This is a genomic window from Desulfomonilia bacterium (genome assembly GCA_036567785.1).
Lineage (GTDB): Bacteria > Desulfobacterota > Desulfomonilia > UBA1062 > UBA1062 > DATCTV01.
Genome location: DATCTV010000011.1, coordinates 1 through 40774, shown reverse-complemented (window position 1 = coordinate 40774; position 40774 = coordinate 1). Strand labels below are relative to the sequence as shown.

The following is a 40774-nucleotide window of genomic DNA, read 5'->3' as shown; positions in this document are numbered from 1 at the left end:
AGTTCCCTAGGGAACTGTGCCCCGTATGAGTATTTCATGAACCAGAAAAATATGCTAAATAACCAGACACTCGCTTTAAAGGTGGCTTAATAATTGGGGGAAGGTCAATGCCTATAACGCTCATTTTGACTATAATGCCTTCTGGGCCGAGGTTACTTCAAACAGAAAAGTCGTCAAGGCCATTGCCTATGCCATAGCCAGGGGTGATGAGAAACACAAACAGTTTCACAACATATTGAGGGGAATCGGATTTGAAGTAAAGCTGAAACCTTTCATACAGCGAAGCGACGGTTCGGCCAAAGGCGACTGGGATGTGGGCATTACGCTTGACGTGGTTGAATATGCAAAAGAGGCGGACGTAACTGTCCTGGCATCAGGCGACGGAGATTTCGACCTGCTCGTCGGGAAGATAAGGCAGGACTACAATTCTGCTGTTGAGGTGTATGGGGTGCCAAAGCTCACAGCGGTTTCACTTATAAACTCTGCATCAAGGTTTGTACCCATTGATGAAAGATTGCTTTTAATTTGATTTTTCAGGTATTTGGAAGTCTGATATAAGTATCTACCTGATTGTTCAATATTTCCGGGCTTCATATTTTAAAATAAAAAAAGACTTGATCAGAAAGGAGAGGTTCCAATGACATATGTTTATAAAACTTTCGGAATAATTATCTTGACAGTCCTTGCCGTGGGTTTCTCATCTGTACTGCCGGTTCCGGCCAATGCTACCCCGCCCAGTGACATTCAGCTTTCATATGATATTTCGACCCAGACATTGACAGCAACAATTACACATGCTTCATTTGTGCCTGGCATACATTACATCAAGACAGTAGAGATAAAAAAGAACGGTCAGATGATAAGTGCAAATACCTATAAAAATCAGCCCGATAAAAAAACTTTTACATATACTTATAAAATCCCTGCCGGAATTGGTGATGAGTTTGAAGTAACGGCGACCTGCAATATGTATGGAAGCAAAACAGTCAAGATGGTTGTAAAATGAAGCCGATCGGACCATTAATGTGGGAACACAGGCTGATTGAGCGTATGCTTCGTTCCGTTGAGAAAATGACTGCACGAATCGATTCAGGTTTTGATCCGGTTCTGGTTGATACGATCGTTGATTTCATACGGATTTATGCAGACCGTACGCATCACGGAAAAGAAGAGGACATCCTTTTCAGGGACATGAAAAAGAAGCCCCTGTCGGCCGAACATGAACGCATCATGAATGAATTAATAGAAGAGCATGTCTTTGCAAGAAAAACAGTCGGCAGGCTGGTCAAGGCCAAAGAAGACTTTTTAAATGGCAATGCAGGGTCGCTTACTGAAATGACTGATTGTCTCAAAACGCTTACGGAATTTTATCCCGGACATATAGAAAAAGAGGACAAGCACTTTTTCTTTCCGGTAATGGAATATTTTTCAAAAGATGAACAGGATGCCATGCTTTCCGGGTTTTATGAGTTCGACAGGAACATGATACATGAGAAATATAATAAGGTAGCCGATGCTGTTGAAAAATCAGTTGTAAATCCATAATGACTGCGGCATACGGTAAATCTGAGTGAAGGGTATAGACTTCATTCCAAAACCGGGTTTTTTTTATTCAGGAATAATTATGGAACGCACTTTGTTGAGATGCAGGGCCTGCGGATATATCATTGGTGGGGACAAGCTGAAAGATGTCTGCCCTGCCTGCGGATTACCGAAAACGGTTTTTGAACCCTACAAGGAGAATATCTCCCCGAAAAGGGCCTTTATTCTTAATCTTCACATGCATCCCATCGCTGTTCATTTTCCCCAGGCTTTTGTTGTCGTTCTGATACCATTTATCATTTTGGGCATTATTCTAGGGCAAATCTTTGGCAGAAACTTCCTTATTAGTGCCAGAGTGCTGTCTCTTCTTCTGCCTGTATTTTCTTTGCCTGCTATCCTGACAGGTCTGATTGACGCGAAAGTACGATTTAAAAAATTGACTACGCCGGCTCTGAAAACAAAGATGATTTTCGCAGGCCTTTTCTTCGTGATAACCTGCGCTATTGCAGTGATCGTATTCCTCTTCGGTTTTCAGGCAAATGCCGCTGCCGCAGTTATAATACTGCTTATCCTTTGCCTTGGATGCCAGATCGTGCTGGGGCATATCGGGTCTAAATTGTTTTCAGCCAGACTCGGCGGGTAGTTCTTCTCAAATTTTATTCTGACAGTAATTACTGTTTGATAAGTTCAGCGTCGTTTGTAATTTCCGCTCTTGCCGCCGGATTTTTCCATCAGCCGGATATCGCTGATTGTCATGGATTTATCGACTGCCTTGGCCATGTCATATATTGTAATGAGCGCTATGCTGACTGAGTGTATCGCTTCCATTTCTACGCCTGTCTTTCCTGAAACACTTACTATGGCCTCGGCTTCGAAAGAGCAGGTTTTCTCGTCAGGGTAAAAATCTATTGATACCTTTTCAATCTGCAGGGGGTGGCACAGCGGTATTGTCGATGATGTATTTTTCGCCGCCATAATGCCTGCGATTTTTGCAGTTGCCAGTACATTTCCCTTGGAGACCGTACCTGATGTTATGGCCTCAAAGGCTTCTCTGCTCATTGAGATTTTGCCGCGGGCTGCTGCAATACGTTTTGTCGGGACTTTATTCCCGACATCCACCATATTGATGTCGCCTTCTTTGTTTATGTGAGAAAGCGGCAAATTTGATTACCTATTCCGTACCGGTGGATGTTGAAGATTTCACATCGTCTGAAGCAGTGGCCGGTGTGCTGTCCTTCGTATCGCTTGTTTCGGTTGAAGGGCTTCTTGTGCCTTTTTTTGCATAATCTGTCATGTACCAGCCTGAACCCTTGAGCTGAAACGAAGTGTTTGACATCTTTTTTTTCACTCTGCCTCCGCAGCTGGGGCATTTTGAAATCGGGGCATCAGAGAACTTCTGCATTGCCTCGAAATCATTGCTGCACTTCAAGCATTTGTACTCATAGATAGGCATTGAAACGACCTCCTGTTTCAAATATTGTGCGATGATTATATAGTGGCGGTGGTGTAAGTTTGTCAAGTAGCCTGAAAACCCTTTCCCTGCCGGCAGGCGGATATTTTGCCAGAAACAGACGCGTCAGGTTATCCACGATGATCTCCTCATCCTGATCAACTTTGTCAAAATCGGCTTCGCCCATAGAAAACCTGTGAATATGAACAAGTTCATGAGTCATGACAAATACGATGAAAGTGAGCATATCAATTTCGGAATTGTGCCGGAGAAATTCCATGATGTCTTCATCATTGAGGCATATCCTGTAGTGTATGATCCTGCCGTTCACCTCACATGACATAAGTCTTGCGAATGAATCATACAGGCCTTTATTGTCTGAACCGTCGGCCAGTGTGGATACATCATACCTGTTCTTGAAGTCAGTTCTGGTATTACGCATGAGGATACTATCGGCTATGTCGGAGCCTGCCCTCAGCACACTTTTATGGAATGGATTGAAGTGAGCCATGTACCTAATATTAAAGCCTCACGGCTGTGAAATCAAGATGCATAATTCATCCTTCAGATACCCCTGCCCATGACCTTTGCCATTTGCCTGATCCCTTTCATCAGTGTCTCGAACTCAGCGGGACGAAGGGATTGCGGGCCGTCCGAAAGCGCCTTGTCAGGGTCGGGATGTATCTCAATCATAAGACCATCTGCGCCTGCAGCAATTGCAGCATATGCCATCGGCCCGACATATCTTGCATGTCCGGTTGCATGCGAGGGATCGACAATTACCGGCAGATGAGTCCTTTCCTTGAGCACTGGTATGGCGCTAAGGTCAAGAGTGTTACGGGTTGCTGTTTCGAATGTCCGAATTCCGCGCTCGCAGAGGATCACCTGATCATTCCCGCCTGCGAGCACATACTCGGCTGACATAAGAAGCTCTTCGATGGTCGTTGCAAGGCCGCGCTTTATAAGAACCGGCTTTTTTGCCTTGCCCACTTCTTTCAGGAGCGCAAAATTCTGGATGTTTCTTGCCCCTATCTGCAGGCAGTCGGCATATTCCGAAACCATGCCTATATGCTCGATATCCATCACTTCGGTCACGACTGGGGTCATATATCTGTTTCTCGCGGATGAGAGAAGCTTGAGACCTTCCTCTTCGAGTCCCTGGAACGCATAAGGTGAGGTCCTGGGTTTGAATGCTCCTCCTCTCAGGACATGAGCGCCGCTTGTTTTAATCGATTTGCAGACTTCATCGATCTGGTCAGGCGACTCAACGGCGCAGGGCCCGGCCATTATCACGATTTTTTTGCTTCCTACAGTTACTCCGAAACCGAGCTCCACCTGCGTTGTTTTGCTCCTGCTCTCTATCGCGGCGAGTTTGTAGGGACGTCTCTGAACAGTCTGAGGTGGCAGATTGTTTCCTGGTGGTTCCTTCCTCAAGGGTAGAATCATACGGCCTCCATTTTTTTGCCGCCTGACCCATTCCCCCCTGTTGATGGCCTGAAATAGAAAAGGCCGCGGGGGTTTGAGCCTCCCGCGGCCTTTGTGTTCTTGTTTGAGGAACACCTCAGCGCACAGGCGGCTCCTGGATAAAATACCAGAAATAAAAGCTAAAGAACCTGTTTGCTGTAATGTTCATCATGTAATCATTATATCTTATATTCGGTTTATGGGCAATAGGGATGTTTTTTTAATCGGTGAATTATTAGCACCGTCATTGGTATTCGCAAATTGCGAACCTGCTCAGTCGAGAAAAATAAAAAGTTCAGCTTTAGGTGAATACTGCAATTGACATTGGCAAAGTGATCTATCATTATGAAAATAATTGAAATGGGATAATTTTTTAAAAAAGGAGGTCTATTGTTTTATATTTTAATGTCATGCCGTTCAGCCTGCAAATAGCAGGTTTAAAGGCCTGATGATCTGAGATACCGGCCCGGAACAGTCTGATTGAGGCCGCCAGAAATATGAGAGGAGGCATATGAAAAATACAAAAGTGAAGATCCAGGAGATTCTTTTGACAACTATGTTTCTTGGATTTTCCGGGTAATAAAGTCTTTACGATAACGGGGATTCGAAATAGAAAACATGATTGCCAGATGAATTCCACCGGTCCTGTTTGAAAGCATAAAAATAGAAAGTTGAGTGAGGTTGTTATGAAAAGGAGCCTGACAGTATTATTGTTTATCTGTGTAGGTCTGGCAGGCTGCGGGCGGCAGTCCGGCATAGGCCAGAATTCCGACAACGGCAGCATAAACGAAAATCATCAGGTCCTGCAGTCTCAATTAAACATTCCGGAAATGCTGACAGCGCAGGGTCTGACGCTGCTCGATAGTGTTAAATGCACCGACCGTGTCAGTGGAAACACCTATACAGGCTACCTGGCTGCCTTCGACGGGGCTTACTCGGAGGGGACCAACGCCTCGGGCCAGCATGTTGGACTGCTGCCAAAATACTGCCTGGTCCTCAGAGGCAGCTCATACTGCATGGGTTATCAGATGGGCTATCTCTTGCCGGCTGGGACCCAGCAGATGACCGGGGCCTTCATAGATAAGGCCGCTGAGGCACTGACCGGAATCAAAAGCGAGGATTTCCCTGAACTATATAACTTTTTGAAAGGCCAGGTCCGTATACTCTGTGAAGAAGCCAGGCCTGTTATCCTCGATTATCTTGAGGATGAGATGGCCGGCATGGAAGACGGCGCAACCGCACATGGTTACAAGGTGGACGCCCGCGATGTAATGCTTATGAACGAGGGCTTTGACGCTATGTATGCAATACTCTCCACAGGTGTAATGCCAATGACACAGAAATTTGCTGATATTCTAAATGGACTCAGGGCAAAGCTCACCTCTCAGAAACAGACGGTGGCACTCAAGCGCCTCGATGAGAGTGTCAGCATCTCCGGCGGCCGCATCATATTCCCGAATGCCGATCCTTACATAATGGGCTGCAATGAATTTGTAGTGTCAGGAAACTCAACTGTTGGCGGCGAGGTTTATCACGGCAGGGATTTCATGTTCGTCACCGGCGACATATACCAGGATGTAGCCTGCATGGCGGTCTATCTTCCCGAAGAGGGGCACCCTTTCATTGCCGTGAGCACACCAGGGTACGTCGGCCATCCTACCGCTGTCAACGACGATGGTCTTTCGATGGGGGTGGACGTAGTGCGGGGTGCATGCACGCGTTCGACTCCAGGCATGGGCTCGCTTTTCGTATTCCGCGACATAATGCAAAATAGCGCCAGTCTGGACGAGGCTGTAGCGCGAATGAAGGCAATGGATCGCGGAGTATCCTGGCTGTATGTTATAGCCGACGATGACCGAAGCGTTACATATATGAATGGCCTGGTGGTTGAAGAGGGCCGCAGTGATCCTCCCTATACCGGACCGTACGTTATGCCTGTCTGGAACCAGGTGCTTCTCTGGCCACTAATAAACAAGCTCAAAGATGAGCCTCTTCCTGACAGGGGCATGCTCATCAGGGATCAATCATGGATATATCCGGATGAATTTAAGAATATCAGTATCGGCTACATGAACGGCGATGAAATGAATTACCTGCTCTACTTTCCGGACCAGATGGAATCCTGGCCGGATGTCGTGGTTACGGCCAACAACTATGTCATCCCGCGCATGGTCTTCACCACCTACAACCCTGGCATGATCCTCATCAAGGGCAAGATAAAGACGACCGTGTTCCGCTACAACAAGATGGTAGAAATGATCGGCAATGACTATGGGAATATCGATTATGAAAAAGCCCGCGAGATAATCGATTTCATGAACCCAAACCGGAATATCGACAACCTCAAGCGCTACAAGATTGGCGGCCCTGTAGAGGGGCACCATGCGATCATAGACAACAGGGCCCGAACCGTAAAGGCGCTCTTCGGCTATTACGGCGACTGGGCAAAAGGCGTTGATGACAGCTGGGTCAGGCTTGACCTCAAGCCATTCGCTGAATGGCTGCACTCTACGGAGCACGGCGAATGAGAGACGGCATTGCTGAGTAAATTTAGAGGAGGAAAAAATGAAAAGAGGCGGATTGATTGTCATCGGATTGGTCTGGTTGGTTTTGGCGTTTGGATTGTCAGGGTGCAAGATCATTTCAGCCTCGCCGAACCCGAATCAAGTTATCGAAATGAAGCCGGGAGATAAGGTTCTCTTTAAGGTTGATGGGCCGGTGAATACACCAACCAGTAAATGTGTCTGGTCCATCAGTAATCATTCAACACTGAATGAAGAAGTCAGCAGAGGGAAGAATGAGTATGAATTAAGTTTTGATACCGATACCTGGATGTCCAATAAGAGCAATACTGTTACCTGCGAGTATCAAACCTATCAACCGGAATTTTATTGCGATGATGTCACTTGTTTCAACATCATATGGACATGGAAGACAGTCGACTCCAGAACATGGGAGGTGAAGACAAACCCGAACAGCTCTACAGTGATATCAGGTGATTATTATATTTATTATATCTCTGATCTTAAGTCTCTGAGGGGATACACCACTGTGACAGGATCTTTAATAATCGCTGCATATATCGAAAACCTTCAAGATCTTGACAAACTGACCACGATAGGCGGTGATCTGAAGATAGTGAACAATGAATTGCTGAAGAGCCTGGCAGGGCTCGAAAATGTCTCTTCGATTGGTAGAGATTTGAAGATTGTTGGTAATACCGCATTAACGAGCCTGTCTGCACTTGAGAACATGACATCGATTGGAGGAAGCATAAGTATTTCTGGTAATGATGCCTTAATAAACCTGTCCGGGCTTGAGAACCTCACTTCGGTAAATAGAAACCTTATAATCGGTGAATTGTATTATGGTGGCAATCCCGTCCTGACAAGCCTTGACGGCCTTGAGAACATCACATCGGTTGGTGGATACCTGTCTATTTGGTGTAATGAATCCTTGACCAGTCTTGACGGTCTTGAAAACATCACATCCATTGTAGGAACCCTGGATATTAGACACAATGATGCTTTGACCAGCCTTTACGGACTCGATAACCTGATATCGGTTGGCGGAAGACTGATTATTTGGGTTAATGACGCCTTAACGAACCTGTCCGCTCTTGATAACCTGAAATCGGTCGGTGATGACTTGTCGATAAGTGGAAATGACTCCTTGACGGTTTTGGGGATTGCAGGCCTGGAGAGAGTTGGCGGAGATTATGAAATAACTGACAACCCCATGCTATGCACATTGCTTGCCGAGGAGCTTATGAACCAGGTACTTGCAGGAGGCGGAATAGGCGGGGTCATAACAATCAGCGGCAACAAGATCTGCACCACGCCTTGAGTCTATATAACCTTAGCACCGGCTCCGGGGCCAAGCCCCCAGAGCCGGATTTGAAGATGGATTTATAAAAGGAGGAATGAATGAAGATAAGCAGATTTATCGTACTGGGGTTGTCTGAAGTGGCGCTGATTGTGGGGCTTGCCGGGTGCATCGTCTCCGCTTCGCCTGACACGAATCAGGAAATCGTTATGAGACCAGGAGAGACAAAGGTCTTCAAGGTCTATGGCCTGTCGCCTATATCGCTGTGTGAATGGTATATTGACAGGGGTGATGACGACCCTTCTTGGGAGTATGGGACAAACAGCTTTGTTTTCACTGTCAATCCGGGAGGAGAAAAGTCAAACAGGGTAAGAATAGTTGCTACTTATTCCATACTGCTTTATACGGACCAGGGATATTACTGGGCCTGGACATGGGTACCCGTTGACTATAGAGAATGGAGCATCCGCATTCCCAGGGACACCGCGCCTGTATGGGATGGTGACTACTATATAGAAACCAGCGCTGACATAGAGAATTTGAATGGATATACTGACATTACCGGTAATCTTAGAATAATAGGAAGTGATCTAAAATACATGTCCGGCCTCGAAAACCTTTCATCGATCGGCGGAGACCTGTCCTTTTCAGGTAATGAGTCCCTGACAACCCTTGCCGGGCTTGAGAATATCACATCGGTCGGGGGAAGCATGTGGTTTTATGATAATCCCGCCCTGACAAGTCTTGCAGCACTTGGAAACATAACGTCGCTCGGGGGAGACATCAGTTTTTATTATAACTCTGCTTTGACAAACCTGACAGGCCTTGAAAATATCACATCAGTCGGCGGTGAATTGTATATTAGGGATAATCGAGCGTTGACAAGCCTGACAGGCCTTGAAAACATCACATCAATCGGCGGAGACTTGACTATTTATTATAACCCTGCCTTGGCAAGCCTTGCCGCACTTGGAAACGTCACATCGGTAGGCGGAGACCTGATTATTAGAGATTTTCATCAAAACCTGACAAGCCTGAGGGGTCTCGAAAACATCACATCGGTAGGTGGAGATCTGATGATTTCGTACAATGATGTCCTGACTACTCTTGGGATGGCTGCCCTGCAAAATGTTGGTTCGGATTTTTCAATATCTTACAATCCCAAGCTTTGCGCATCATTGGCAAAGGAACTCCGGGACCAGGTACTTTCAAGAGGAGGCATCGGCGGAACGGTATCTATAAAAAACAATAAGGAATGCACCGCTCCTTTGTAGCTGACACCCAGCAGATATATGATTTGCATAATTATATGAGAGAGAAATGCCTGCTTAGACAATGGAGGTTTCAATCTGTACATTGCAGGGGGTGTGCCCTGGAGATTATTGGATGATATTCCATGATAATGCTGGATATGTCCTTAATGTGAGAATGTTCGCAATGTGCGAACCGCGGCAGAAAGAAAAAATGCCGATCATCGGTTTTTATGGGCTGTACGGATTGACACCGGCTGACCTGGCATCCATTATGGTCTCAATGGGAAGAGATTGAGCCCGATTGCTTTTGCAGTTTTGAGATGTCGGCTTTTCCGGTGATCGGGAAACAGATGAAATGGGATAGAAAAGGAGGCATTCATGAGGAATGTAAGACTCAAGGTAGGCCCTGACGGGAAGATGAACTGAGGTCGGTATGCGGCATGATGCGGCCATGGATGTGAAGATGCACAGCTTCAGGGCGCGGTGTGGTGAGTGCAAAGCCCTGGCCCTGATGAAAATGTTTTTCCTGTGCATCGCATTCTTTGCCGCGAGCATCCCAGTGCATGCGGGCTCTGGGGAAAGGCCCAGCCCGATATACATGAAAGGCGAGCATGTCCTGCTGAAAGGTGGAGTGCCAGCCAATATGAAGGATCTCGGTGACAGGCTCGAGGTGGGCCTCGATACGCTACGCGCCAGATACAGGGTGGCAGGTGTTGCGGTCGCAATGGTCGAGGGCGTTCATGCAGGGGACGCCTCGGCCCCTGCGCCGCGGCTGATTCAGAGCGGCACGGCCGGGTGCGACCCTGACGGGAACTGGCATGCAGTCGATGCCAGGACCACGCTTTTTGGCGTGGCATCGCTGACGAAGCTGATCGTTGCATGGGCGCTTATCCACAATCAGGCCGAACTGGGCATCGATATATCCCGAAGCCCTTTTGAGTCGCCGAATAGTCTCGACCTTGACGGATGTGAGTGGAACCCGTGGAAAGGCTCTGCCTATCCGACCAGAGGACAGGGCTTCACACTTAATGCGGTCATACAGCACAAGGCTGGCCTCATTATGAGCGGCTGGAATAGCCTTTATCCTTCCGGCTGGCCGGCCTGGCTCTACGGCCCGGAAAATGCCTGTGGGAAAAGGCTCCCCAGCCTCTGCCGGGAACTCGACGGACATAACAACACTGCCTTTGCCGGCAGGATGGTTTTCAGGAAAGACCTCGTCGGAAAATTTACATATTCCAGCGGCAATTACGGGCTGCTGCAGATGCTGATCGAGCAGAAGGCCAGTCCCAAGGACTTTGACGCATACATGCAGGATGTCATGGAGAAAGAACTGAACATGCACCGCAGCACGTTCGACTATGACCCCGCCGGATACCTGGAAAAAAGGCATGGCAGGGAAGAGGGCCTTTGGCTTTCCCGGAATTACAAATCCTACACCGACCGTGAACTGAACAGAGAAGCAGGGCTGAGGCTATTCGTAAACAAGGCCAGCGGCGGGCTTTTCAGCACGGTCGAAGATTACGCGGCCTTCGCTATGCGCATGATGCAAGACGGCATAAGGCCGGGAACGCCAGAGGGCCGGTACATCTTCTGCGACAACAACAGGCTATCCTATTACGACCCCGAGAGATTCCCGACAAGTGAAGGCTTTGATGTCTACATCTTCCGCGGGGTGCACATGGGGTGGGCAAGCCGCATCATTCTCGACCCGGCGCACGGCAACGCAATAGTCATATTCGCGAACACGGCCGACCCGGTGGCGGACAGGCTGGGATGCGGCACAGGGGAGAACCTCATCCGCGAGGTGTTCGACGCATTCATGCTGACATCAGGCTACGGCCAAACGCTCAGGCGCTATCATGCGGCTTACTGGGGCGGAAAGACCGTGAAGGCCTGCGAGCCTTACTATGGAGAATAAGGAAAGGAAAATGCAACTAGGCAGGGAAAGCAAGTTGGAGAAAAGATGAAACAGGGGGATGCGATGCAAAAGGAGAGACTGATTTTCAATGATGGATTCGGGGTAGTGAGGACGGACGGCCTTGAAGGCCGACTTGTCTCGGCATTTCCGAGCACAAAGAAGATCATGGAGGTATGTCACGGAAGGCAGGTGCTCTTCAAGGTCGACGGCATGAGGATCAACACTGTCAACTCGAAATGCGTATGGTCGATCAACTGAATGGGCGGATGCAATGAAATGGTCTCGGAAGGCAAGGACCAGTTCGTCTTCAAACTCAGTCCTGAGAGCGAGCAGAGCAACAGGCTGGTCATCACGTGCGGCCTTTACGAATACCGCTTCAACAGCTCCGATGTCCCATACCACTGGGAATGGGTCCTGATAGATGTTCGCTCCTGGAAGATAAGGGTACTCCACGAATCTGCCCCAGTATGGCGGGGAAACTGCTATCTGGATGACTCCATCGACGTCCAGCTCATGAACGGATACACCGAGGTAACGGGCTCGCTTAAGATAGGCGTCAACATTGAAAGCCTGAAGGGGCTGGAAAATCTAGTCTCGGTCGGCGGCGACCTCGGAGTCCTTTACAACAAGAACCTCAAGGAATTCGAAGGCCTTGAAGGCCTGACCTCGCTGGGAGGGAACCTCGATGTCTGGCAGAACCCGGCCCTCTCAAGCATGGCCGGCCTGAGCGGATTGACGTCTATTGGCGGGAGCGCTTACATAAGCGGCAACAGCGCCCTTGAGAGCCTGAGAGGGATAGGGAACATTACCTCAATTGATGGCGACCTGAATGTGTACGACAACGTATCACTGGCCGGGCTGGGAATGACAAAGCTGAAGAGGGTCGGCGGGAGCCTTTGGATAAACTACAATCCTCGGCTCGATGTCTCTCTGGCCAAAGGTCTGAGGGAACAGGTGGCTGCAAGAGATGGCATCGGCTACAGCGTAGCGATTAATGACAACAAAGACTGCACGGCGCCGTGAGGCGGAAGCGCGCTAGAAAAGACCTGAAACTGAAAAAATAGAAATCTGATGAAAGAGGAGGAGATAATGAAAAGCCGGATGTTTCTAATCTACCTGCTGGCTGGAATGGTCATTGCTGCCAGCTTGTCGGGGTGCATAATTTCTTCATCGCCGAATCCGCTTGCGATCATTGAGATGAGGCCTGGCGAGACAAAGCTGTTCGAGGTGAAAGGGCCCGTAAATTCTTCCATGACCAAATGCGTGTGGTCGGTCGGGAGAATGGACAGTGAATCCTACAGCGAGCTTGAATATGTCAATGAAGTAAGCGTGCTTTCCGGCGAGAACATATTTGAGTTCACAGCCGATCCGGAAGGCGAGAAGACGAACAGGATCAGGATAACCTGTGATTACTGGTCGTACAAGTATATCGTTCCTGTTTTTTGTCCCCAGGGAAACTGCGAACCATATTGGAGTTGGGTATTGATAAATTCAACATCCTGGGACATCAGGGTGCTGCAGAACACGGCACCCGTCTGGCAGGGCAACTATTACATCGAGGAAAGTCGGGATGTCGAGTTGCTGAAAGATTATACAGCCATTGCCGGCTCGCTGGTTGTTCGCGGCAAAGTCAAAAGCCTCGAAGGCCTTGACAGTCTGACATCGATAGGCAGGTCCCTTTGTATTAACGGAGGCTATAAAAAAACCCTCATGACCAGCCTGTCCGGTCTGCGTAATATCACATCGATCGGCGGAGACCTTTATATCGAGAATAATGAAGCCTTAAAAAGCCTTTCCGGCCTTCAGAACATCAAGTCGATCGGCAGGGACCTGGAAATCCTGGGTGATAACTCATTGACGGATCTTTCCGGCCTTGATGGTTTAACATCGGTCGGCAGGGATCTGAATATTCAAGACAATGCCGCCTTATCAAGTCTGTCCGGCCTGCAGGGCATAGCCTCAGTCAGCGGGAACTTGAGAATTTGGAGCAATGCAGCCTTGACAGCCTTGGGAATGACAGACCTGCAGAAAGTTGATGGAGATTTTGAAATAACCGACAACCCGTTGCTTTGCACCTCCCTGGCGGTACAGCTCCAGGACCAGGTACTTTCAAGGGGAGGCATCGGGGGGACCGTATACATCAAAAACAACAAGGACTACACCGGTCCTTGACGCTGATGGGAAAGGGCGGCGACAGTACCCGCCCTTTTTACTTCACGATCGTTTTTATGATGTTCCTGATCGACTCAAAGGCTATCAGGTCCAGATCGATCTTGTCCGGCTCGAAGAAGATCGCGTCCTCTACGTCGTCGGCAGACTTTATCTTCGTGATGTCGTCGATACTGCAGATGAACGCCAGGTCAATGGTGAAATACGTGAGACCTGAATAGACGTAGCGGTTGGGGAAGGAGCAGAGGTATCTCATGCCAGTCACATCGACGCCCAGCTCTTCCCTTATCTCTCGCCTCACCGCGTCCTCTATGCTCTCCAGCGGGTCAACGAATCCGCCGGGCAGGTCGAGCATGCCTTTCTTCGGCTCCTTCGCTCTCCTGGTGAGCAGCAGCCTGCCGCTGTCATCGAATATAAGTGCGCAGACCGCTGCGCAGGCGTTGCTGAAAAAGTGAAGGCCGCAGTCACTGCAAATAAAAGAAAAGTCATTCTGAGGTACGAAAGGCCCCGAGCACCTGGGACAGAACTTCAATATCCTCTCCGGATAAGTATCTCTTTCCGGCATCAGAGTTTCCTGTAGAATTCCTGGAGTGGGTTCACATCCCATTTGCCAGACTTGAGGGCCATGATGGCCTCTGCTATAGCCCGGGATGCCTCGAGTGTCGTCGTATAGGGAATGTTATATCTGATGGCGCTCTGGCGTATGTTTATGGCGTCTGCCGAAGGCCTTCTGCCTATGCTTGTATTGATTATCAGCTGGACCCAGCCGTTCTTTATGTGATCCACAATATTCGGCCTGCCTTCGCTGACCTTGTTTACCATGGATGCGGGGATGCCGTTCAGGATGAGCTGAGACGCGGTTCCGCGTGTGGCAAGAATAGTGAACCCAAGTTCCGAGAAGCGCTTTGCAATATCGATAACACGTCCCTTGTGGGCGTCGTGCACACTGATAAAAACGCTTCCTGAAACCGGAAGCTTGAAGCCTGTAGCCATCTGCGCCTTGGCAAAGGCAAGGCCGAACGAGGAATCTATGCCCATTACCTCGCCGGTTGAGCGCATCTCGGGACCGAGGACTACGTTTGCATTAGGAAAGCGGGAAAACGGGAAAACCGATTCCTTGACCGATATGTGCCCGGGCCAGACCTGCTCGGTGAACCCCAGTTCGGGAAGAGTTTTACCCAGCATGACCTTTGTCGCCAGTTGTGCGAGCGGCCTGCCGATAGCCTTGCTAACGAACGGCGCTGTTCTTGAAGCACGGGGGTTTACCTCAAGTACATAAAGGACGTCGTCTTTTATCGCAAACTGGATATTCATGAGCCCAACGACATTAAGTTCTGCTGCTATCATTTTTGTCTGGTTTCTGATCCTTTCTATAAGCGAGGGAGATATTGTAACGGGGGGCAGCACGCATGCGCTGTCGCCGGAATGAATCCCCGCCTCCTCGATGTGTTCCATTATTCCGCCTATGACTGTCATTTTACCGTCGCTGATAGCATCGACATCAACCTCGACGGCGTCTTCAAGGAATTTATCGATGAGGATCGCATTATCGGGGAATGCCTCGAAAACCCTTGTCATGAAGTCCTCAAGCGTTTTTGTGTCATAGATGATTTCCATCAGGCGCCCGCCAAGGACATATGACGGCCTGACCAGCACAGGGTAGCCGATGCGTTCGGCTGCTTCGACCGCCTTTTCAGTGTTGAACGCGATGTCGCTGTCCGGCTGAGTGAGCCCAAGCTTTTTAACGATTTCATTAAAGAGTTCCCTGTCCTCGGCCCTGTCGATTGATTCGGGCGAAGTGCCCAGGATTTTAACGCCAGCAGCGGCAAGACCTTTTGCAAGATTTAAAGGCGTCTGCCCGCCAAACTGCACGATTATGCCGAGAGGATTTTCCTTTCTTATTATATGCAGGACATCTTCATGCGTGAGCGGCTCGAAAAAGAGCTTGTCCGATATGTCGTAGTCGGTGCTCACGGTTTCAGGGTTAGAATTCACCATGATGCTCTCGTATCCCATCTCTCTGAGGGCAAAAGAGGCATGCGTGCAGCAATAATCGAATTCTATGCCCTGTCCGATACGGTTGGGGCCTCCACCCAGGATAACTATCTTCTTATTTTCGCTTGGTTTTGCTTCACATTCCGTTTCATAGGAAGAATAGTAATACGGGGTGTACGCCTCGAATTCCGCGGCGCACGTATCGACAAGCTTGTAGACAGGTTCGATTCCGTTGTCATATCTAAGCTGCCTGATTTCCAGCTCTTTCATCCCCCATATTTCTGCCAGTCTCCTGTCTGAAAATCCCATGCGCTTCGCGGCCTTGAGAACGGCCATATCAGGTTTTTGATTCTTCAATTCCTCTTCCGCATCGACAATGTTCCTCATCTGCGTAAGGAACCACGGGTCTATGCCTGTCAAACGGTTTATGGATTCGTCGTCCATACCGAACCGCATGGCCTCGGCAATTGCAAAAAGCCTCTTGGAATTAGGAGTCGAAAGAAGGCCCATAAGGGCTTTCTTGTTTGCAGGGGTCTTCTCGACAGTAAGCGAACCGAGTCCGAACCTTCCTGTTTCAAGCGAGCGGACAGCCTTCTGGAGCGCTTCCTTATAAGTTCGTCCTATGGCCATCGTCTCGCCCACTGACTTCATGGATGTTGTCAGAAGGTCGTCGGTTTCAGGGAATTTTTCAAATGTCCATCGCGGGAATTTGACAACACAGTAATCTATTGTTGGTTCAAATGACGCGTATGTTTCTTTTGTGATGTCATTCGGGATCTCATCTAGAGTGTACCCACATGCCAGTTTCGCCGCTATCCTGGCAATAGGAAACCCCGTCGCTTTCGATGCGAGCGCGGAAGAGCGGGAGACCCTGGGGTTCATTTCGATGACGACGAGTTCGCCGTCCTTCGGGTTTACCGCAAACTGGACATTCGAACCGCCGGTCTCGACGCCGATTTCGCGCATGATCTTAATGGCTGCATCCCTCATGCGCTGATATTCTATGTCGGTAAGCGTCTGAGCGGGTGCAACGGTTATTGAATCGCCCGTATGAACACCCATGGGATCAAGATTTTCAATCGAGCAGATGATGACAACGTTATCCGCCTTGTCACGCATGACCTCGAGTTCGAATTCCTTCCATCCTATGACTGATTCCTCGAGCATGATTTCGCTTATCATGCTTGCATCGAGACCCATTTTTGCCTGAACTGCAAGATCTTCGGTATTGTATGCCACACCGCCGCCGATGCCCCCCAGTGTAAACGACGGTCTGATGATTATCGGAAATCCGATTCCGGCGGCGACGCTGAATACCTCATCCATATTCCTTGCAAAGCCGCTCCTGGGAACCCTGAGGCCTATGTTCCTCATGGCGTCCCGGAATTTTTCCCTGTCCTCGGCCTTGTGAATTACATCGAGCGATGCCCCGATCATCTCTACGCCGAATTTTTCAAGCACACCCATTTCAGCCACTTCAACGGCGGTGTTGAGGCCTGTCTGGCCGCCTAAAGTCGGGAGCAGGGCATCGGGCCTTTCCTTTTCGATTATCTTTGCAACGGCTTCAGCCGTTACGGGTTCGATGTATGTCCTGTCCGACATGTCGGGGTCTGTCATGATTGTCGCGGGATTGGAGTTTATGAGGATTACCTCGTATCCTTCCTCCCTGAGTGCCTTGCATGCCTGCGAGCCTGAATAGTCGAATTCACAGGCCTGGCTTATTACTATCGGCCCGGCGCCTATAATGAGGATCTTCTTTATATCAGTGCGTCTTGGCATCTATTTATCCTCCATGAGCGCCATGAAATCCCTGAAAAGATAGTCTGCGTCAAAGGGCCCGGGTGCGGCCTCGGGGTGGTACTGCACGCTGAAGGCCTTCTTTTTCGGGTATGCCAGACCTTCGAGAGAATTGTCGTTGAGGTTTATGTGCGTGACAACTGCATCATCGGGCAGGGTTTCGGCAACAACGACAAAGCCGTGGTTCTGTGAGGTGATTTCAACGCGGCCGGTTCGAAGATTTTTGACAGGCTGGTTTACGCCGTGATGGCCGAACTTGAGTTTTGATGTCTTGCCGCCCGCTGCAATACCCATGAGCTGGTGTCCCAGACATATCCCGAAAACAGGTAATTTTCCGAGAAGATTCCTGACCGTGTCGATTATATATTCCAGAGGTTCCGGGTCTCCGGGGCCGTTTGAAAGCATGACGCCGTCAGGCTCCCAATTCAGGATGTCAGAAGAGGAGGTTGTGGATGGAACCACGATAACCTGGCAGTCATGCCTTTCAAGATGCCTGAGTATGTTGTATTTTACCCCGCAGTCCAGAACTACAACACGCTTTTTACTGCCTCTGGGCCCTGCCTCCGATATGGTTTTTTTTGCGCCGTTGTTCCACAGGTATGCCTCCCTGCCTGTTACATGCCTGACCATGTCCTGACCGACAAGGCCAGGATAGGAACTGAGCCTTTCGAAAAGCTTGTCCGTATCATGGATATCAGTTGAGATGACACCCTTCATGGCGCCGGCCGTGCGGAGCTTTTTGGTTATAGCCCTTATATCGACATCATCCAGCCCGGGCTTGCCGTATTCTTCGAGGAATTTTTTAAGGGTCTTTTCCGAACGGAAATTGCTCGGGAGATTTTCATATTCCCGGACTGCGAAACCTTCCATGTGGATTGCATCGGATTCCATATCATCGCGGTTTATTCCATAGTTGCCGATCAGAGGATAGGTCATCACAAGTATCTGCCCTTTATATGAGGGGTCGGTGAGAACCTCCTGATATCCTGTCATTCCGGTGTTGAAGACGACTTCGCCGAATACCTCACCGCTGCCTGCAAAGGCATATCCATTGTATACGCTGCCATCCTCGAGCATGAGCAGGGCCGGCGGGTCAGTCCTGAAGAGAGGCAATTTTTCCTCCTCAATAAAATCCGCGGAAGGGATTTTTGAGATTTCTGTTTAATCGGGCGGTGTACCTTTTGTCAACAATATTAAGCTGTTTTTTGATACTAATTTTGAATCTGTATCATTGTGATTTGTTTATGACCGTTTCGCCCGCAGGGCCCTGACAAATTTTGGAAAATCTTTAAGGCCGTCTGAAAACCTTCGAAGGTAAAGAAAAGGAAGACTTACCCGTTTTTTGTTTATATAGCGTTTTTTCATATATTCAGGGGGCGGGAATACTGCTTCAAGGACAAACTTGAGTTTTTCTCTGAAGGGAAGCTCCTTGATTATGTAAAGGGTTTTTGCGGCTGATGTCTTCATGGGCTGAGACCTGAGTTTCAGTATGAATGTGTTCGAATCTGAACCGGCCGGAACTCTTAATGGCAGGGCAGCGCCGAAAAGTTCTTCGGACATGTCTGATGCAAGAAGGAGGATTTCTCCAAGACCCAGTTTATCAAAGATATACGACAACTCATCCCAGTCGATAAGGTCCCTCCATTTCTGAGCCATGAAATATGTTTCATAAAAGTGGAACAGGCTTGAAGCGGCAATATTGTGGCAGAAGTATATATGAAGCACCTGGTGAGCAAGAGCGGCTGTATGTGAAAGCATATAAAGTCCAGAGACGTTTTTGAATGTCCCGTCATCCTCTATCGGCATAATATGTTCAAAGAACCAGCTGTCGAGGTCGAAATCTTTCTTGTGATACAGGTTGACGAGTCTCCAGTGAAGCTCTATGAGCTGGCCTTTTGCCCCCTGTTTTTTCAGGCTCAGGTGCTTGTCTTCGATAAGAGTTGAGGAAACAGGTCTCAGATGGGTTATGGATTCAATGAAAATGCGGTATCCGGCTTCTTTCAGCATATCAGAGGCCTGATCCAGGAACTCTTGTCTGACAAGCAGATCGGTATCGCACATGTCCCTGAGAGAGATGTCTTCATAGAGCGCAAGTGCAAGTGCGCTTCCCTTGAGCATTATTACAGGCTGGAATTGAGGCAGTACAGCGGGGAACACGTTCCCGGAAAGCTCTTTGTAGCGCATCTCATTTGTATATCTGATGCGGACTCTCATGGTGCTGAATTTTAGCCATGACTCAAGTGGTATCCGGTCAATCAACGGCTTCAGATCTGATTTTTTGCTGTTTATCAGTGCTGCGACACCTTCTTCCAGTACGAGCCTTTCAAACAACTGCCAATCCGCATCTGAATATTCTTTCCAGTCCGCTTCTTCACATCTGCCCGAAAGGCATCTGCAGATATCAAGATAAATCTTCAGCAGATTGCCGTCATTGCCATAACGCTCTTTCAGCGCGTCAGATGGTATGGTCGTATTCTTTTGTCTGCTCATTCCATGACCTGGCATACATGCCGCCTTTTCTGATCAGTTCCTCATGAGTTCCGGATTCAATGATGACGCCCTTATCCATCACATGAATTATATCCGCCTGCATGGCCGTGGTGAATCTGTGCGTTATTATGAGTGAGGTCTTGCCAATGGCAAGACCTTTGAATTTTCTGATCCAGTCATTCTCGGCCCATGAATCCATCGAGCTTGTAGGCTCGTCGAGCAACAGTATGGTCGACTTTCTCAAAAATGCCCTTGCCAGGGCAACCCTCTGCCATTCGCCCATACTCAGGTCAGAACCCCCGAACCACTTGCCAAGGACGGTTTCATAGCCTTTGGGAAGTCTGGAAATGGGTGCATCAGCACCGGACGAAGCGGCCGCCTTCTTCACATCGTCGATGCCCGGTGATGACTCGATGCTTCCATATGCTATGTTGTCGAAAGCGCTTGCATTGAAATGGACCGGCTCCTGAAAGAGCATGCTTATCCTGCCCCGGTGCCTTTTCAGGTCGATGTCCCTCACATCGACGCCGTCCAGGAGTATCCTGCCTCTTTCAGGGTCATAGAACCTGCATATGAGCCTGGTGAGTGTGCTCTTGCCCGCACCATTCGGTCCCACGATGGCGGTTGTCAGGCCTGCGGGTATTTTCAGGCTGAAATCCTTTATTACATCATCGGCGCCGCAGGGATATCTGAAGGTTACCTTATCGAATATGATGCCGTCTCCCAGTGATGGCGGGGCATCCACTGGATTATCAGGGTTCTTAACCTTGGGTTCAATACTGAAGAACAGGAAGAGGTCATCAACGAACATGCTGTTCCTGTATATGGTACCTACATTGCCCAGGACGTTGCGCATAAGATTCTGTCCCTGGTTGAAAGCCTGATAGAGCATTGCGACTTCTCCCAGGTTTGCTTTACCGTGTGCGGCCCTTAAAAGTATCCATACAACAGCAACCCCGATCACTGCCATACCGAAGATCTGCGCAGCGAATTCGGCTATGGCCTGTTCTTTCGTAAGGGAGATTTTTTCGTTCCTCAATACGGCCCTCAAGTCCTGATAGCTTTTCCGGAAACTGTTACCCAGGCCGTAAAGCCTTATTTCCTGTGCGGAGTTCCTATGGGTGATCATATGATCATAGTAACTGGCCATCCTGGATTCGGGTGTTCTCTTTATTCTCCAGTTGTTCATCTTTCTGGAGTAGTATCCCATTATGAACAGTGCCGGAATTGTGCCCAGAAACAGAAGGACTGGCAGCAGGACTCCGAAGGAAAAAAGAATACCCGCCATTGCAAAAAGGGTAATGCAGCTTTGAGCCAGCATGCCCAGATTGTCCAGCAGTGTCTGCGGCATGTTCTTGGCATCGATCTGCGCCCTGTAGAGCTTGTCGAAAGATTCAGGGGATTCGAAAAAGGCCATGTCCATTTCGAGGGCCTTTTCATGGATCCTGTTTGTCATGGAGTCCTGTATGATTTCAGACTGCTTTATCTTTACCAGCTTCTGGGCAAATCCGGCTATACTGTTTGCAAGATAAATAATAATAAACATAAGGGCCAGGGATATTGTTTTCGAGACGCCTGTTCCTCCCCCTGAAACGGTTATGGTCAGGCTGTTTATGAATGCCTTTGTAAGATACACGGTTGCAACCGGAAGAATGCCCTGAACGACAAGAAGGCATGCCCACAATATTGTCCATTTCCGGGCAATGTCCCAGACAAGGCCGATTGCCTTTAAAAGATTCCTTGTCAGTAAACTTATATTGTCCCAGATCTCTTTCGGATTTTTAAATATATTTTCATCCACAAAGAAAACTATCTCATTACAATCAATTTGATACAACCTGTTTTTATGACCATGATTGTTTCGCTGTATTGCCATCCTTGTATAAATTCTGTAAGCCTGAGTTTATAAGGACGTGTCTCTTAATATGCGAGGATTGTTATGAAGAAAGCGCAATGGAAAAAACCTGAGCTGATTGTCCTGGTTAGACATCAGGTTGAAGAGGCTGTTTTGAACGGGTGCAAAGGCGGAGGATCGATAACGAGCTTTTTGTCGCACAAGGACGGCTGCCATTCAGATGCACCCGGATGCACTACTCTGTGCAGTGATCCTGTTCAAAGCTGAAAAGATAAATATTATCCGGAGGTAATGGAAAATGGGTGAAAAAGAAGGAAATAAAAAGGCTTGGATAAGGCCGGATTTGGTCGTACTTGTACGGAACATGCCTGAGGAGGCGGTTTTGACCGGATGTAAAAACGGACCGATTTATACCGTGTCGGCCAATGACTATTGGGGAGGATGTTACGCCTTTGGAGGATACAATCCCTGTCCGAATATATGCAATGCCCTCCAGTTATCTTGAGTGCATTAATCAGGATGTCAAGAGATTATAAAAGACTGTGTTTTATTTAAATAAATGAAGACTCATACGCTTCAGTCCAGCCAGCAAAGCCTATCTTCGGATTATGTATCTACAGGCGAAGAACTTCATTTATCCAATACGGGCCAGCTCGAACTGCTTACAGGAATGATGGAACGAGGGGTTTCTTTGCGTACGATGGTGCGCGGGTTCAGCATGTACCCGTTTATAAGGGACGGAGATGTGCTTACAATTTCTCCTGTAAACGGCAGGAAACTTTCACCCGGGGATGTGGTCGCTTTTGTGAAGCCTGAAACGGGAAGACTTGCAGTCCATCGAGTTATTTCCAGAGCCCGTTCCGGTTTTCTGATCCGCGGAGACAACTGTTCTCAGACGGACGGGACAATCATGCCGGAAAATATACTCGGATATGTGACGAAAATAGAACGTTATGGCCGGAATGTTCGTCTCGGCCTTGGTTTCTCCGGTATCCTGATATCCATATTGAACAGAGACGATTTTCTCTTACGGCTTAAGCGTCTCTATTTTCTGCCGCGACGCGCCGCAGGTCGTGTTCTGATTTTTCTGCAGGGTTTTCCGTTCTATCGAAGATTTGGAAGGAGGCTGTCGCATCAAATCGTCATCGAAGAGGCCAGTGAAAGCGATATGGAAGCCGTACACAACCGCCTGAATCCATATGATCTATATCGCAGGCAGCCTTATAATCCTGATGTAACAAACTGGATAGCCAGGCGATCAGGTAAAGTGATTGGATTCATACAGTTTGTGTATCATCCCGAAGAGCATTTTCCATGGGTGGGGTTCTGGCTTTTTTCTCTTAACGTATGGAGTTTATACCGTGGAACAGGTATTGGCGAAAAGCTGGTTAAGCGAGGTATTGAAAAGGCTGTCGAGATGGGTGCAAAAGAGCTCTACCTTGTTGTCTATGAGGATAACAGACGTGCCATAAATCTTTACGGCAAGCTTGGTTTTGTGCGTACCGAGGTCAAAGCTCTTGAACCTTTGTTTTCTTCTGAACAGCGGCATACCGGGCTCAGAAGGATAGTCATGAAAAAAGATTTGATATGACTTCTTAGATATATCAGTTCCAGATCTTTGTCTGGTCATTTGAGACAGTACGACATGAGCAGCAATGAATACACAGCTGTCATCAGCGGGATCGTTTCTTTATCCCGAGCTTTTCAATCTTATAGCGAAGCACCCGCTCGCTGATGCCCAGAGCTTCTGCCGCGCGAGTCTGCACCCAGTCATGGCGTTCGAGGGCCTGCAGGATCAGGTCGCTCTCTACTGAGGACAAACGGCTGTTCAGGAAACCGGAACCCTGTGCTTTAGGAATGCGCACCTCTTCGGGCAGGTCGGATGTTCGTATGACAGAGGAACGGCTCAGTACAGCCAGGCGCTTGATGATATGCTCAAGCTCCCGGACATTGCCCGGGAAGTCATATTTCATGAGCATATTCATGGCATCGTTATCGAATTCGAGAGGCTGCGGGCTGTAGAGTTCGATAAAAAGTTTTGCCAGGGCTGGGATATCCTGTTTGCGTTCCCTCAAGGGGGGCAGGGGTATGGTCAGCACATTGATTCTGTAAAAGAGGTCATCACGGAAAGTCCCTTCTGCTATCATTGCCGTGAGGTCCCTGTTGGTCGCAGCAAGGACGCGCACATCGACCGGTATGGTGCGCGATCCGCCGACGCGGTTAATCTTGTTCTCCTGGAGTACACGCAGGAGTTTGGCCTGCAGGTTGAGCGAAAGTTCACTTATTTCATCAAGAAAGAGCGTACCGCCGTGGGCCTGTTCAAAACGCCCCTGCCTGCTGGCTGTAGCGCCGGTAAAGGCCCCCTTTTCATGGCCGAAAAGTTCTGATTCGAAGAGATTTTCTGGTACAGCCGCACAGTTGACTTCCACCAGAGGCGCGTCACGTCGCGGGCTCATCATGTGAATCAGACGGGTGATGACTTCCTTGCCGGTTCCTGTCTCGCCATAGATGAGTATCGGCCATGGTGTTGCTGCAACGCGTTGTGCCAGAGACAACACCTCCTGCATGGCGGGAGCTCCGGCCACGACAGGGAAAGGCAGATCGGATTGCTTAATCGTGCTGTTCACGTATTCGGCGTCTGCCATGATGTTCATCTGATTTTCCGTCAGCCGGACTTTTTCCAGCAGCGCCTTGAGGTCGACCGGTTTCTCCAGAAAATCAACGGCCCCGAGCTTCATAACCTCCACGGCTGTCTGTACCGTTCCGAAAGCAGTGATCATGATGCATGCAAAGATCGGGTTGATGGCTTTCATCCGCCTTAAAACCTCGTCGCCGTTAATGTCCGGCATGCGGTGATCGAGCAGCACAAGCTGAATGGGCAGCTCCTGAAATCGCGCAAGTGCTTCATGCCCGTTGGCGGCCGTTATAACATCATATCCCTGCCTGGAGAGAAAACCCTCCAGAAGTCCGCGCTGCATTTCTTCATCATCGACTATCAGTATGCGCATACCGTTCCTGTTCTTTATATTTTTATCTATTTTACCGTGGACCAAAGACATTGTCATTCATCATGGATACCTGTGCTTCCTGCATCATGTCCTTCACGAACATGGCTCAAAGGCAGCAAGATTTGAAGATGCAACTCACCTTTGTGAGGACTGTGGCCGTCAATGCTCCCGCCATGGGCTTCTATAATCCGCTTGGCAATAGCAAGCCCCAGTCCGGAACCGGTTGCCTTGGTGGTAAAGTAGGCTTCAAAAATCCGGTCGATATTTTCATTGACTGCTTCAAGGCCCTGATTCTTCAACTCGATGGCCAGCATTTCACCGCGGCGGGTCACATCAATATTGATGTACCCGCCATGCTGCTGTGCCTCGATGGCATTTTTAATCAGGTTCTCAAGCATCTCCTCCAGAAGGTGCTGATCGCCGGGTATAGTGGCATCGGTGCAGGAATTGAACGTTACCTCGATGCCCTGGGAGCTTATCATACCATCGTAGAGTGTGAGGAGCCTGCTGATGGCTGACTTTATATCGACCTGCTGAAACTGTAGTTTGAAGGAACTGGTGTAGCGGCTCAGGTTGCTGATGATCCCGTTGGTCCGCTGCAGGGCCCTGAGCATGGTATTGACAAGGTCCTTGTGTTCACTTGTCAATTCTCCGGCCTCGATATCCAAACGCTGCAGTCCCATGCTGATGGCGCTCAGTGGGTTGCGCAATTCATGTGTTATTGTTGCCGAAGCCTGTCCCAGTGCGGCATCCTCCTGCTGCCGGGCCAGTCTGCGTTCGAAACTCAGCGCCTGATTGAGAGTGGCGGTCTGATAATAATATAGAAGCCATGAGACCAGCGCGCCGATGCAGCCTGCAAGGATGGCGAAGAAAAAGAACTGTGTCCACAGACGATCGCGTTCATTGTAATAAGGGGCTGCAGAAATACCGACCACAAGAGTTTTGTCGCGGTTAAAGCTCAGGCGTGTTTCAGCGATTCGATTATTATCATGGAGAATGACGCCGGACTTGTGACCGGAGTCTTGAAACGGGGTGTTTTCAATCCGGATATATGCGATGCCTGGCAGTTTCTGGAGCCGTTCAAGGGTCTGCTGAAGGTCCACCTGGCGCTTCAGGGTATCGATGTGAGGGGAAGAGAATCCGACGGTAATTGTTCCGGGAAGCCTCTGACGTTTGAATGTGTATGTTTTTGACTGAATCTTCGGCTGATTATTGCCGTCTGTTACATCCTGGCCCTGGCCCCTTGTCATAAATCCGTTCGGGCGATAAATGACGGCCCATTCAAGGTTGGACTGGCGGCAGAATGCCGATAGTTCGGAGACTGAAAAAGGTTCAATGGAATCGAGGAAATCTATGAAGCGGGCCGAATTGTCAAGGAATGACTGCACAACCTCGTCGATGACGGTCTCTGATATGATCGCGTTGTTTGCATTGAGCTTGATGGCTTCAATGATGATCTGGGCGTCGATTTTTACCTGTGAGATGAAGACACGCTGTGCACGGTTGACCTGCCAGAGGGAATAGCCCAGGACAACGGCAACGATGATCCCTACAACAAGAAAATTCCCTTTCCAGGTCGGAATCAGCCGTTCGATGGGAAACTTCTTGATGATAGCCGAGGCAAGGCGTTTGAACAAAGGCTTCAAGGGGAACTCTCCGGCATATTTATGTCTTCCGGCTGGCTGCTCTTGATAGAGTTTTTTATTTTTTGCAGCCGTTTCCGGACACCTGTCAGGTCCTTGTTCTCTATTTTAACCCGGGTAGCATCAAAATGGGAACGGTCATCCTTACGATACCTTCCGTGTACGTGAATCAGCATTCCGGTTTCAAGCTCCTGCGGCATTCGAGGCACGTGAATGGTTACATTATCCCGATGCTTGTGCTCATAGTGGGGCTGCACGATAATAATGCGCTGTTCGGAATCAAAAGTCAGGATCTCTCCTGTAATGTGATCATCGGCCAGGGCAGACCCTGCCAATACGGTCTTGCAGAGCAAAATCAGAATGCAGAGGCGCAGAAAGGATTGGCGGCAGTACTTCATGGCATTCCTCTTACACCTCTGCATCGATACCGGTCTAGTCTTTAAAATGACCATGCCGGTCTGCAGGCACTTCAGTGACCTTTCCGTTATAGGAATCCACCAGCACGCGTTTGAGAGAATCGTTAACTATCATTGTTATCTGATAGAAGACAATTCCACTATCCCTGTGTACCCTTACCAGTACCGTCTTTCCGCCGGTGGCGCTCTCGGCAATCGGAATTGCCTGAGACATGGACAGCTTGACCCGGTTAACGGCATTGGCCTTGCCGGCAGCACTGAAATAGAAATATCTCCAGAACGGTTTCCCCTGACCAAGCAAATTCCCAGTCCTTACATCCACATAGAATTTCTTTGCCTTTGTGTAGGTGAAAACCGAATCAATCCATGAACTGGAGCCGTCAGAGGCGTAAAGCTCATAGCACATGGGCCCCTCCGACAGGCTGTAAGGTTCGACTTCAGCCCTTATCACCTTGACATGATGAGAGGATTCAATCGAATCTATGACCTGGCTTAAGCTGACATCTGTTTTTTCAAGCGCAATCTTCTGGGCTTGCAGGCGCTCATCATGAACACGAGCCCAGGATGTCCCTGTTATTGTGACCAGCATTAATACTGTAACAAATAACATTATTCCCTTTAATTTCATAATTTCTCTCCTTTGTGTTTTTTTTGATTATGTATAATCAAAAGCTGTGCCAGAAAATTACTTAGGAATATCGATAAGTTGAGGAATGATGGAACAAATTGGCTCGACAATGACCGAATGACATCGACAATATTGTCGAAATACCTGTCATACATCAAACAGGGTATGTTCTTTAATTTTATTCCGGGGTTTCTTGAAAAGGCAGTCTTGTAAGTCTCAAAGAATGGGAGATTGCAGCCGGGCATATATCAGAAGATCATATGAATATGTACAGCGGCACCAGCCTAATATGTCGGATTATATTGGATAGTACATGCAACCTCCTGGAAAAGAAAACTGTCAGGTAAGGGCGGACCCGGTCATGCTATTTCAGGCCCGGGTTTTCCTTATGCAATCGGTTTTTTAATGGCTGCTGCGCGTGTATGCGCGACCTCGCAGAAATATGGGGTTGCGCCGTCAAGTTCTCCTGTTTCCAGGTGCGCATGCGCAGGACACCAGAGACACAGATTGACGATAGCGCATTTCCGGCATGTCTCGAGGAAGGACTTTTTGTCCGAACGCATGTCCCGGACCCTTGGGACGAGATCATTCCATGCGTATTCCAGTCTGTTCTTCCTCAAGTCGCAAGTCGTTCCTTCGGCCCACAACGATGAGCATAAGCGGAATCTTCCATCATAACTGACATTAAAACTGCCTTTTCCAGCCCCGCAGTGGAACAAATGATTGCAGTTCATATGTGCGAATTCTTCGTTGATCAGAGTCCCGCAATTCTTTGTCAAAGCAGCGAACCGCTCCTTATCGGATGTCTCCAGTTCGATTATCTCTTCAGGTGTCAGGCGTTCGGAGCGTATTTCATCATTTCTTTTTTCATTACCGTCAAAACGCAAATGAAGCTGCGGGTCAAACCTGAAGAAGTCCTTTGTCCGTGCACGGCAGAATTCTGCAATTTCATTCTGTTCATGGAGGTTTGATCTGATCGCCATTGTCTTAAGCCGTATCCTAATGCCGTTATCGGTAAGCATATTTAGCCCGTTAATGAATTTTTCAAAAGAACCGGGGCGGCGGGTTACACGCTCGAAGGTTTCCTTTGTCACCCCGTAAACGGTCGTTTCAATATCGCGCGGCGGATATTTTTTGAAAAGCCTTATGTGCTCATCGCTAAACAGAGTGGCGTTCGTGAAAACCGAAACAAGCAGGCCCTTTCTCTTCAGCATCATATAAATTTCTGAAAAATCCTTCCGGAGAAGAGGCTCTCCGCCTGTAATCAGACACCAGGCTGCACCCATGTCGACGGCCTGAGCGGCAATATATGCGATTTCATCGATGCTCATTTCCCTTAAGAGAGCCTCATTATCGCCTGCAGGAAGATTGATATAACAATGGCGGCAGTCCATATTGCATCTGGCGGTTATTTCGATATCGAACGATATCGGAGAACGTTTCAACTTCAGCCTGTCCCAGAGGCCGAACTGCTGGATTTCGAGTTTTCCAGGCACTTTAGAGTTTCAGTTTTTTATTGAAAGGATGCGGCGGCTGACCATTTCTGATGCAAAGCCTATAACATCCTTTTCTATCTCGCCGGCTTCGGATGCGAACTCGTCGGAAAGTTCCGTCGCAATCTTACCAAGCGATTTTCCGCCGTCCAGTTTCTTCCATATGGCCTTGCCGGTCTCATTAAGGGTGTACAGTTCATCATCAGCATCTCCGATGCCTGCGACAAGAGGGACGATTATGATGTCGCCTTCTATTTCACGGGCAACTATGTCTTCAGACGGCAGGCAAATGCTTTCTTTTGTCAGATTGACCTCCATAAAATTAAACCTCCGAGAATAATTTTCAGTTGCTGGTAATTCTTTCTTTCCAGTCAGTCACTTCCCAACCGAATTCCGTTTGATCCAGCCAGCCCATCCATCTGGCCTGGGCATGCGCTATATTGCACAGGTATTCCACCGGCGTGTCAAGGGTCTGGTGTTCGGCCCATGATTTTGCAGGGCACTGTTCGCAGAGCCCCTTCAAAAAACATCTGGCACATCGCCTCAGATACTCAGGGTTCGTTGCGCACATTTCTTTTAAGTTTTTGAATATTTCCAGCACAGATTCAAGCGAATGCCGGGAAGTGTCATATATCAATTCAGGACTGCGCACCCCCATGCAAGGTTGTGCCATTCCATAGGCATCAATGCACATGCCGCAGCCTGCGCCGCAGCCGAACAGTTTGTCGCCCGCAGGCCTCATGAATTTAGATGCGAACTCGTTGATGTCTTTACGGTATTTATCAGCATCGCGTGTAAGGATTTTCATGCCTTCTTCAGGTGACAGGCGCAATGACCTGATCATGGCGTTTTTTTCTTCGTTGTCACATCTGTTTCTCAAATCGAAGAACATGGAATATTTTGGGTTTTTGTCCATCCAGGGGATGGCTGAAGCCCATGATTCAAATTCATCAATTTCATGTGTGTTCCGGGGCAGGAGTGCGGACTTGACGATAAATGGGATGTTACGTTCAAGCAGCAGATTAATACCGCGCCAGAACTGTTTAAATGACCCGGAAACACGGGCCACCGACTCGTAGGATTCCTCATGCATGCCGTAAGAAGTGATTTCTATTTTTACAAGAGGCGGGATGCGTTTGAACAGATCCGCCAGCTTTTCAGTTATGAGTCTTGCATTGGTGAAAATCAGTACTTTCATGCCCAGCTTTCGTGCAAAGAGGTAAATATCTTCAAAGTCAGGCCGCAGAAGAGGTTCCCCACCTGTGAACCTGACCTGCATGCAGCCGAGCTTTTGAGCCTGAACAAGCAAATCCTTTATATGAGCGATACCCATCTCACGGGCTTTAGCCATTCTGTCATTGGCCGGCAGATTTATGCAGCAGTGAATGCAGTCATTATTGCAGCGCTCGGTCAGCTCTATGTCAAGGTTTCCAAGTTTTGTAACAATCCTTTTCTCGGTAAGTTTTATATATCGTACAAAATCACTCATCGATTGAACCTGTTGTCATTTCTGCTATTTTGTCTACGATTACCCCTGATTTGTCGAAATGCATGGTGTAACAGGGAATCTGGGCAATGATCTCTTCAAGTATATCCATCTCTTTCTGCCACCATTCAGCGGTTACCATTGGCCGGATGAGTGTTGCGAGAAGCTTTTTCCAGATAGCTTTTTTATCGTCGAGTGGTTCGATGATATTCCTGGTGTCCTGTTTCAAAAACAGGATTGCCTTAAGCAGGGCCGACGACGGGGAGACATCGGCTGTCGTGCCGTGGCTCCATGTGCCGTGAACCTTCCAGCCTTCCTGCCATTTTCTTATGACATTCCGGTCATCGCACAGGATTTCAGCGTCTAGTTTCCCCTGGCTGCTTGCAGCCTTCAGCATCTCCATTGTCGTAGACTTGCCAGCATCCGAATGCCCGACAAAAACAAGGCCTGAGCCATTGACAATTGCTGCTGCCGAATGAATCAACACTGCATTTCTGTCAGGCAGCAGGGGGCCAAGCCATATCTGGTCGGTTGGAAAAAGCGAAAGAGAATACCATCCGTCCTTAATAATCCGTGTTTTATAGTCTGGCCTGCTGTATATGGTTCCTCTCGTATGGTCATTGTTGAATACAGCGACCCTGTGAATGGATGGGTCATCTGGCTCAGGCGAAATGCCTTTGTAAAACCATGCCCCGTTCTTTCTGGAAATAGCCCAGGGAGGCTTGCGGTAGAGCTCTGTCCCAAGATCTTTGCCTGCAAGGTCAGGCAGTTCGAATATGTGCCTGAACGATACATTGTCTTCACCGGGGCCGCTTGTTTCAAATGCTTCAAGTTCATTCTTGAATCTGATTTTGCTCAGGTCGAGGTCGCTTTCCATCCGTACCGTGATTCCTGCAATCTGAAAATATTTGCGGTGGTTTTTCTTCCAGTCGGCCTTGAACTTTTGCGCCTCTTTAGCGACCTCGCACAGATAAGGTAAAGGTGCCGAATACCTGCCTGTTTCAAGATAAGCATAGACCGCACACCAGCGGCAGCCGGAGCGGATGGGGCAGGAGCCGCAGTGCTTCCTCCATTCATCTCCACCATGAACCTTGTCGGTGCATGAGGGAATGAAGTTTTCCCAGGCGTCTTTGACAGAGCCTTTCCTCAGGTCGTAACGAAACTCAGGGTCTTTTATGAAGCTGCACCAGGAAATCCCGCCATACGGGTCAATGTGGAAATCGCGACGGCATGCGATGCATCTTGCAAACAACCGGTCGTCATTGGTGGAAACAAAGCCGCATGACGATTCTGCTTTTTCGGTATTCATTATTTCAAGAAATCGTTCATCATCCGAAGGATTGGGCTTGTCGAGCTCGATGACGTCAGCAGGGTCAAGCCTCTGTGCCTCGATCTGGCGGTTTCTTTCAGGCGAGCCGCTGGACGAGAGGTAAAGCCAGGGGGCCCCGACGCGCCAGTGTTTGCTGAAGCGTTTTGCCAGTTCCTGCATTTTCTCCCATTCATGCCAGTTTGCGCGCATTGGAATAAGCTGAACAATGAACCCGGTACCTGCTTCCTTCAGGTATGAAAGGCCCCTCATAACCTGTTCGAATCCATGCGGGTTGCCCGTGACCTTCTCATAGGTCTCAGGCGTTGCGCCATAAATGGCAACCATCTTTGATCCTTTGCGAGCCATTGCTTTGGCAATCTTTGGCGTTATAAGCGTGCCGTTTGTGTTAAGGGTGTAGCCGGTACATTTAGAGGTTATCAACTCGAAAATATCTTTAAAATCAGGCCTGATCATTGGCTCACCGCCTGAAATGCTCCACTTGCGGCAGCCCATCTTTCTTGCTTCACCGACAAAGCTTGAAATCTCATCAAAGGACATTTCGTTTTCTTTTTCAGGCGCATCGGCAGGGAGTCTGAGCCAGCAGTGCAGACATGAGTTGTTGCAGCGGTAGGTAAGGTCGATTCTGCATTCGAGCGGGAGTCTTGGCATTCTCAAAGTATTTATAGTTACAGGCATGAATCATTTTTCTCCGTTAATTTTTTGTTTTAAATCCGACACAACTTACATTTTCTGATGTGAAAACTAAAGAATAAATGCACATGGGTCTTCTGTCGTCCTGCCTGAAGAAATCCTCTTAGAGCATTTTCAACAATTTTTATGCCAGGACATTTCGAGTCCCAAGATTGTGAATATCAAGTTGAGAAATTAACGATGATATTTAACTTTCAAGTGTCCACCAACAACCATCTGCACAGGGATCCATACCAGCATAGCAGTTATTCTCCCTTTGATTACTATCAATAGGACTGCCTTCTGTTTTGCACCCGGCTAAAACAGACTCTGCCGGATTATTGCGGGTCAATACCAACAACTCTGGCGTTTGCCATATCTTTTTCTTCATGGTTATAAAACTCCTCCCAATAAGAAGAAAATTTTGCTTTGATATAATTATAACACAAGCCATGAGTGTATTTCCAGTAGTAGTTACTGCACGCCCACCCTTGGCCAAGATTTCTCCCTTTGCTCGAAATGACAATAAATAAAGTTGTGCAGGAGTTTCATACAGTTATCAACTTGGTTTCTTGAGCCTGTCTGGCCATTTGGGCCCGCCAAGAGACGGGTCGATTATGCGCCGATAGATTGATATCAGGCTCACAGTAAAAAGTCCCAGAAATGCAAGCATGATGGTCCAGGTCCCGAATCCGAGCGAGCCCGGATCGAAGAAAACCGGGTAAATAGCTGGGGCGCCGTGGAAAAGGCCTGCAACCGGCATCATGAACCTGTCGGTTGAGGTGAAGCCGGCTTTTTGAAGAACCCGAAAAATAGTACCTATTATGAACATGGTGCCCAGACCGCAGGGGAAGAGAAGAAATATGATTGCGAATGCTATCTGCGGAGCGGGAAGGCTTCTGTCAAAAACGCTCTGCCCGGGATTTTCGGGATTGACATAAACAGTGATGTTACCCTCACTGAGTGCAGCCAGCTGTCTTGCGCGTCTTTTGTCGCTGAAATTATCCGAACCGAAGCTGTAGTCGACCTTGTCGCCGACATAAGCTTTCCCGTTGAAGAAATATGAATATTTAGCCTTGAGGCTGCTGTTCAGTGTTGATCTCATTGAACCTGTACTTTGAGACCGGCTGGTTTTGATGCCATATTCCAGGACTTTCGCCGGGATTTGTTCCCAGCTTCTCGTTTCATAATTCATTTTAAAGGTGTAGCCTATGAACCAGGTGGTGAAACATGCCGCAACAGTAAAGGCAGCAATGACAATTGCAGACAGAACTGATTTTGAATTGAATGCCATCAAAAAAATCTAACAGAAAATCGGATGAGATCAAAGTGATTTAACCGGATTTACGACAGGACTTGCCTTGCTGTTAAACAACGATATTATTAATCATTATTAAATGAATCATTTGTTTTTATAGCGGGGGCTGTTTATGAAAAGGATGATTTTGCTTATCGCGGTTCTTTTAGCGGGTTGTGTCCCTCAAGTTGTTAATGACGGAAACGAGCCTCCGGCCAATCCTTATCTTGCCGATTCTCCCTGGAGCATGACGCACAGAAATTCGTACTGTCAGGCATCGTCCCCCTATCCTGGACCTGATGCAGGCATAAGAGGCAAGGATTACATCATAGGCATGCCGGGTTGCATCACCATGCCGATATCAGGGAAATATCATGACGGCAGCCGTGTTGTATGGGGCAATAACCTGACCCATGTATTCAAGTTGAGCACAAAGAACAAGATGCTTCACGAAATTGACAAGATCAAAAAAGACCCAAACGGGGACGGTGAAAAAGGTCTTGTCGAAAGTGGAGTTTCGGGCGCTTATACCCTTGTGGATAAGGATGGCGTATTTTTCGTCCCTGATATGACCAGAATTGTTGCATATTGTGACAGTGTTCCGGGTGATCCGTCTTCAAAAATAAAGATCCGGAATGTCTACTGTATTCCTGAACAGTATCTGAAAGGCTCGGATGATAAGATAGTAGGCCTTGTAATGACCTATGACGGCATGCTGGCCTTTGCCACAAACAATGGATTAGTATGCGTTCTGTCGAGAAGCTTTGAGAAGGGGTATTACCTAATGCCTGGCGAGGATGATGAGATATCGAATTCTATCGCCTGTGACGAGAAGGGCGGAATCTATGTGGTAACAAGCAGGAAAATGTACCGTGTTCAATGGACGGGTACGGAACTTTCAACCGACGAAGCAAAAGGCGGATGGATTGCCGATTATGAAACAGGAGGAGATCAGTCCGGGATCCGTCTCGGAAATGGTTCTGGTACGACTCCGACCCTTATGGGAACAGGTTCTCAGGACAGGTTCGTGGCCATTACCGACGGCAGCGAGCTGATGAACATAGTCCTTTTCTGGCGCGATGAGATCCCAGCTGACTGGCATCAGATCCCCGGCACCAAAGACAGGAGAATTGCTGCACAGGTACCCGTGAGATTCGGTGATCCTGAAGCGAAGCATTCGCAGACTGATCAGTCTCTGTGTATTCGAGGCTATGGAGCGGTTGTCGTAAACAATGAACTCGGCGCGGACCTGGGCAACCGCACCCTGAATATCATTATTTCAGGCATCCCGTTAATAGCGCCAAGGGGTATGGAAAAATTTGAATGGAATCATAAAACAAGGACATTTTCATCGGTATGGGCAAACACACAAATATCAGTTCCCAACGGCATTCCCTGTATGAGCGCTTCAACAAAACTTTTATATGCAATAGGCAAGCGCGGCATTTACTGGACTCTTGAGGCGGTTGACTGGGACACCGGTGATTCCGCATTTTATTCTAACATCGGTATCGGGCTTCAATATAACAGTGCATATGCTGCAACACAGGTGGGGCTTGACGGATGCATATACTCGGGTACGGCAATAGGACTTGTAAATCTGAGGCCGAAATAATATAGTTGCAGATTGTAAATTCTACGTCAGGAGGTCCTGCCGTAATATCATTTGGAGGTATGAGATGAGGAGCAACAGGGGGAATTATCTTATTCCGGTTTTCGTTTTTCTTATGGCTTTTGCTTTTTCCGCATGCAAAATTACAGGCACTGTTACCGAAGCCGGAACAGGCATTCCCGGACTTACCGTAATATTGAGCGGAGATAAAAGTGCAACTGCTGTAACCGATGGCCAGGGCAACTACAAGTTTTCAGTCGGCAATGGCAGTTACATCGTGACACCTGTCCCGGATGGGGGTGGAGTTTTTCTGCCGACGGCCAAACAGGTTTATGTTAGAAACTTCAAAGCAGTTAAAGCAAATTTCTCTAGACTCTCAGATAATGATGTTTACTGGGACCCGTCGCTTGTAGTTCCGATCCAGGCTCACCCTGATATTAGAGGACAAAAAGTGATCAGGGGTCTGATACATTTGCATTCAATCTATTCGCATGATGCATGCGACAACAAGCCTTTCATTGACGGCAAGCCCAATACAGAGTGCTTTTGTCAGCTGCGTGAGGCTATATGCAGTACCAACCAGCAGTTTGTGATGATGTCCGACCATTCGGATAATTTTTCATGGCATGAGTTTCCCGATGTATTGCTCTATCAGCCGGAACAGGGTGACGAGCTGATATACCGGGACGGCAGGCCGGTAGCGAATATAATAAAATGCGACTGCGGCAACAATGCGATAATCACTGCGGGAAGCGAAAATAACCTTATGCCGATCGGTCTTAAAAGAATGCCCGACGGCACGCCTGAAGAGAGGCATGCACTGTTGACAAGTACGAGCGTTGAAACCGTGGATGCCCTGCATGCGCTGGGAGCCATGGTTTTTGTCACGCATCCGGAAAGCTGGAAGACCGAAGACCTTCTGGATCTTCCGATAGACGGCATCGATGTATATAACCTGCATGCGAACATCGATCCCGGCATCAGGGAGGATTATCTGGGGCTGCCTTCCCTTGGTTTCATTCCAGGCATACTGGATATGCTCACACCTTCATGGGCTGATGCGCATTCCGATCTCCTGCTTCTGAGCTTTTTAGAGGAACTGAAACCTGATATCGCCCATTGGGACAGGATGCTTTATTCCCGTGCCGCAACAGGCTTTATGGCAACGGATGCACACAGAAATTCTCTGCCGTTCCTTCTTCCTGACGGAGACAGGGGTGACAGTTACCGCCGTATGATGAGATGGTTTGCAAATTATGTCCTTGTTGAGAATCAAACACTTGAAGAAATTGAAAGCGCGGTCTTTAAAGGCCGTATGTATGGCGCCTTTCAGGTTTTCGGCGAACCGGTAGGGTTTGATTTTTATGCCGAAGCCGGAAGTAAGATATCTGAAATGGGGGAAAATGTATCGCTGGCTGACTCGCCTGTTATGCATATAAAGGTGCCTGAATTTTTCAGGATGGATCCGGGCCTTGAAAAACCCGAATTCAGGGTGAGGCTTATTAAGGCCGGTCCTGACGGAGGAATAGTGGTCGCCGGGAGTCTGAATTCCGATCTTGAATATGCAGTGACGGAAAAAGGTGCATACAGGGCTGAAATCAAGATTGTTCCATATCACTTGAGGAAATGGCTTGGGGATCACACCAAACCTTTTATCAAGGAATACCCGTTTATTTACGCTAATGCTATTTTTGTAAATTAGTAAAACGAGTTTGGTGATGTACAATTAACGACGAAGACAGCCGGAAATATTGAGACCGCTCCGGCTGTCATTTAAAAAATTACTTCAATATTAAAAAAATCCTAATTCTATCAAGAAAAACGCCGTTAAGTAATTCAGCCAGTTATCATAGATAAATTATCAAAAATATAATGGGGGATTAATAATGAATCCGGTAGAAACTCCTGCTTGCGCTTTCAGTATTGATGAAATCCTGAGAAAAATGGTTACAATGAAAGCCTCCGACCTGCATCTTGCAGTAGGTTCTCCTCCCAATATACGTATTGACGGCAAGCTCGTCCCTCTTACGGATTACGGTACCATCAGCAATGAAATGCTTAAGAGCGCTCTTTATTCCATAATTTCAGACGATCAGAAGATGACATTTGAGAAGAACAAGGAACTCGATTTCTCGCACAGCATACCGCAGGTCTCACGATTCAGGGGGAACATGCTTTATCAGCGAAATACTCTCGGCGCCGTATTCCGTTCCATTCCTGCAAATCCCCCTACAATCGAAGAGCTGAACCTTCCCCCCGTAATAACCGCACTCAGCAAAAAACCCCGTGGACTTGTACTTGTTACCGGTCCCACGGGCAGTGGAAAGTCTACGACTCTTGCTTCAATGGTTGATTATATCAACAGGTCAAGGGCTGAACATATTGTAACCATAGAAGACCCCATAGAGTTTCTTCATAAAAACCAGAAAAGTATAATAAGACAGAGGGAACTCGGAAGCGACACTCTTTCCTTCTCCGAGGCATTGAAGCATGTGCTCAGACAGGATCCGGACGTTATACTTGTCGGTGAAATGAGGGACCTGGATACAATATCGCTTGCCGTTACCGCAGCCGAAACAGGGCATCTTGTTTTCGGCACTCTGCATACAACAAGCGCCGCATCGACTATCGATCGTGTTATCGACGTATTTCCCTCAAACCAGCAGGCTCAGATAAGGATGCAGCTCTCCACCACACTTGAAGGAATTATCTGCCAGACCCTTGTGCCAAAAAAGGAGGGAAAGGGAAGGGTCTGTGCAATGGAGATTCTTATTGGCACTCTGGGCGTAAAGAATCTTATCAGGGAAGGCAAGACGCATATGATAGTCAACATGCTCCAAGCCGGAGTGAAAGACGGTATGCAAACTCTTAATTCAGCGCTTCACAAGCTAGTTGTAAGCGGTGCCATCTCTCAGGAAGATGCACTTCTTAAGTCAAGTCAACCCGATGAGCTGAAGAGCCTTTTTGCAAGAACTTAAGCAACCGGGAAGATAAAGAAAATATTATTCAAGAACACGGCCTGAATTGTAATGAGTGCCAGGGAAGTGAAGATATTGTACACCAATTGTAAAATGATACAATAAAACACCTAAAAACATTAATTGATACATAAATGAACCAATAGAACGTACTGGTAAATAATAACCTAAGTAATATCATAAAGATACACGGTGGCATGCCTCTTGCTTCTTAACAATCCAACTAAACATCAAAGGGAGGAAGCAGTTATGATCAATTCAGGCGACACAGCATGGATGCTGATTGCCACGGCAATGGTTATGATTATGACACCGGGTCTTGGCTTTTTTTACGGAGGCATGGTTCGCTCCAAGAATGTTCTTGGAACCCTTATGCAGAGTTTCATGTGTCTGGGTCTTGTGTCCATACTCTGGGTTGTTTTCGGATACAGTCTTTCCTTCGGGCCGGACCTTGGGGGATTCATAGGGTCTCTTGACTGGGCAGGCCTCACGGGAGTCGGGGGTGATCCGGGTCCATATTCAGATAAAATTCCGCATCTGCTCTTCTGTGCGTTTCAGCTCATGTTTGCAATAATCACTCCGGCCCTAATAACTGGTGCATTCGCCGAAAGAATGAAATTTTCGGCTTTTGTGCTTTTCATAGTTCTCTGGGCGACTCTCGTTTACTTCCCTCTGTGCCACTGGGTATGGGGCGGGGGCTGGCTGCAGAAGATGGGGGCGCTGGATTTCGCAGGTGGGACGGTAATCCATCTTAACGCCGGAGTCGCCGCTCTCGTGGCCGCTATTATTATAGGGAAAAGGAAGGGGTATCGCCAGGAACCCATGTATCCCCACAACCTCACAATGACAATGCTCGGGGCCGGCATTCTATGGTTCGGATGGTTCGGCTTCAATGCGGGCAGCGCTGCGGCAGCCAATGGAACCGCTACATACGCTTTCTTCGCAACCCAGATTGCAACCGGCGCGGCTGCTCTCTCGTGGATTATCTGTGAAAAGATTATACGCAAGAAACCGACTACACTGGGATTTGCTTCTGGAGCAGTTGCGGGACTTGTGGCAATTACCCCGGCTTCGGGTTTTGTTACGCCTGTGCCTGCAATGATCATCGGGCTTGTTGCAGGGGCTTTATGCTATTTCGCGGTGCTTTCAAAAGAAAAATTAGGCTATGACGATTCTCTGGATGTCGTGGGCGTCCATGGTGTGGGTGGTCTCTGGGGCGCGATTGCAACGGGCCTCTTTGCATCGATCGGCGGAACCGGTCTCTTCTACGGCAACGCTCACCAGCTGGTTGTTCAGCTTGTTGCATCAGGTACAGCCATCGTATTCTCTCTGATCATGACCACGGTTATCCTGATAGCAGTGAAAATGATAACAGGCTTGCGTGTGGAGGAGGAAGAGGAAGTCCAAGGGCTTGACCAGAGTCTGCACGGCGAGACCGGCTATAACCTGAGATAATCATACCCATACAGGAAGGAGTAAGATAATGAAGAAAATTGAGGCAGTTATCAAACCGTTTAAACTGGATGAAGTAAAAGAGGCGCTGAACACTATCGGTGTAACCGGCATAACCGTAACGGAAGTCAAGGGGTACGGACGCCAGAAAGGACACAAGGAAATTTACAGAGGAGCGGAATATCAGGTTGATTTTCTGCCGAAGATTAAAATTGAAATAGCGGTTGGTGCCGAGATTGCAGACAAGGTCATTGAAGCGATCATTGCTAAGGCCCGTACGGGAAAGATTGGAGACGGAAAGATATTCGTATCATCGCTTGAGAATGTAATAAGGATAAGGACGGGTGAAAGCGGTCAGGCTGCGATATGATAAGATCAGGGGCGGAATGGATATTTCCGCCCTTAATCTTACGGCCAATGAAGGAGTAACATACCATGAAGAGAATTGAGGCTATAATACGTCCGGACAAGGTTGAAGATGTGTGTAATACACTGAACAGAACCGGGCAGAAAGGTGTTATATTTTCAGCGATAGAAGACCGGAGCGCATCTGAGCATTTAAAGGTTATGGTCAAGGGAAATTCATACGATATTGATACGATGATGGCCAGGATCGAGGTGACTGTGAAGGATGCCGAAGCGGCCAAGGTGGTCGATCTGATCAGGGAAGCTGCATCAACAGGCAGCATCGGTGATGGGGAAATATTCGTCCATCCCGTTGATGATGCAATGGTGGTTAGCACCGGTTTATGGTGGAGTAAAAACGCGAGATAGCTACACACATTATATATTCCTGTGAGAGGAGACTGTTTTATGATGAAAACAAAAGAAAAATTAAAGGGGTTATTCATTATATCGGTGGCGATAATGCTGTTTGCCACGCCGGTTTTTGCAGGGGTTGACTTCAATGTCGGCGATGCCAAGGCGACACTTGGCGCCAGCGTATGGGTTGAAGCGGGATGGGATTTTCAGTTCCACGGTGATGTGCCTACCGACACCATAAG

At 48.2% G+C, this 40774-nt stretch carries 40 protein-coding genes and 1 pseudogene; 23 read left to right on the top strand and 18 right to left on the bottom strand.

Going from position 1 to position 40774, the window contains the following annotated elements:
- Positions 1-121 precede the first annotated feature (121 nt).
- The 4 genes and pseudogenes from VIS94_03260 (at position 122) to VIS94_03245 (ending at position 2185) form a co-directional block, all read left to right on the top strand.
- Positions 122-529 (top strand): annotated as a pseudogene (locus VIS94_03260) (NYN domain-containing protein).
- Between the two features lie 108 nt (positions 530-637).
- Positions 638-1006, top strand: coding sequence for a hypothetical protein (locus VIS94_03255; GenBank protein ID HEY9160088.1), 369 nt, complete (start codon positions 638-640; stop codon positions 1004-1006).
- The gene (locus VIS94_03250; protein HEY9160087.1) at positions 1003-1545 is read left to right on the top strand and encodes a hemerythrin domain-containing protein; all 543 of its coding nucleotides are present in this window, start codon (positions 1003-1005) and stop codon (positions 1543-1545) included. The genes VIS94_03255 and VIS94_03250 overlap by 4 nt, the downstream gene beginning before the upstream one ends.
- Positions 1546-1624: 79 nt before the next feature.
- Positions 1625-2185 (top strand): rubrerythrin, encoded by a 561-nt coding sequence (locus tag VIS94_03245; GenBank protein ID HEY9160086.1) that lies wholly within the window; start codon positions 1625-1627, stop codon positions 2183-2185.
- 44 nt (positions 2186-2229) lie between these two features.
- Here VIS94_03245 and moaC read toward each other — a convergent pair whose 3' ends face one another.
- The 4 genes from moaC to aroF are packed head-to-tail and all read right to left on the bottom strand — an operon-like array spanning position 2230 to position 4438.
- Positions 2230-2703, bottom strand: coding sequence for a cyclic pyranopterin monophosphate synthase MoaC (gene moaC / locus VIS94_03240; protein HEY9160085.1), 474 nt, complete (start codon positions 2701-2703; stop codon positions 2230-2232).
- A gap of 10 nt (positions 2704-2713) precedes the next feature.
- Complete coding sequence (locus VIS94_03235; GenBank protein HEY9160084.1) at positions 2714-2995, bottom strand: zinc ribbon domain-containing protein; 282 nt, start codon at positions 2993-2995, stop codon at positions 2714-2716.
- Positions 2982-3503, bottom strand: coding sequence for a hypothetical protein (locus tag VIS94_03230; GenBank protein ID HEY9160083.1), 522 nt, complete (start codon positions 3501-3503; stop codon positions 2982-2984). The genes VIS94_03235 and VIS94_03230 overlap by 14 nt, the downstream gene beginning before the upstream one ends.
- Before the next feature lie 53 nt (positions 3504-3556).
- Positions 3557-4438: a 3-deoxy-7-phosphoheptulonate synthase gene (gene aroF, locus VIS94_03225; protein ID HEY9160082.1), complete on the bottom strand. Its 882-nt coding sequence runs from the start codon at positions 4436-4438 to the stop codon at positions 3557-3559.
- 704 nt (positions 4439-5142) lie between these two features.
- Here aroF and VIS94_03220 point away from each other — a divergent pair.
- The 8 genes from VIS94_03220 (at position 5143) to VIS94_03185 (ending at position 13624) form a co-directional block, all read left to right on the top strand.
- Entirely contained in the window at positions 5143-6984 is a 1842-nt protein-coding gene (locus VIS94_03220; GenBank protein HEY9160081.1) for a carcinine hydrolase/isopenicillin-N N-acyltransferase family protein, read from the top strand.
- Positions 6985-7021: 37 nt separating this feature from the next.
- Complete coding sequence (locus VIS94_03215) at positions 7022-8302, top strand: hypothetical protein (GenBank protein HEY9160080.1); 1281 nt, start codon at positions 7022-7024, stop codon at positions 8300-8302.
- Between the two features lie 80 nt (positions 8303-8382).
- Positions 8383-9555, top strand: a complete 1173-nt coding sequence (locus VIS94_03210; protein ID HEY9160079.1) for a hypothetical protein — start codon at positions 8383-8385, stop codon at positions 9553-9555.
- Between the two features lie 112 nt (positions 9556-9667).
- Positions 9668-9829: a hypothetical protein gene (locus tag VIS94_03205; protein ID HEY9160078.1), complete on the top strand. Its 162-nt coding sequence runs from the start codon at positions 9668-9670 to the stop codon at positions 9827-9829.
- Between the two features lie 138 nt (positions 9830-9967).
- Positions 9968-11452 (top strand): serine hydrolase domain-containing protein, encoded by a 1485-nt coding sequence (locus VIS94_03200; protein HEY9160077.1) that lies wholly within the window; start codon positions 9968-9970, stop codon positions 11450-11452.
- Positions 11453-11515: 63 nt separating this feature from the next.
- Positions 11516-11710, top strand: a complete 195-nt coding sequence (locus VIS94_03195) for a hypothetical protein (protein ID HEY9160076.1) — start codon at positions 11516-11518, stop codon at positions 11708-11710.
- Positions 11711-11728: 18 nt separating this feature from the next.
- The gene (locus VIS94_03190; GenBank protein ID HEY9160075.1) at positions 11729-12475 is read left to right on the top strand and encodes a hypothetical protein; all 747 of its coding nucleotides are present in this window, start codon (positions 11729-11731) and stop codon (positions 12473-12475) included.
- A gap of 66 nt (positions 12476-12541) precedes the next feature.
- Positions 12542-13624 (top strand): hypothetical protein, encoded by a 1083-nt coding sequence (locus tag VIS94_03185; protein HEY9160074.1) that lies wholly within the window; start codon positions 12542-12544, stop codon positions 13622-13624.
- 37 nt (positions 13625-13661) lie between these two features.
- Here VIS94_03185 and VIS94_03180 read toward each other — a convergent pair whose 3' ends face one another.
- The 5 genes from VIS94_03180 to VIS94_03160 form a co-directional block, all read right to left on the bottom strand.
- Positions 13662-14186, bottom strand: coding sequence for an NUDIX domain-containing protein (locus VIS94_03180; GenBank protein ID HEY9160073.1), 525 nt, complete (start codon positions 14184-14186; stop codon positions 13662-13664).
- The gene (gene carB, locus VIS94_03175; GenBank protein ID HEY9160072.1) at positions 14186-17395 is read right to left on the bottom strand and encodes a carbamoyl-phosphate synthase large subunit; all 3210 of its coding nucleotides are present in this window, start codon (positions 17393-17395) and stop codon (positions 14186-14188) included. The genes VIS94_03180 and carB overlap by 1 nt, the downstream gene beginning before the upstream one ends.
- Complete coding sequence (gene carA / locus VIS94_03170; GenBank protein HEY9160071.1) at positions 17396-18526, bottom strand: glutamine-hydrolyzing carbamoyl-phosphate synthase small subunit; 1131 nt, start codon at positions 18524-18526, stop codon at positions 17396-17398.
- Positions 18527-18655: 129 nt separating this feature from the next.
- Entirely contained in the window at positions 18656-19918 is a 1263-nt protein-coding gene (locus VIS94_03165; GenBank protein ID HEY9160070.1) for a nucleotidyltransferase family protein, read from the bottom strand.
- Positions 19869-21704 carry an ABC transporter ATP-binding protein gene (locus tag VIS94_03160; GenBank protein ID HEY9160069.1) on the bottom strand — a complete coding sequence of 612 codons (1836 nt, stop codon included), beginning with the start codon at positions 21702-21704 and terminating at the stop codon, positions 19869-19871. The genes VIS94_03165 and VIS94_03160 overlap by 50 nt, the downstream gene beginning before the upstream one ends.
- A gap of 138 nt (positions 21705-21842) precedes the next feature.
- Here VIS94_03160 and VIS94_03155 point away from each other — a divergent pair, with 138 nt between their 5' ends.
- Genes VIS94_03155 through VIS94_03145 form a run of 3 tightly spaced genes read left to right on the top strand, consistent with a single transcriptional unit; the run spans position 21843 to position 23349 of the window.
- The gene (locus tag VIS94_03155; GenBank protein ID HEY9160068.1) at positions 21843-22025 is read left to right on the top strand and encodes a hypothetical protein; all 183 of its coding nucleotides are present in this window, start codon (positions 21843-21845) and stop codon (positions 22023-22025) included.
- A 31-nt stretch (positions 22026-22056) separates the two neighbouring features.
- A complete protein-coding gene (locus VIS94_03150) occupies positions 22057-22263 on the top strand; it encodes a hypothetical protein (protein HEY9160067.1) in 207 nt (68 codons plus the stop codon).
- A 54-nt stretch (positions 22264-22317) separates the two neighbouring features.
- Positions 22318-23349, top strand: coding sequence for a GNAT family N-acetyltransferase (locus VIS94_03145; GenBank protein ID HEY9160066.1), 1032 nt, complete (start codon positions 22318-22320; stop codon positions 23347-23349).
- Positions 23350-23431: 82 nt separating this feature from the next.
- Here VIS94_03145 and VIS94_03140 read toward each other — a convergent pair whose 3' ends face one another.
- Entirely contained in the window at positions 23432-24817 is a 1386-nt protein-coding gene (locus VIS94_03140) for a sigma-54 dependent transcriptional regulator (GenBank protein ID HEY9160065.1), read from the bottom strand.
- 2 nt (positions 24818-24819) lie between these two features.
- Entirely contained in the window at positions 24820-26412 is a 1593-nt protein-coding gene (locus tag VIS94_03135; GenBank protein ID HEY9160064.1) for an ATP-binding protein, read from the bottom strand.
- 125 nt (positions 26413-26537) lie between these two features.
- Here VIS94_03135 and VIS94_03130 point away from each other — a divergent pair, with 125 nt between their 5' ends.
- Complete coding sequence (locus VIS94_03130; protein ID HEY9160063.1) at positions 26538-26852, top strand: hypothetical protein; 315 nt, start codon at positions 26538-26540, stop codon at positions 26850-26852.
- Here VIS94_03130 and VIS94_03125 read toward each other — a convergent pair.
- The 7 genes from VIS94_03125 to VIS94_03095 form a co-directional block, all read right to left on the bottom strand.
- Positions 26842-27453: a PepSY domain-containing protein gene (locus VIS94_03125; protein ID HEY9160062.1), complete on the bottom strand. Its 612-nt coding sequence runs from the start codon at positions 27451-27453 to the stop codon at positions 26842-26844. The genes VIS94_03130 and VIS94_03125 overlap by 11 nt on opposite strands.
- A 386-nt stretch (positions 27454-27839) precedes the next feature.
- On the bottom strand, positions 27840-28949 hold the full coding sequence (locus VIS94_03120) for a radical SAM protein (GenBank protein ID HEY9160061.1): 1110 nt from the start codon (positions 28947-28949) through the stop codon (positions 27840-27842).
- A 9-nt stretch (positions 28950-28958) separates the two neighbouring features.
- Positions 28959-29264 (bottom strand): PqqD family protein, encoded by a 306-nt coding sequence (locus VIS94_03115; GenBank protein ID HEY9160060.1) that lies wholly within the window; start codon positions 29262-29264, stop codon positions 28959-28961.
- Positions 29265-29289: 25 nt separating this feature from the next.
- Complete coding sequence (locus VIS94_03110; protein HEY9160059.1) at positions 29290-30435, bottom strand: radical SAM protein; 1146 nt, start codon at positions 30433-30435, stop codon at positions 29290-29292.
- Entirely contained in the window at positions 30428-32437 is a 2010-nt protein-coding gene (locus VIS94_03105) for a radical SAM protein (GenBank protein HEY9160058.1), read from the bottom strand. Before VIS94_03105 ends, VIS94_03110 begins: the two co-directional genes overlap by 8 nt.
- 202 nt (positions 32438-32639) lie before the next feature.
- Positions 32640-32822 (bottom strand): hypothetical protein, encoded by a 183-nt coding sequence (locus tag VIS94_03100; GenBank protein ID HEY9160057.1) that lies wholly within the window; start codon positions 32820-32822, stop codon positions 32640-32642.
- Between the two features lie 168 nt (positions 32823-32990).
- Complete coding sequence (locus VIS94_03095; protein HEY9160056.1) at positions 32991-33725, bottom strand: DUF3592 domain-containing protein; 735 nt, start codon at positions 33723-33725, stop codon at positions 32991-32993.
- Between the two features lie 136 nt (positions 33726-33861).
- On the opposite strand from VIS94_03095, the gene VIS94_03090 reads away from it, so the two are divergent.
- The 7 genes from VIS94_03090 to VIS94_03060 all read left to right on the top strand — a co-directional run.
- Complete coding sequence (locus VIS94_03090) at positions 33862-35343, top strand: hypothetical protein (GenBank protein ID HEY9160055.1); 1482 nt, start codon at positions 33862-33864, stop codon at positions 35341-35343.
- 64 nt (positions 35344-35407) lie between these two features.
- Positions 35408-37042 carry a hypothetical protein gene (locus VIS94_03085; GenBank protein HEY9160054.1) on the top strand — a complete coding sequence of 545 codons (1635 nt, stop codon included), beginning with the start codon at positions 35408-35410 and terminating at the stop codon, positions 37040-37042.
- A 184-nt stretch (positions 37043-37226) separates the two neighbouring features.
- Positions 37227-38318, top strand: a complete 1092-nt coding sequence (locus VIS94_03080; protein HEY9160053.1) for a type IV pilus twitching motility protein PilT — start codon at positions 37227-37229, stop codon at positions 38316-38318.
- Positions 38319-38522: 204 nt separating this feature from the next.
- The gene (locus VIS94_03075) at positions 38523-39773 is read left to right on the top strand and encodes an ammonium transporter (GenBank protein ID HEY9160052.1); all 1251 of its coding nucleotides are present in this window, start codon (positions 38523-38525) and stop codon (positions 39771-39773) included.
- A gap of 28 nt (positions 39774-39801) precedes the next feature.
- Entirely contained in the window at positions 39802-40140 is a 339-nt protein-coding gene (locus VIS94_03070) for a P-II family nitrogen regulator (protein ID HEY9160051.1), read from the top strand.
- Positions 40141-40205: 65 nt separating this feature from the next.
- The gene (locus VIS94_03065; protein ID HEY9160050.1) at positions 40206-40544 is read left to right on the top strand and encodes a P-II family nitrogen regulator; all 339 of its coding nucleotides are present in this window, start codon (positions 40206-40208) and stop codon (positions 40542-40544) included.
- A 39-nt stretch (positions 40545-40583) separates the two neighbouring features.
- On the top strand, positions 40584-40774 hold a 191-nt coding region (locus VIS94_03060; protein ID HEY9160049.1), incomplete at its 3' end, for a hypothetical protein.

What these genes read in the sequence shown, in the direction of transcription:
- VIS94_03205 (HEY9160078.1), top strand. Translation starts at nt 9,668, where the DNA reads ATGATATTCCATGATAATGCTGGATATGTCCTTAATGTGAGAATGTTC.
- VIS94_03105 (HEY9160058.1), bottom strand. Translation starts at nt 32,437, where the DNA reads ATGCCTGTAACTATAAATACTTTGAGAATGCCAAGACTCCCGCTCGAA.
- carB (HEY9160072.1), bottom strand. Translation starts at nt 17,395, where the DNA reads ATGCCAAGACGCACTGATATAAAGAAGATCCTCATTATAGGCGCCGGG.
- VIS94_03140 (HEY9160065.1), bottom strand. Translation starts at nt 24,817, where the DNA reads ATGTCTTTGGTCCACGGTAAAATAGATAAAAATATAAAGAACAGGAAC.
- VIS94_03095 (HEY9160056.1), bottom strand. Translation starts at nt 33,725, where the DNA reads ATGGCATTCAATTCAAAATCAGTTCTGTCTGCAATTGTCATTGCTGCC.
- VIS94_03070 (HEY9160051.1), top strand. Translation starts at nt 39,802, where the DNA reads ATGAAGAAAATTGAGGCAGTTATCAAACCGTTTAAACTGGATGAAGTA.
- VIS94_03130 (HEY9160063.1), top strand. Translation starts at nt 26,538, where the DNA reads ATGGGAACGGTCATCCTTACGATACCTTCCGTGTACGTGAATCAGCAT.
- VIS94_03085 (HEY9160054.1), top strand. Translation starts at nt 35,408, where the DNA reads ATGAGGAGCAACAGGGGGAATTATCTTATTCCGGTTTTCGTTTTTCTT.
- VIS94_03155 (HEY9160068.1), top strand. Translation starts at nt 21,843, where the DNA reads ATGAAGAAAGCGCAATGGAAAAAACCTGAGCTGATTGTCCTGGTTAGA.
- VIS94_03125 (HEY9160062.1), bottom strand. Translation starts at nt 27,453, where the DNA reads ATGAAATTAAAGGGAATAATGTTATTTGTTACAGTATTAATGCTGGTC.
- VIS94_03210 (HEY9160079.1), top strand. Translation starts at nt 8,383, where the DNA reads ATGAAGATAAGCAGATTTATCGTACTGGGGTTGTCTGAAGTGGCGCTG.
- VIS94_03250 (HEY9160087.1), top strand. Translation starts at nt 1,003, where the DNA reads ATGAAGCCGATCGGACCATTAATGTGGGAACACAGGCTGATTGAGCGT.
- VIS94_03165 (HEY9160070.1), bottom strand. Translation starts at nt 19,918, where the DNA reads ATGCCAGGTCATGGAATGAGCAGACAAAAGAATACGACCATACCATCT.
- VIS94_03220 (HEY9160081.1), top strand. Translation starts at nt 5,143, where the DNA reads ATGAAAAGGAGCCTGACAGTATTATTGTTTATCTGTGTAGGTCTGGCA.
- VIS94_03150 (HEY9160067.1), top strand. Translation starts at nt 22,057, where the DNA reads ATGGGTGAAAAAGAAGGAAATAAAAAGGCTTGGATAAGGCCGGATTTG.
- VIS94_03185 (HEY9160074.1), top strand. Translation starts at nt 12,542, where the DNA reads ATGAAAAGCCGGATGTTTCTAATCTACCTGCTGGCTGGAATGGTCATT.
- VIS94_03235 (HEY9160084.1), bottom strand. Translation starts at nt 2,995, where the DNA reads ATGCCTATCTATGAGTACAAATGCTTGAAGTGCAGCAATGATTTCGAG.
- VIS94_03255 (HEY9160088.1), top strand. Translation starts at nt 638, where the DNA reads ATGACATATGTTTATAAAACTTTCGGAATAATTATCTTGACAGTCCTT.
- aroF (HEY9160082.1), bottom strand. Translation starts at nt 4,438, where the DNA reads ATGATTCTACCCTTGAGGAAGGAACCACCAGGAAACAATCTGCCACCT.
- VIS94_03230 (HEY9160083.1), bottom strand. Translation starts at nt 3,503, where the DNA reads ATGGCTCACTTCAATCCATTCCATAAAAGTGTGCTGAGGGCAGGCTCC.
- VIS94_03190 (HEY9160075.1), top strand. Translation starts at nt 11,729, where the DNA reads ATGGTCTCGGAAGGCAAGGACCAGTTCGTCTTCAAACTCAGTCCTGAG.
- VIS94_03100 (HEY9160057.1), bottom strand. Translation starts at nt 32,822, where the DNA reads ATGAAGAAAAAGATATGGCAAACGCCAGAGTTGTTGGTATTGACCCGC.
- VIS94_03115 (HEY9160060.1), bottom strand. Translation starts at nt 29,264, where the DNA reads ATGGAGGTCAATCTGACAAAAGAAAGCATTTGCCTGCCGTCTGAAGAC.
- VIS94_03245 (HEY9160086.1), top strand. Translation starts at nt 1,625, where the DNA reads ATGGAACGCACTTTGTTGAGATGCAGGGCCTGCGGATATATCATTGGT.
- VIS94_03215 (HEY9160080.1), top strand. Translation starts at nt 7,022, where the DNA reads ATGAAAAGAGGCGGATTGATTGTCATCGGATTGGTCTGGTTGGTTTTG.
- VIS94_03110 (HEY9160059.1), bottom strand. Translation starts at nt 30,435, where the DNA reads ATGAGTGATTTTGTACGATATATAAAACTTACCGAGAAAAGGATTGTT.
- VIS94_03065 (HEY9160050.1), top strand. Translation starts at nt 40,206, where the DNA reads ATGAAGAGAATTGAGGCTATAATACGTCCGGACAAGGTTGAAGATGTG.
- VIS94_03145 (HEY9160066.1), top strand. Translation starts at nt 22,318, where the DNA reads ATGAAGACTCATACGCTTCAGTCCAGCCAGCAAAGCCTATCTTCGGAT.
- VIS94_03090 (HEY9160055.1), top strand. Translation starts at nt 33,862, where the DNA reads ATGAAAAGGATGATTTTGCTTATCGCGGTTCTTTTAGCGGGTTGTGTC.
- VIS94_03200 (HEY9160077.1), top strand. Translation starts at nt 9,968, where the DNA reads ATGCGGCATGATGCGGCCATGGATGTGAAGATGCACAGCTTCAGGGCG.
- VIS94_03195 (HEY9160076.1), top strand. Translation starts at nt 11,516, where the DNA reads ATGCAAAAGGAGAGACTGATTTTCAATGATGGATTCGGGGTAGTGAGG.
- VIS94_03080 (HEY9160053.1), top strand. Translation starts at nt 37,227, where the DNA reads ATGAATCCGGTAGAAACTCCTGCTTGCGCTTTCAGTATTGATGAAATC.
- VIS94_03180 (HEY9160073.1), bottom strand. Translation starts at nt 14,186, where the DNA reads ATGCCGGAAAGAGATACTTATCCGGAGAGGATATTGAAGTTCTGTCCC.